Origin of the sequence: Flavobacterium sp. FlaQc-48 (assembly GCF_044007335.1) — a bacterium.
Classification (GTDB): domain Bacteria; phylum Bacteroidota; class Bacteroidia; order Flavobacteriales; family Flavobacteriaceae; genus Flavobacterium.
Genome location: NZ_JBIPCR010000005.1, coordinates 57,672 through 115,342 on the forward strand (window position 1 = coordinate 57,672; position 57,671 = coordinate 115,342).

General features: G+C 35.0%; 52 protein-coding genes (1 of these 52 only partly in view). 41 read left to right on the top strand and 11 right to left on the bottom strand.

All coding sequences use genetic code 11. From position 1 onward, the window contains the following. The 8 genes from ACHRWY_RS09675 to ACHRWY_RS09710 all read right to left on the bottom strand — a co-directional run. A protein-coding gene (locus tag ACHRWY_RS09675) for a glycoside hydrolase family 127 protein (RefSeq protein WP_395354149.1) crosses the window boundary here: on the bottom strand, positions 1-806 show its start. It extends 1,177 nt beyond the left edge of the window; only the first 806 of its 1,983 coding nucleotides appear in the window; the start codon lies at positions 804-806; the stop codon falls past the left edge of the window. Positions 807-819: 13 nt separating this feature from the next. Then, positions 820-1,800, bottom strand: coding sequence for an arabinan endo-1,5-alpha-L-arabinosidase (locus ACHRWY_RS09680; protein WP_395354151.1), 981 nt, complete (start codon positions 1,798-1,800; stop codon positions 820-822). A gap of 243 nt (positions 1,801-2,043) precedes the next feature. Continuing rightward, positions 2,044-2,994 (bottom strand): glycoside hydrolase family 43 protein, encoded by a 951-nt coding sequence (locus tag ACHRWY_RS09685; RefSeq protein WP_395354153.1) that lies wholly within the window; start codon positions 2,992-2,994, stop codon positions 2,044-2,046. Positions 2,995-3,186: 192 nt separating this feature from the next. Beyond that, positions 3,187-4,803, bottom strand: coding sequence for an arabinan endo-1,5-alpha-L-arabinosidase (locus ACHRWY_RS09690; protein WP_395354154.1), 1,617 nt, complete (start codon positions 4,801-4,803; stop codon positions 3,187-3,189). An 11-nt stretch (positions 4,804-4,814) separates the two neighbouring features. Beyond that, positions 4,815-6,356, bottom strand: coding sequence for an alpha-N-arabinofuranosidase (locus tag ACHRWY_RS09695; protein WP_395354156.1), 1,542 nt, complete (start codon positions 6,354-6,356; stop codon positions 4,815-4,817). A 68-nt stretch (positions 6,357-6,424) separates the two neighbouring features. After that, complete coding sequence (locus ACHRWY_RS09700; protein WP_395354158.1) at positions 6,425-7,426, bottom strand: arabinan endo-1,5-alpha-L-arabinosidase; 1,002 nt, start codon at positions 7,424-7,426, stop codon at positions 6,425-6,427. 116 nt (positions 7,427-7,542) lie between these two features. Then, positions 7,543-9,105 carry a RagB/SusD family nutrient uptake outer membrane protein gene (locus ACHRWY_RS09705; RefSeq protein WP_395354159.1) on the bottom strand — a complete coding sequence of 521 codons (1,563 nt, stop codon included), beginning with the start codon at positions 9,103-9,105 and terminating at the stop codon, positions 7,543-7,545. A 29-nt stretch (positions 9,106-9,134) separates the two neighbouring features. Then, the gene (locus tag ACHRWY_RS09710; RefSeq protein ID WP_395354160.1) at positions 9,135-12,179 is read right to left on the bottom strand and encodes a SusC/RagA family TonB-linked outer membrane protein; all 3,045 of its coding nucleotides are present in this window, start codon (positions 12,177-12,179) and stop codon (positions 9,135-9,137) included. 568 nt (positions 12,180-12,747) lie between these two features. Here ACHRWY_RS09710 and ACHRWY_RS09715 point away from each other — a divergent pair. Then, positions 12,748-13,437, top strand: coding sequence for an NUDIX hydrolase (locus ACHRWY_RS09715; RefSeq protein WP_395354162.1), 690 nt, complete (start codon positions 12,748-12,750; stop codon positions 13,435-13,437). A 336-nt stretch (positions 13,438-13,773) separates the two neighbouring features. Here ACHRWY_RS09715 and fsa read toward each other — a convergent pair whose 3' ends face one another. Beyond that, positions 13,774-14,430: a fructose-6-phosphate aldolase gene (gene fsa, locus ACHRWY_RS09720; RefSeq protein WP_395354163.1), complete on the bottom strand. Its 657-nt coding sequence runs from the start codon at positions 14,428-14,430 to the stop codon at positions 13,774-13,776. Between the two features lie 254 nt (positions 14,431-14,684). After that, complete coding sequence (locus ACHRWY_RS09725) at positions 14,685-15,683, bottom strand: GntR family transcriptional regulator (protein ID WP_395354164.1); 999 nt, start codon at positions 15,681-15,683, stop codon at positions 14,685-14,687. A gap of 102 nt (positions 15,684-15,785) precedes the next feature. Here ACHRWY_RS09725 and ACHRWY_RS09730 point away from each other — a divergent pair, with 102 nt between their 5' ends. From ACHRWY_RS09730 to ACHRWY_RS09755, 6 genes are all read left to right on the top strand, one after another. Continuing rightward, positions 15,786-16,841, top strand: coding sequence for an aldose epimerase family protein (locus ACHRWY_RS09730; protein WP_395354165.1), 1,056 nt, complete (start codon positions 15,786-15,788; stop codon positions 16,839-16,841). A gap of 59 nt (positions 16,842-16,900) precedes the next feature. Continuing rightward, positions 16,901-18,061 carry a galactokinase gene (gene galK / locus ACHRWY_RS09735; protein WP_395354167.1) on the top strand — a complete coding sequence of 387 codons (1,161 nt, stop codon included), beginning with the start codon at positions 16,901-16,903 and terminating at the stop codon, positions 18,059-18,061. Between the two features lie 16 nt (positions 18,062-18,077). Then, positions 18,078-19,127 (top strand): UDP-glucose--hexose-1-phosphate uridylyltransferase, encoded by a 1,050-nt coding sequence (locus ACHRWY_RS09740; protein WP_395354169.1) that lies wholly within the window; start codon positions 18,078-18,080, stop codon positions 19,125-19,127. A 287-nt stretch (positions 19,128-19,414) separates the two neighbouring features. Beyond that, positions 19,415-21,100 (top strand): sodium/sugar symporter, encoded by a 1,686-nt coding sequence (locus tag ACHRWY_RS09745; protein ID WP_395354171.1) that lies wholly within the window; start codon positions 19,415-19,417, stop codon positions 21,098-21,100. A gap of 185 nt (positions 21,101-21,285) precedes the next feature. Further along, the gene (locus tag ACHRWY_RS09750) at positions 21,286-21,891 is read left to right on the top strand and encodes a hypothetical protein (protein ID WP_395354172.1); all 606 of its coding nucleotides are present in this window, start codon (positions 21,286-21,288) and stop codon (positions 21,889-21,891) included. Between the two features lie 65 nt (positions 21,892-21,956). Next, positions 21,957-22,349, top strand: coding sequence for a helix-turn-helix domain-containing protein (locus tag ACHRWY_RS09755; RefSeq protein WP_395354174.1), 393 nt, complete (start codon positions 21,957-21,959; stop codon positions 22,347-22,349). Between the two features lie 180 nt (positions 22,350-22,529). Here ACHRWY_RS09755 and ACHRWY_RS09760 read toward each other — a convergent pair whose 3' ends face one another. Then, positions 22,530-23,789 (bottom strand): NAD(P)/FAD-dependent oxidoreductase, encoded by a 1,260-nt coding sequence (locus ACHRWY_RS09760; protein WP_395354176.1) that lies wholly within the window; start codon positions 23,787-23,789, stop codon positions 22,530-22,532. A 101-nt stretch (positions 23,790-23,890) separates the two neighbouring features. Here ACHRWY_RS09760 and hutH point away from each other — a divergent pair, with 101 nt between their 5' ends. From hutH to ACHRWY_RS09930, 34 genes are all read left to right on the top strand, one after another. Further along, entirely contained in the window at positions 23,891-25,411 is a 1,521-nt protein-coding gene (gene hutH, locus ACHRWY_RS09765; RefSeq protein WP_395354178.1) for a histidine ammonia-lyase, read from the top strand. A 39-nt stretch (positions 25,412-25,450) separates the two neighbouring features. Beyond that, entirely contained in the window at positions 25,451-26,674 is a 1,224-nt protein-coding gene (locus tag ACHRWY_RS09770; protein WP_395354179.1) for a WG repeat-containing protein, read from the top strand. A 90-nt stretch (positions 26,675-26,764) separates the two neighbouring features. Next, the gene (gene fabG, locus ACHRWY_RS09775) at positions 26,765-27,496 is read left to right on the top strand and encodes a 3-oxoacyl-ACP reductase FabG (RefSeq protein WP_395354181.1); all 732 of its coding nucleotides are present in this window, start codon (positions 26,765-26,767) and stop codon (positions 27,494-27,496) included. Between the two features lie 217 nt (positions 27,497-27,713). Continuing rightward, on the top strand, positions 27,714-28,949 hold the full coding sequence (locus ACHRWY_RS09780; protein ID WP_395354183.1) for a beta-ketoacyl-[acyl-carrier-protein] synthase family protein: 1,236 nt from the start codon (positions 27,714-27,716) through the stop codon (positions 28,947-28,949). Next, positions 28,942-29,196 carry an acyl carrier protein gene (locus ACHRWY_RS09785; RefSeq protein WP_395354184.1) on the top strand — a complete coding sequence of 85 codons (255 nt, stop codon included), beginning with the start codon at positions 28,942-28,944 and terminating at the stop codon, positions 29,194-29,196. The genes ACHRWY_RS09780 and ACHRWY_RS09785 overlap by 8 nt, the downstream gene beginning before the upstream one ends. Then, the gene (locus ACHRWY_RS09790) at positions 29,196-30,074 is read left to right on the top strand and encodes a lipid A biosynthesis acyltransferase (protein ID WP_395354186.1); all 879 of its coding nucleotides are present in this window, start codon (positions 29,196-29,198) and stop codon (positions 30,072-30,074) included. Before ACHRWY_RS09785 ends, ACHRWY_RS09790 begins: the two co-directional genes overlap by 1 nt. 257 nt (positions 30,075-30,331) lie before the next feature. Then, a complete protein-coding gene (locus ACHRWY_RS09795) occupies positions 30,332-31,972 on the top strand; it encodes a phytoene desaturase family protein (protein WP_395354187.1) in 1,641 nt (546 codons plus the stop codon). A gap of 44 nt (positions 31,973-32,016) precedes the next feature. Beyond that, complete coding sequence (locus tag ACHRWY_RS09800; protein ID WP_395354189.1) at positions 32,017-32,919, top strand: dialkylrecorsinol condensing enzyme DarA; 903 nt, start codon at positions 32,017-32,019, stop codon at positions 32,917-32,919. Positions 32,920-32,935: 16 nt separating this feature from the next. Then, positions 32,936-34,069, top strand: a complete 1,134-nt coding sequence (locus ACHRWY_RS09805) for a beta-ketoacyl-ACP synthase III (RefSeq protein WP_395354191.1) — start codon at positions 32,936-32,938, stop codon at positions 34,067-34,069. Next, entirely contained in the window at positions 34,070-34,501 is a 432-nt protein-coding gene (locus ACHRWY_RS09810; protein WP_395354193.1) for a hypothetical protein, read from the top strand. An 8-nt stretch (positions 34,502-34,509) separates the two neighbouring features. Beyond that, complete coding sequence (locus ACHRWY_RS09815; protein ID WP_395354617.1) at positions 34,510-34,971, top strand: ABC transporter permease; 462 nt, start codon at positions 34,510-34,512, stop codon at positions 34,969-34,971. Continuing rightward, entirely contained in the window at positions 34,972-35,289 is a 318-nt protein-coding gene (locus ACHRWY_RS09820; RefSeq protein WP_395354194.1) for a hypothetical protein, read from the top strand. It abuts the gene before it with no gap. Between the two features lie 7 nt (positions 35,290-35,296). Next, positions 35,297-35,701 carry a hypothetical protein gene (locus tag ACHRWY_RS09825; RefSeq protein ID WP_395354196.1) on the top strand — a complete coding sequence of 135 codons (405 nt, stop codon included), beginning with the start codon at positions 35,297-35,299 and terminating at the stop codon, positions 35,699-35,701. Next, positions 35,701-36,699: a BtrH N-terminal domain-containing protein gene (locus ACHRWY_RS09830; RefSeq protein ID WP_395354198.1), complete on the top strand. Its 999-nt coding sequence runs from the start codon at positions 35,701-35,703 to the stop codon at positions 36,697-36,699. The genes ACHRWY_RS09825 and ACHRWY_RS09830 overlap by 1 nt, the downstream gene beginning before the upstream one ends. A gap of 7 nt (positions 36,700-36,706) precedes the next feature. Beyond that, the gene (locus ACHRWY_RS09835) at positions 36,707-37,459 is read left to right on the top strand and encodes an ABC transporter ATP-binding protein (RefSeq protein WP_395354199.1); all 753 of its coding nucleotides are present in this window, start codon (positions 36,707-36,709) and stop codon (positions 37,457-37,459) included. Continuing rightward, positions 37,449-38,738 (top strand): ABC transporter permease, encoded by a 1,290-nt coding sequence (locus ACHRWY_RS09840; protein ID WP_395354201.1) that lies wholly within the window; start codon positions 37,449-37,451, stop codon positions 38,736-38,738. Before ACHRWY_RS09835 ends, ACHRWY_RS09840 begins: the two co-directional genes overlap by 11 nt. Further along, positions 38,713-39,162: a thioesterase family protein gene (locus tag ACHRWY_RS09845; protein ID WP_065451727.1), complete on the top strand. Its 450-nt coding sequence runs from the start codon at positions 38,713-38,715 to the stop codon at positions 39,160-39,162. The genes ACHRWY_RS09840 and ACHRWY_RS09845 overlap by 26 nt, the downstream gene beginning before the upstream one ends. A 252-nt stretch (positions 39,163-39,414) precedes the next feature. Beyond that, positions 39,415-40,554, top strand: coding sequence for a beta-ketoacyl-[acyl-carrier-protein] synthase family protein (locus tag ACHRWY_RS09850; protein ID WP_395354203.1), 1,140 nt, complete (start codon positions 39,415-39,417; stop codon positions 40,552-40,554). 70 nt (positions 40,555-40,624) lie between these two features. After that, entirely contained in the window at positions 40,625-41,155 is a 531-nt protein-coding gene (locus tag ACHRWY_RS09855) for a hypothetical protein (protein WP_395354205.1), read from the top strand. 11 nt (positions 41,156-41,166) lie between these two features. Next, complete coding sequence (locus ACHRWY_RS09860) at positions 41,167-41,784, top strand: 3-oxoacyl-ACP synthase (RefSeq protein WP_395354206.1); 618 nt, start codon at positions 41,167-41,169, stop codon at positions 41,782-41,784. A gap of 2 nt (positions 41,785-41,786) precedes the next feature. Continuing rightward, positions 41,787-42,044 carry a phosphopantetheine-binding protein gene (locus ACHRWY_RS09865; RefSeq protein WP_395354207.1) on the top strand — a complete coding sequence of 86 codons (258 nt, stop codon included), beginning with the start codon at positions 41,787-41,789 and terminating at the stop codon, positions 42,042-42,044. Positions 42,045-42,187: 143 nt separating this feature from the next. Next, positions 42,188-43,384: a beta-ketoacyl-[acyl-carrier-protein] synthase family protein gene (locus ACHRWY_RS09870; protein ID WP_395354208.1), complete on the top strand. Its 1,197-nt coding sequence runs from the start codon at positions 42,188-42,190 to the stop codon at positions 43,382-43,384. Between the two features lie 81 nt (positions 43,385-43,465). Beyond that, on the top strand, positions 43,466-44,527 hold the full coding sequence (locus tag ACHRWY_RS09875; RefSeq protein ID WP_395354209.1) for a beta-ketoacyl synthase N-terminal-like domain-containing protein: 1,062 nt from the start codon (positions 43,466-43,468) through the stop codon (positions 44,525-44,527). Continuing rightward, positions 44,524-45,309 (top strand): polysaccharide deacetylase family protein, encoded by a 786-nt coding sequence (locus ACHRWY_RS09880; protein WP_395354211.1) that lies wholly within the window; start codon positions 44,524-44,526, stop codon positions 45,307-45,309. The genes ACHRWY_RS09875 and ACHRWY_RS09880 overlap by 4 nt, the downstream gene beginning before the upstream one ends. Positions 45,310-45,384: 75 nt before the next feature. Next, positions 45,385-46,011, top strand: a complete 627-nt coding sequence (locus tag ACHRWY_RS09885) for an outer membrane lipoprotein carrier protein LolA (RefSeq protein WP_395354213.1) — start codon at positions 45,385-45,387, stop codon at positions 46,009-46,011. Then, the gene (locus tag ACHRWY_RS09890; protein WP_395354215.1) at positions 45,977-46,612 is read left to right on the top strand and encodes a hypothetical protein; all 636 of its coding nucleotides are present in this window, start codon (positions 45,977-45,979) and stop codon (positions 46,610-46,612) included. Before ACHRWY_RS09885 ends, ACHRWY_RS09890 begins: the two co-directional genes overlap by 35 nt. Before the next feature lie 37 nt (positions 46,613-46,649). Beyond that, complete coding sequence (locus ACHRWY_RS09895; RefSeq protein WP_395354217.1) at positions 46,650-47,264, top strand: porin family protein; 615 nt, start codon at positions 46,650-46,652, stop codon at positions 47,262-47,264. A gap of 6 nt (positions 47,265-47,270) precedes the next feature. Further along, entirely contained in the window at positions 47,271-47,642 is a 372-nt protein-coding gene (locus ACHRWY_RS09900; RefSeq protein ID WP_395354219.1) for a 3-hydroxyacyl-ACP dehydratase, read from the top strand. Between the two features lie 2 nt (positions 47,643-47,644). After that, positions 47,645-48,130 (top strand): hypothetical protein, encoded by a 486-nt coding sequence (locus ACHRWY_RS09905; protein ID WP_395354220.1) that lies wholly within the window; start codon positions 47,645-47,647, stop codon positions 48,128-48,130. A gap of 19 nt (positions 48,131-48,149) precedes the next feature. Beyond that, entirely contained in the window at positions 48,150-49,337 is a 1,188-nt protein-coding gene (locus ACHRWY_RS09910; protein WP_395354222.1) for a DUF2062 domain-containing protein, read from the top strand. A gap of 87 nt (positions 49,338-49,424) precedes the next feature. Next, on the top strand, positions 49,425-53,105 hold the full coding sequence (locus tag ACHRWY_RS09915) for a 1-acyl-sn-glycerol-3-phosphate acyltransferase (RefSeq protein WP_395354619.1): 3,681 nt from the start codon (positions 49,425-49,427) through the stop codon (positions 53,103-53,105). Position 53,106: 1 nt separating this feature from the next. Continuing rightward, positions 53,107-54,624 (top strand): phytoene desaturase family protein, encoded by a 1,518-nt coding sequence (locus ACHRWY_RS09920; RefSeq protein WP_395354224.1) that lies wholly within the window; start codon positions 53,107-53,109, stop codon positions 54,622-54,624. A gap of 11 nt (positions 54,625-54,635) precedes the next feature. Further along, positions 54,636-56,303, top strand: coding sequence for a C45 family autoproteolytic acyltransferase/hydolase (locus ACHRWY_RS09925; RefSeq protein WP_395354226.1), 1,668 nt, complete (start codon positions 54,636-54,638; stop codon positions 56,301-56,303). Further along, positions 56,300-57,589, top strand: a complete 1,290-nt coding sequence (locus tag ACHRWY_RS09930) for a phenylacetate--CoA ligase family protein (protein ID WP_395354227.1) — start codon at positions 56,300-56,302, stop codon at positions 57,587-57,589. Before ACHRWY_RS09925 ends, ACHRWY_RS09930 begins: the two co-directional genes overlap by 4 nt. Positions 57,590-57,671 lie beyond the last annotated feature (82 nt).

The window sequence follows — 57,671 nt, forward strand, 5'->3', positions numbered from 1 at the left end:
AATTTATGATTGTTTGGATTTCCGCGATTGTCTAAAAAGTATTTTGCCAGTTTTAGATAAGCTTCTTTTCCGGTAATTTGGTATAATTTGATCAAACCTGTTTCTACAATCTGATGTCCGGGAACTCCTTTTACCTGACCTGGTTTGTTGCCAAAAGTTTTTACTAACAAGTCTGCATTTTTGATGGCAATGTCAAGAAAATTTCTTTTTCCTGCTGCTTCATAATGTACAACGGCAGCTTCAATTAAATGTCCTGCATTGTAGCATTCATGACTAATTTGTAATGATTCCCAACGTTTTCCTTCAATAACCGGAACCCACGGTGCTGGTGGTTTAGCAGGATTTATAGTTCTCCACGTCGTTAAGTAACCGTCTTTTTCCTGACCGATTTTTACAATCGCGATCAACGAATCCAGAACACGATCCAGTTTTGGGTTGGGTGCGCTGATTAACGTATTTGATGCGCCTTCGATTATTTTGTAAACATCAGTATCATCAAAAGGCATTTGCCCTCTCACTTCTCCTGTTTTTTGTTTTCCTGCGATTAAGAAATTCTCAAAACGGCCTTCTTCATTACATTTTTGAATGGCGTATGCAATCGTAACCTCCTGAAGTCTTTTAATAATAGGCAACCAAAAAGAATCGGTCAGTTTTACATTTTGAATGTTTACCGGTTCAATTTCGTAACCTGCTTTTAGAACAGAAGTTTTATTGGATTGTACAACATCGTTCTTCGTTTCTTTACACGAAACAAAAATCAAAAATGATAGCAAAATCGTTACGATATGGAAAGTGTATTTTTTCATTCTATTTTATATTCTATTTTAAAACGGGCCATAAATTGGCATCCCATTGTATTTCTTTCACCACTAATCTTGGTGTTCCGTTTGTTTTCTTTTCGTAAGCGTGGTAAAAAATATAATCTTTACCATCAAAGGTATAAGCGCTGTTATGGCCCGCGCCAAAGTAATTTTCATCTCCCTGAACTACGATACTTCCGCCGCCTTCGGTTAATAATTTCCCGTCTTTATCTACATAAGGTCCTGTTACGTTTTTAGATCTTCCAATCACGACTTTATAAGTGCTTTTTTCTCCGCGGCAGCATAAATCCCAGGAAAGAAATTGATAGTAATAGCCGTTTTTCTTGAAAATGAAAGGAGCTTCCAATGCACCATCGCCCGGATCTGAATCTGCTAATTCAAAAGTTCTTTTACGTTTAGAAATCGTGTGCCATTCCTGTGGCTGTGCAAGCGATTTTAAATCAGGATTTAATTTTACCAGCTTTAATCCTTCCCAAAAAGAACCAAAAGACAACCATGGTGTATTGTTTTCATCGAAAATTAAATTCGGATCTATAGCGTTCCACATATCTCTGTTTGGTTGCGATTGAATCACAATTCCCTGATCGACCCATTTGTACTTTTTATCTTTTGGATCTAATGTCGTATTGGTCGCCACACCAATCGCCGATGTATTTTTGGCAAAAGCCGACACCGAATAATAGAGATAATATACCTTGTTGTGCAACGAAATATCCGGTGCCCAAATATGATTTTTGAAATCGGCCGCAACACCATCTGCCCAAGTTGGCTTGTCTTTAAAAACTTGTGGCTCGGGATTCCAGTTTTTTAAATCTTTGGAACTAAAAACACTGATTCCTTTTCCCGTACAATATAAATAATAGGTGTCTTTTTGTTTGATGACAACTGGGTCGTGCACTACAATTTCCTGCGCAAAACAAACAGAAACCATTAGTATTAAGAAAACTGGGAGTGTATATTTTATGTTTTTATAAACCATGTAAATAAATTTAAATTTTAGTCTGAAAAAATTATAACCTATATAAATTATAATCTTTCTGCGTAATTATTGTAAACACATAGAAACATAGATTTTGTAAGCTCAAAAAAAGGCGTTTCACTTATTTGTAACACACATAGCCAATCTATGTGAAAGAAATGTGTTTCTTTTTATATTTTTTTTACAATTAAAACTATACTTCTATGGGGTTAAATAAGCGTTTCTGTTTTATCTAAAAACCAACTATTGAATTCCTTCAGAGGTCATCACCACTCTTTTCATCGTTCCGTCTTTGTTATAGTATAATTGATCCACACAAACGGATCTTCTGAAACTTCCTCCGTTGGGTTGTGATGCTCCGTTGTGGTAAATGAAATACGATTGTCCTTTAAAATCGATTATCGATTGATGATTGGTATTACTGTTTCCGGCTAATTCATTTAAGATTCCTTTGAATTCCCAAGGACCATTAATGGACTTACTCATCGCGTAGGCAATTTTTTCAGGAAACTCATAAGCATAAGATAAATAATACCAGTCTTTGTGTTTATGGATCCAGGGCGCTTCGGTAAAATGGGGCAAATCGATGTGCTGAATTGGTCCGTCTAACGCTATCATATTTTCTTTTAATTTGGCATAGTGGCAAGAAGTATTTCCCCAAAACAAATAGGCTTGTCCATCGGTATCGATATAAACCGTTGGATCAATATCGTCCCAGCTTATATCGGTAAATTTGGTCATGTCATTTGTGATCAGGGCTTTTCCTAAAGCATCTTTAAAAGGTCCGGTTGGACTGTCTGAAACGGCAATTCCAATAGCCTTTCCGTGTACAGAACCATGTTCTACTGTTACATACCAATAAAATTTTCCGTTTCTTTCAATTACCTGCGAAGCCCAGGCATCACTTTTTGCCCATTTAAAATCGGTTACTTTTAAGGGTACAGGATATGATTCCCATTTTTTCATATCTGATGAAGAATACACTACCCATTCATTCATTTTATAAAAATTAAAATCGTTTGGCGCTTCGTCATGACCGGCATATAAATACACTTTGTCTTTATAAACCAATGCTGCAGGATCACCTGTATATTGATCTTTTATGATGGGGTTGTTGAATTTTGAGGGATCAATTTGGCTTTGAACTGTTTGACAGCAGGCAAGCAAAACTAAAAGTGATACTATATTTTTCATTGTTTTATTTGTAATGCATTGTTTTATTTGTAATGCGTTGTTTTATTTAAACACATAGAGACATAGAATTCTTTGTGTTGAAAAAGGCGTTTCACTTGGCTTTAATGCACATAGCTATGCGATTTATTTGGAGTGAAACGGTCTTTTTATGCGATTGGTTAAACTATGTTTCTATGTGTTAAAAAAATAATTCTAATTTACCTTTTTACCCCAAACCGGTAATCCGGCCGATGTTAGACCTGAATAACTCAAAGTCACTTTTCTGGTAGCTAGTTCCCAATCCCAGGCATCAGATACATTGCATTTTACTCCGTTAACGGTCAGGATTTTTTTGGTACTGTCGTACGACCAGGTTCCGTTTGCATCTCCACTCACTTTTTTATCTGCTGTTAAGTAAAGTGTTACTGATTTTTGAATGATTTTGTATTGGTAATTCATCGTTATTTGTTCCCAGGTTCCCACAAAACTGGCATCAGAAATTGTTGTGGTTGGTACTCCTGCATAACGTTCTGCTTCTACAACCGGCCATCCGTCTTCTGTCCATTGAATGCCGCGAACGTGCCCCATCATCACTGCATTCGATACTGCAATTCCCGGAACTCCTTCTGGCAAACGTGCCTGCGAAGCATAAAACCATTGCTTGGTTGTTGGATTTTGAAAGATTCCAACATGTGAGATTCCAACCCAGCCTGTATGGTTTTTAAAGGAGTAGGGATGTGTCAGCATCGGAAAACATTCTGCTCCATTTGTAATGCTGCTTCCGGTAATGGTTTGATAAGGTCCTAAGATACTCTTTGAACGTGCAACACGTGTATTGTACGCAACTGATAATTCATCATAAGCCAAAAACAAGTAATAATATTGAGTGTCCGGATTGTAAATAATTTCAGGTCCTTCGAGCGCCTGCCAACGGTTTGAATTTACGTTGCCGCGTCCTGCAATTCGTACTCCGTAATCGTCAATTGTTTTTAATTTATCCGGTTTTCCTGTTGCGGGATTCAATTTTAAAGCTGCAATTCCGGAATGCCAGGAACCGTAAATTAAGTACTGATCGCCTTCAGGAGTCTGAATAAAACTTGGATCGATAGCGTTAAATTTAAAATAAGCATCCCAGTCGTTTCCTCCGTTTCGAACGTAACTTTTTACGCCATCCGGTTCTGAGCAAACAACCATTCCTTTATCTGTCCAATTATTGGAAGCCAGGTCATCTGTTTCGGCTAAGCCAATAAAAGCGCGTTCTGTCCAGGAAGTATTCGTGTCTGTTCCCACAATAGGATTTGTCACTACAATGCTGTAATACATTCTGTAAATATTGCCCACTTTACGAACACAAGGTGCCCAATATCCATAGTTCGGATTGGTAATTGGGGGTAATGCCGGTGACATTCTGGCTCTTTTATTGTTCAGTGAATCTTTTACCCAGGCCGGAGCCTGTGTCATTGAAGATCCCATGAATTCCCAATTGATTAAATCTTTTGATCTTCTGTAGAAAAAATGCCCATTTCCTTCGTGCGCATTGCCGTAAGAAGCATCAGTTTGGTACATATAATAATAGTCTCCACATTTTTCTACTGTTGGATCGTGTACATTGGCTAAATTCCATTGTGCTCTGCTTCCCCAAGCTGATATTGCCGTATAATTATCTGCGTACGTTGGTCCGGGAAAAGCATTGGGAACCACTACAACCGGTGGATCAACAACCGGATCCGGATCTTTTGCAGGATCATCACCTGAACAACCCGTTAATGCAATTGCACAGAAAAGAAGTCCGATGCATGAGGTTGTTATTTTTAAAATGGAGTTTTTCATTTTTAAGACTTTTATTTTCCTTCTAACACCACTACTGAGAAAGGAGGAATTGTGATTTCTAATTTTCCTTTTTTGTTTTCGAAGCCTTTAAAAACTGTTGGTACAATTTTGTTTGGTGTATCGAATGAATTGTAATCCTGTAATTTGGCCGATGTTATAATGGTTCCTGTGAAGTTTTTAACACCCAGATCTTTTACATCAATTTCGATTGTATTTTTATTTTTTGCATCCACATTTACTAATGAAATATGTACTAATCCGCTTTTGTCTTTTGATGCCGAAGCCGATACTGCCGGAAGTGTTTCTCCGTTGAAAGTATATAATGGCGATTGAAAACTTACCGGCAATAATTTCGCATCCTGATGAACGCTGTACAATTTCATGACATGATACGTTGGCGTCGTAATCATTTTTGCTTTATCCGTAAGGATTACGGCTTGCAAGACATTTACACATTGTGCTAAGTTTGCCATACGGACCCTGTCAGCATGATTGTTGAAAATATTCAAGGTTGCTCCGGCCAAAACAGCATCTCTCATAGTATTTTGCTGGTATAAAAATCCGGGATTTGTTCCTTTTTCAACTTCATACCAGGCTCCCCATTCGTCTACAATCATGGCTACTTTTTTCTCCGGATCGTATTTATCCATAATAGCGGAATGTTTGGTTACCAATTCTTCCATTTTTAGAGCAGATTGCATAGTTTTAAAATAACCTTCTTCGGTAAAATTTCTATCATCTCCTTTTTTACCCCAGTCGATTACGGCATAATGATGTACTCCCACTCCGCCTAACATATTTAGCGGAATATTTTTCATTAAAACTTCTGTCCAGTTATAATCAGCGCTATTTGATCCGGAAGCGATGCGAGTAATTCCTCCTGTGTTTTCCCAGTCTGACATGAAAGTGGCATATTTGCGGTATTCATTAGCATAATATTCTGCTGTCATATTTCCGCCGCACCCCCAGGCTTCGTTTCCAATTCCCCAGAATTTTACTTTCCACGGTTCTGTTCTTCCGTTCTTTTTACGCAAATCACTCATCGGGCTTTTTCCACTAAAATTGGTGTACTGCACCCAATCAGCCAATTCCTGAACAGTTCCGCTGCCCACATTTCCTGATAAATAAGGTTCTGCTCCCAAAAGTTCACACATATTCAGGAAATCATGTGTCCCGAAGCTATTGTCTTCCGTTACGCCACCCCACCATTTGTTTACAATAGTTGGTCTTTCCAGCTGTGGTCCAATTCCGTCTTTCCAATGGTAAGTATCGGCAAAACATCCGCCAGGCCATCTTAAATTTGGAATTTTTAATTCTTTTAAAGCTTTAATAATATCATTTCTAACTCCTTTTGTATTGGGGATTTTGGATGTATCTCCCACAAAAAAACCTCCATAAATAGAACGCCCCAAATGTTCCGCGAAATGTCCGTAGATGTTTTTATTAATCGTTGGTGCATCTGCAGTGTTTTTGATCGTAACGATTGTGGTTTGATTTTGTCCGAAACTTACCTGAAGGGTAAAAAGAAATGTGATTAAAAGTGCTTTTTTCATATGTGGATAATATTTGTTTTTAAGTTATAAAGAGGAAAGTTTTATGAGACTTTCCTCTTTATAGTAATTTAATAAGAAAGTGTTGGCCATCCTGATGACCATGTAAAGTATACAATTTCAAGTTTTGGATTTCCGCTGTCAGCTCCGTCATAGTAATGAACCGATCCTTTTTGAGTTCCGACAATTCTGGATAAATGCCCAGGCCCGATATAATTTCCTTGTGTGGCTAAAACTGTTGTTCCTCCACCGTTTTTTAAATTGACGCCGTTTTTATCAACATATGGCCCAAACGGACTTGTTGAACGTCCCACTACGATATAGTATGTACTGTTTACTCCATTGCAGCAAGTACCCCGATTTACGAACATATAATAATAACTTCCTTCTTTGATTAAACAAGGGGCTTCCCAACTGGCACTGCTTCCGCCTGCTACAATGGTTCTGCTTCCTGTAGTTTTTCCTGTTGAAGGATTAATCTGGATAACACCAATACCGGCATGCCAGGATCCATAAGCCATATAGACATTACTTCCGTCTACCAGAATTGAAGGGTCAATCGCATTTACATCTGACGATGAAGATGATGAAACCACAACACCTCTGTCTGTCCATGTTGTTCCTGCCGAAGCACTAATTGCCGGGGCAGTTACTAATCCAATTGCGGAAGTGGCTGAGCCAAAAGTAGAACAGGAATAATACATGTTCCATCGATTGTTAAACCAGGCTACATCCGGGGCCCAGAATGTTTTGACAAATCCCGGCACATATCCTGTAATCCAGCCAGGGGTCGAAGTAAATACAGATGTTCCCCACGTCCAATTTACTAAATTTGCAGAATAGGTCATTGGGATATTATCTCCCGTTGTAAAAACATAATAATTGACTCCGCTTTTTACAATCGTACTTGGATCGTGGGAAGGAACGGTTCCGGTAACTGTTTTGGCGGTTAAATTTTTTGTTTGAGAATTTTGAATTTCAGCGTTTGTTTCTGCACTTGGAGAAACTAAATCTTCATTTTGACAACTCACTAATAATACTGCTAATAAAACCAAATTTGTAATTGTTTTCATTTGTGATATAATTTTAGTTACTGTTAAATTTACTGCTCTTGTATTCCAATTCTTTTTTAAGACATAATATCATATGGCAACTTTAAATCGCCATATGATATGAAGTATGTTACCTATTAATAACTATCATTTTGTTTTGTTCCCGGATTATTATCCATTTCTAATTGTGGAATCGGATAATATTCTCTTCCTGCTGTATAAGAATTAAACTCCGCATCTCTGGATTTTAACCAGGCTAATTTTGTCGTGTTCTCTAACCATCCCCAACGACGAATATCATCAAAACGGTGTCCTTCAAGAGGGAATTCTAAGAATCTTTCATGACCTATTTGTTCTCTCATCTGGTCTTGGCTCATTCGTGGTTTTGTAGTAGCTAAATCCGGCAAACCTACTCTGTTTCGTACCATTTGAATGTAATCGTATGCTCCCGGAGTATCTCCTGTTTCATTTAAAGTTTCAGCATACATTAAAAGAATATCTGCATAACGAAGCAAACGCTCGTTGATACCGGAACGCCAATCGTATTCGTCTGCAAATTCACCATCAGAATTTTGATATTTTCTACAAAATATATCATTTAAATCGGCCGGGCTTGAAGCATAGAAAGTGGCAAAATCTTTACCGTATAATTTCATTCCTCCCGGTTTATTATAAAATATTGTGGCATCTAAACGGGGATCAAGATCTCCTGTTTTTGTTTTTTCATCGTGAAATTCATTAAATAATGCCCAGGATGGCTGCACATCTGTCCACCCAAAAGCTCTTGGAGCATACGTAATGGCTCTTGCCGAAGTTTTCCCCCAGCCTGAAGCAGGAGCACCGCCCCAACCTAAATCAACTCCACCGGCAGATCTGCTAAATTGTACTTCAAACAGCGATTCAGAATTGTTTTCGTTTGCTGTTGTGAAGTTATCGCGATAGTTTGATACTAAAGAGTAAACCCCTAAATCGATTACTTGTTTAAATGTTGTTTTTGCATTACCAAAATCTTTTGTAAACAAGTAGGCTTTTCCTAAATATCCTAATGCCGCTCCTTTTGTAGCACGTCCTTTTTGACCTGCATCTATTCCTGAAATCCCATCATACGAAACCGGTAAAAGTTCAGCTGCAGTTTTAAAATCAGCAATAACCTGTGCCCAGCCTTCTGCTTGTGTTTTTTGAGGATGATATACTGCAACATCTATTGGTAACGGTACATTTTTGAACATGTTTACAGCATGAAATAAATACAGCCCTCTTAAAAAATAAGCCTGTCCTAAAATTCTGTTTTTAAGTGCTGCATCTTTAAACTCAATACCCGGCACATTGGTTAAAACCTGATTGGCACGGTAAATTCCCTGATAATAGGTTTCGTAAGCCCAGCCATAAATCGAAGCATCTGCTACGTTCGAATTGAATCTTCCTGCGTTGTACATAGATCCCCATGGACTGTTTGTACGGGCATCATCTGCTCTTGCATCTAATAATAAAGGCGTACTACGCATGTAAGTTCCATCTGTTAATAAACTTCCGTAAGCAGCATTTACCCCTTCAATAGCATCCTGATCTGTTTTCCAGAATGAACCTGCAGTTTCTACATTTGGATCAACCTGAAGCAAGTCTTCATTATCAACGCAACTTGTTGTTAAAACCGTTACGGAAAAGAAAACCGTTATATAGTTAAATATTTTATATTTCATTTTAATACGTTTTAATTGGTTAGGCTAGTTTAAAAATTCACTTCAACACCCATAGAGATTGTTCTTGGATTAGGGAAAGATCCCGCATCGTATCCTCTGGAAAATAATCCGTCATTGTAATTAAAATCCGGATCGTAACCTTTGTATTTACTAATGATCAATAAGTTTTGTCCGTTAATAAATATTTTTGCTTTCTGAATAAAAGTATCTTTAGGAACCGGAATTAAATATCCAATTTCCATTGTTTGCAATTTGATATAATCGCCGCTTTCAATAAATCGGTTAGAGTCTCTTGAGTTTGCATTTGGATCTCCAATAATCGGACGTGGTACATCTGTATTTGTATTGGTTGGAGTCCAGTAATTCAAAGCGTCAACGCTGCTGTTTCCGTATTGTTCTGTCATTAAATTACGGTACAATCCGTTGAATACCTTGTTTCCGCCGCTTCCCTGCCAAAACATAGAAAAGTCAAAGTTTTTATAATTAGCGCTAAAATTAAATCCATAGCTATATTTTGGAATGGCCACTCCCTGGAAAGTTCTGTCAGCATCCGTAATTTTACCATCGCCATTCACATCTTTAAATTTAATATCTCCAACGCCTGCATTGGTTTGTGTTGGCGAAGCTGCTAAATCAGCCGCATTTTGAAAAATTCCTGCTGTTTCATACGCATAAATTTCACCAATAGATCTTCCTACTTCTGTTTTTGAAGCGGCTCCGTAAATTGGATTTCCGTCACGGCCTATTTGTAAAACCTCATTTTTTAAAGTGCCTAAATTGGCAGAAATAGTATATTTAAATTCATGATGATTGTTGTTGTAACTTGCTGAGAATTCTAAACCACTATTTTTAACTGCACCCGCATTTGTTACTACGTTTGCCGGAAATGCCCCTGTTGAAAAAGGCAACGGAACTCCAATTAATAAATCAGTTGATTTTTTTTGATAATATTCTGCTGTAACTTGTAAATCGTTATTGAAAAATCCTAATTCAAGTGCGACATTCGAAGTCGAAGTTTCTTCCCAGTGTACATTTGGGTCAATGGCACTTACCACTGTTGTTCCCGGTGCTAATGCATTGTTGAAATCATATCCTGCAAAAGCATTAATGGTTGGTGAATAGGCATAAACTCCAATTGTATTGTTTCCTAAAATACCATAACCACCTCTAACTTTAATGGTATTCCACCATTCCGGTAAGTGCAAAAACTTTTCGTTGCTTACTTTCCATGCTCCTGAAAAAGAATAGAAATTACCTGTGTTATTTTCTTCACTAAAAAGTGATGTTTTGTCTTGTCTGAAATTTCCGGTAATGAAATAACGATCATCATACGAATAATTCAATCGGCTTAAATAAGAGATATTGGTAATGGTACTTTTGTACTCCCCTGCGCTTGTAGCATCAGCATATTGAATCTGGCTGATTTCTCCAGGCGTATATCCAACACCTCTTGACCAGTGTTTATAGAAATCCTTTCTTTCCTGAATCCATCCCGCCAGCGCCTCTATTTTATGTTTTCCCAGAGAAACTTCATACGTTAATAAATTATTTAAGAATGTTCTGGACTGATTTCCTGTTTCGACATCTAATGCAGCCTCATCATTGGTTGTAATGTAGTACCAGCCTAAATCACTTGGCGGATTAAATTTTCTGTTGTGCCAGTCCAGTCTGTCATAACTTGCATCCAGTTTATACTTTAATCCTTTTATAATTTCAAGTTCTCCCCAAATATCACCAATGAAACGATTTCTTTTTCCGTTATTACTCATTAGATTATTAAACCCAATTACGTTCATCGAAATGGCTCTTTGAGTTAAATTATCTGTTCCTCCATATCCGCCAAGTCTGTTTGGATCGTAAACGGGCATTGTTGGAACAGCGCCAAGCAAATCAACAATAGCAGATTGTCCGACATTATATTCGTTAAAATTCTCTTTGTCTGATTGAGTATAACCAATCTTGGATCCGTATTTAAATTTTCCTTTCTTACCATATAAATTCAAATTGGTCGACAATCTTTCATAATCCTGTGGAGAGTTTAGGTAGCTTGTATTTTTAAAATAATCTACATTCATATTATAGCCTAAATTTTCAGCTCCTCCATTCAGTGTAAGCGATTGATTTTGGATAATCCCGGTCTGAAAAGCCTCCTTTTGCCAGTCTGTATTTACATTTTTTATATAAGACGGACTCGTTGGGTCATTTCCGGGAGCAACTGTTAATCCGGCATTTAATTCGGCAGCAGTTGTGATTTTTTGATATCCGACCCTATCTGTCAAATCCCATTGTTTAGCCACATTCTGAAGCCCGACTAACGACTTGTATTTAATATCCAGTTTCCCGTTTTTACCTTTTTTAGTGGTAATAATAACCACTCCATTTGCCCCCTGAACACCGTAAATAGCCGCTGAAGAGGCGTCTTTTAATACCTGCATCGATTCAATATCTCCAGGTGCAAAATCATTTGGGCTATCTACAATCATTCCGTCAATAACAAAAAGAGGATTATTGTTTGTGAAAGAGTTAATCCCCCTAATTTTAACATTAACAAATCCACCCGGTTCACCTGACGATTGTACTGTAACACCGGCAACCTGGCCCTGAAGCATTTTTGCAGGATCATAGGTAATTGTTTTTTTCGCAGATTCCATATCTACAACAGCAATAGAACCGGTAAGGTTTGATTTCTTTTGGGTTCCATAACCTACAACAACTACCTCATTTAATTTATTGGTGTCTTCGCTTAATGCAATACTTATTTTGGATTGGTTTCCAACTGCGATTTCCTGATTTTGAAATCCTATAAATGAAAAAACTAAAACATCGTTTGGAGATGCCTTAATCGAATATTCTCCATCAAAACCAGTTGTTGAGACTGTTTTGGTTCCTTTTATTAAAACATTTACTCCCGGCAAAGGCAATTTATCCTGTGCCGAAGTAACAACTCCAATAATCATTTTGTCCTGAGCCGACATTTGATTAACAGAAAATAATAGCATTACTAGTGCTAAAAGCCATTCTTTTTTTGGCAATAAAAAATTGCAATAAAAAAATAATTGTTGGTTTGTTATCATATTGGTTGGTTTAAGTTAGTTAGTGTATAATTATAAGTGTTAATTCTACATTTGTAAATTTAAATAAAAAAAAAGCTTAAAAACAAATTAATATCACAAAAAAAAGCGCCAAAAAAAACGCATATCGTAAATTAAGTGTAATAACAACATTTAAATATTCGTAGTTTCTATAAAAAAAACAGCTTTTTGAATACGTTATTTGTGTAAAAACTACACTTTTAATCAAAAAGCCTCTTTTTAGTCAAAAAACGATAGGTTGAAAAAAAATTAAAAAGGAGTTGTTTTATAGCGGTTTGGAAGCGATAAAACATTAATTTTGTAAAAAAAAACTTATCGGCAGAAAGCATGTTTTACGATCTTTTTAGACCTTTTTTGAAAAAACTATCCTGTAACTGTCCTGTTTTCGTCTTAAAAAAAACATAAAAACAAAAAATGTATGTTATTTTTGTCCAAAAAGTCTTTTTTTTAACTCTTTTTTTGAGTAGTTGTTTTTGTAAGTGTAAAATCTACATTAATAAATTATGAAACCGATCAGGAAGTTTATATATTTACCAATAAAATATTGAGTATGCTAAACAGTTATAGCTCTGCAGATAAAGTCTTATTAGCAGTAGATTGTATCATTTTTGGATTTGACCACGAGGGGTTAAAAATCCTGTTAATTAAGAGAGACTTTGAGCCTGAAAAAGGAAAATGGTCTTTAATTGGTGGCTTTTTAAAACGAGATGAAGTATTAGATGATGCTGCCATCAGAATTTTAAATACCTATACCGGTTTAAACGATATTTACATGGAGCAGTTGTATGCTTATAGTGAAATTGATCGTGATCCTGTAGAAAGAACCATATCTGTTTCTTACTATGCCCTGATTAATATTGAGAACCATAATGCCGAACTGATTAAAAATTATCATGCACAATGGTTTAGTATTACAGATGCTCCCAACTTAATTTTTGACCATAACGAAATGGTGGAGCACGCCATTAGAAGATTACGCTACAGAACTTCAATAAAACCTATTGGCTTTGAACTACTTCCAGAAAAATTCACAATGCGCCAGTTACTGGAATTGTATGAAGCGATTTTGAGTAAAGAATTAGACAAACGTAATTTTATAAGCAAAATCAATTCACTGGAAATTCTAAATAAATTAGATGAAAAAGATATGCAGTCTTCCCGAAAAGGATCTTATCTGTACACTTTCAATAAGGAAAAATATGAAGAAAAATTACTTAACGATTTTGTGTTGAATTTGTAAAAGAGTTTAGCCACAGATTTTACGGATGAAACGGATCGACTCAGATTTTAATTTTTTTTTAAACTGAAAACCGTATCATTTTTTGTTGCGGATCTGGCAGGTATAAAAGTTAAAAAATTCCTCAAATCTGCGCGAGAAAACTGTTCACCAATAAAAAACAAACCCTGAAAGCCACAAACTTTCAGGGTTTTTTCTTCAAATAAAACTACTATTAAAAAACTAAACAAATTATTCTCTTTGAGATGAGTCCACGAATTAAAACCATTTTAACGGTTTTTAATTTTAAAAAAATCAGCGTAAACCGGTTTAATCCATTCTGTCCACGGGCAAAAATATCTAACTATTTCCTTTTTGATAGTCCGCCAGGAAAGTAGCTAAACCAATATCTGTTAACGGGTGTCTGAGTAAACCTTCAATCGCGCTTAGTGGCCCGGTGATCACATCAGATCCAATTTTGGCACAATTAATAATGTGCATTACATTTCGAACCGAGGCTGCCAGGATTTGTGTTTCGAAACCATAATTGTCGTAAATCAATCTAATATCTTCGATTAAAACCAGTCCATCTGTCGAAACATCGTCCAGACGACCAATAAAGGGTGACACATAAGTTGCTCCGGCTTTTGCCGCCAACAATGCCTGACCTACAGAAAATACCAGTGTACAATTGGTCCTGATTCCTTTATTTGTAAAATATTTGATTGCTTTTACCCCCTCTTTTATCATCGGGATTTTTACCACAATCTGCGGATGTAAAGCGGCCAGTTTTTCTCCTTCGGCAATCATACCTTCAAAATCTGTCGAGATTACCTCAGCACTTACATCACCTTCTACCAACTCACAAATTTTTACATAATGGTCTAAAATATTCTGAGCTCCTGTAATGCCTTCTTTTGCCATTAACGAAGGGTTTGTGGTTACTCCATCCAAAACACCTAAATCATTGGCTTCTTTAATATCTTTTAAATTCGCTGTATCTATAAAAAATTTCATTTTTTCTTTTATTTTGATGAATTAAAAATTGTTTTGTTTTAAAATTTTGATGCGTTTCTTCCTAGGTATACGCATCAATAAAACCAACCAAACAATAAGTGTAAAATTTACATTTACAAATGTATGTAAAATAATTTCACAAAAACAAAAAATTGTTTCCTTATTTTTTTAATTAAAAAACAAATGTATTGATAAGCAAAAACAATTTTAATTGTGATATAAACAACAATTGAAGAAAAAACCGCATTTAACAATCATAAAGAATTTCGAATAATCAAAGACGATTTATTTTCTATTTGTTCTTTACTGTTTTTAAGCACCATATTGGCCAGGATTTTTCCCATCATTTCAAAATGGGTAGAAATTGTAGTGATGCCGTTGGCAACAATTTTTTTTAATGGCGTTTCATTATAGGATATAATGCCAAAATCGGCTCCTAATTTCAGGTTTTGATTTCTCGCATTTTCGATGACACGCACCAGGTCCCGATCGTTGGGTATAATATATAAATCACCTGAAATGATTTCCCTGTTAGTGAATTCGGTGATAATTTCATACTCAAAATGATATTCTGTACAAAATGCTTCAAAACCAATTTTCATTCCGAGTGGTTCCCGGAATCCCGGAAAAATCAAAATCAGTTTTTTGTATTTGTTCAGTCTGGCTTTGCCTTTAATCAAACCTTCAACAATATCTTTTTGATGGTTTTGATAAATTGCGGGATATATTTTTAACTCAGGATTGGTCTGATCGAGTATAATAACTTCTCCTACTGGTAGGTTTTTTACAAAATTAGCTACATCGTTTAAGTTGGTAGGCATAATGATATACTTGGTATAATTTCCGTTACTGTCATGGATTAGCTTTTGAAAAACCTGCGGATTAAAATGATGAAAGAAAATATCGACCTGAACATTTTTTCCAATGTGTTGCAAAAACGAATTATAAATGTCCTCCTTAAAACTATTTAATTCGTCAAACAATAGGAAAATCTTTTGTTTTATAGTGATTTCTACGCTTTTAACGTAATATCCTTTACCCGGAATAGCATAAATAATGCCTCTTTTTTTGAGTTCGTCGTACCCCAATAATACGGTGTCCCTCGACAGCGAAAAAGCCAGGCAGACTTTATTTACTGACGGAAGCCTGTCTCCTTTTACCAATTTTTCTTCTTCAATCGCTTTTTCTATTGAAAGAATTATCTGCTTATATTTTGGCAAACCAATATTATTATGGATCGAAATAACATTCATAAAAAATACATTTTTGGGTGCAATATACAAAAACTGGTAGGTACTGGTATGTAAAAATAAAGATTGTTTCTATTTTTGGATTTCATTATTTGTAAAAATAGCATGGAAATTAAACACATATCGCATTTTCAGGACACCTCTGCTTCTAAATCATTTGGTTTGACGCCGGATCATGAAGAAATTCTTTCTTTTGAGTTATCAAATAAAAACGGAATGAAGGTCCAGCTTATCAATTATGGGGCAACCGTAACTTCATTACAAATTCCGGTTTCAGATGGTAAACTTGTCGATATTGTTTTGGGTTTTGATACTTTAGCTTCTTATTTAGCCTCTTATAACCTGCCAAGCGCTCCTTACTTTGGGACAACAGTGGGCCGTTATGCCGGAAGAATCAATAAAGGCCGCTTTACTTTGAATGATAAAAAAATCCAACTCAACATTAATAATAATGAGAATGCTTTACATGGCGGAAATATAGGTTTTGGCAAAAAAGCATGGAATGTTACTGATATTACTTCCGGCAATAATCCGTCGATAACTTTTAGCCTTTTAAGTGAAAATTTAGACGAAAATTATCCCGGAGCACTCCAGGTTGATTTGACCTATACTTTGACGGAAGAAAATGAATTAAAATTAGTCTATAAAGCGACGTCTACAGAAGATACCATTATAAACCTGACCCATCATAGTTATTTTAATCTGGATGGCCATCATGCCACTGTTTTAAATCAGACCATGTATATTGAGGCTGAAAAAATGTTAGAAACGGACTCAGCGAATATTCCAACCGGAAAATTTACTGCACTTTCTAATCATGATTTTGATTTCAGAACGCCAAAAAAATGTCCGGCAACTATTGATAACTCCTTTGTAACTGAACCATCACAAAATGCGGTGGCGAAATTATTCAGTTCCAAAAACAATTTGCAAATGAGCGTTTACACAAATCAGCCCAGCGTTCACATTTATGTAGGCGGAAATTGTTTTGGAATATTAAAAGGAAAAGGAGATGTTGATTATCATCCGTCAAGCGGAATTTGCTTTGAGACACAAAATTTCCCGGATGCGCCTAATCACGAACATTTTCCAGATTCGGTTTTAAAAAAAGGCGATGAATATTATCAGGAAACCATTTATAAGTTTGAAAATATAAACTAATATTTCGTTTCAAAAACAATTCAAAAAAAACAACTTATTACCCTTTCAACTCTATCCTAATGAATGACATTTTAATACAAAATACCACTTCTTTTTTCGAAAAATCTTTTGGATCAGCCCCTCAAAAAGTAGTACTTTCTCCTGGAAGGATTAATATTATCGGAGAGCATATTGATTATAATGACGGTTATGTTTTACCGGCAGCAATTGACAAGGTAATTTGTTTTGCATTCGAAAAAAACAACACAAAAAAATCAAGGATAATTGCCCTTGATTTAAATGAAGAGTTTGAAGCTGATTTGACTGAAGAAATTAAATTAAGCGATATTGTCTGGACGAATTACGTTCGTGGCGTTATCAAGCAATTGCAGGATAACGGATTTTTGTTTGAAGGTTTTAATTGTGTTTTTAGCAGTAATATTCCGGTTGGTTCCGGATTATCTTCTTCGGCAGCCTTAGAATGCGGGATGATTTTTGGCATTGCAGCACTTTTTAATTTAAAGATTGAGAAGGTGGATATGGCTTTATTAGGTCAAAAAGCAGAACACTGGGTAGGTATCAATTGTGGTATCATGGATCAGTTTTCAAGTGTGCACGGGCTTGAAAATAAGGTAATAAAATTAGATTGCAATACACTGGATTTTGAATACCACAATGCAGATTTTAAAGATTATTCGTTGGTTTTATTTGACAGTAATGTAAAACATTCCCTTTTTACATCTGAATATAATACGCGCCGAATTGAGTGCGAGCAGGGCTTAGCCATTATTGCAGCTCATTTTCCCGAAGTAAAAAGCTTCAGGGATTGTTCTGAAGAACGTCTTTTAAGCATTCAGGATCAATTTACCCCGGTGGTTTTTAAAAGGGTTCATTTTGTAATAAAAGAAATAAACAGGGTTATAAAAGCATGTGAGGCTTTAGATAACGGGAATATCGAACTTTTAGGACAATTGCTTTTTGAAACGCACTATGGCTTATCAGAAGAATATGAAGTAAGTTGCGAGGAGCTGGATATGCTTGTAAATACAGCAAAAACAGACGATTCGATCATTGGTTCACGGTTAATGGGTGGTGGTTTTGGAGGTTGCACCATAAATTTAATTAAAAAAGGACATGAAAATGAGGTAAAAAGTAAGTTTTCAAATCTTTATTTAAATACATTTGGGATTGAATTAAAATATTATGATGTAAAAATCTCAAACGGAACAACATTACTTTAATACCACAAAGACTAAAATGAAAAATTTTGACATTAACGAAGATCCTCACAGACGTTTTAACCCTCTAATTAATGAATGGGTTTTAGTATCACCTCATCGTGCAAAACGCCCATGGCAAGGACAAAACGAAACCATTACAACTGAAACTTTACCAAAACACGACCCGACCTGCTATTTATGTCCGGGAAATGTACGTGCAAATGGTGCAAACAATCCTGCTTACAACAGTAGTTTTGTATTTGAAAATGATTTTGCTGCCATGAAGCAGGACGAAATTATTTTTGAAGAAGATATCAAACATACTTTCTTTAAGGCCGAGCCTGAACAGGGAATTTCCAGAGTGGTTTGTTTTTCTCCAAGACATGATCTTACATTACCGGAAATGGAAGTTGACGGAATTGAAACCATCATTAAAACCTGGCAAAAAGAATACACGGATTTAGGAAAAATAAAATACATCAATCACGTTCAGATTTTTGAGAATAAAGGAAGCGTTATGGGATGTAGTAATCCGCATCCGCACGGGCAAATCTGGGCACAGTCATCCTTACCTACTCAGGTTGAAAAAACACAAAACAGCCTGAAATACTATTTTGACAAAAACAACAGGACACTGCTACAGGATTATCTTCAAGCCGAATTAAGAACGGGTGACCGTATTGTAATCGAGAACGATCACTTTGTCGCTTTAGTTCCTTTCTGGGCAATCTGGCCTTACGAGACTATGATTATCAGCAAAAGAGCGTTTAATAAGATTACTGATTTTACTGCTGAAGAAACTACTGCTTTTGCAAAAATTTTAAAACAGTTAACCATAAAGTACGATAATTTATTCAGCACTTCTTTTCCGTATTCATCAGGAATTCATCAGGCGCCAACAGACGGGTTAGAGCATCCGGAATGGCATTTTCACATGCATTTTTATCCGCCATTATTGCGATCTGCTACTGTTAAAAAATTTATGGTGGGTTACGAAATGCTAGGAGAAGCACAAAGGGATATTACGGCTGAAAAAAGTGCCGAAATTTTAAGACAACAATCGGATATCCATTACAAATTGAAATAAAACAAGTATGGGATAGCAGCTTTTAAGAAGGTCATTTTTAAATTTAACACAATAAATATTTTTATAAATGTAAAAAACACATTTGTTAGTGGTGTATTTATAATTATTTATTTTACTTTTGACTTTCGTTCTTATTTTCATAAAAAAATAACAGAATAAAAACACATATCTTATTTTAAACCAACATTAACCATAAAAACATAGTTTAGATTATTTTCTAAATCACTTTTTAAAAAACCATATTAAACAAACAATCACCTATACTAATTTTTAAAACACTACTAACAATGAACCAGAACCTCGCTTTCGCAGATTATGCGGTTTTTATTATTTACTTCATCGTAGTCTCTGTCTACGGTTATACCGTTTATCGCAAACGTAAACAGGACGAACAAGATGCTAAAGCTTATTTTTTGGCTGAAGGAAACTTAACATGGTGGGCAATTGGAGCTTCTCTTATCGCCTCAAACATATCGGCTGAACAATTTATTGGTATGAGTGGCGAAGGTTTCTTTTTAGGAATTGCCGTTGCAGCTTACGAATGGATCGCCGCTATTGCTTTGATTATCGTAGCCGTTTGGTTTATTCCGGTGTACCTTAAAAACAAGATTTACACCATGCCTCAATTTTTAAAAACACGTTATAACGAATCGACTGCGTTGATTATGGCGGTTTTCTGGTTGTTTTTATATGTTTTTGTAAACTTAACTTCCATTTTATATCTGGGAGCTGTTGCTATTAATGGTTTAGCCGGAGGAGAATATCTTCATGTAATTATGATTGGTCTGGCTGTATTTGCATTATTTATCTCTTTAGGAGGTATGAAAGTAGTAGCATACACAGACGTTATTCAGGTAGCGGTTTTGATCATTGGAGGTTTGGTAACTTCATACATTGCCCTTACAACTGTTGGACAATATTTTGGTGTTGGCGAAAATGCTATTGCCGGATTTAAAGTTTTAATGAAAGAAGCGCCAGAACATTTCAAAATGATTATCCCAAAACCAACTGCAACATCTTCTCAACTGGATATCGATAAATATTTAACTTTCCCTGGTTTGATGTCTTACCTTGCCGGTATCTGGATCATCAACTTAAACTATTGGGGTTGTAACCAATACATCACACAAAGAGCTTTAGGTGCTGACCTGCAAACTGCCCGTACAGGTATTTTATTTGCCGGTATGCTAAAATTATTAATGCCTGTAATTGTGATGCTACCTGGTATTGCGGCTTATGTATTATACCAAAACGGACATTTACCACAATTGGTTGGAGGAAAAGACGGAGCTTACTCAGCAGTATTGACGTTCCTGCCAACGGGTTTAAAAGGACTTTCGGTAGCAGCCTTAACTGCTGCAATTGTAGCTTCATTGGCCGGAAAAGTAAACAGTATCTCGACTATCTATACTTTGGATATTCATAAAAAATACATCCAGAAAGAAGCTGGCGAAAAACAACAGGTAAACATTGGTAGAATTGCCGTTTTTGCTGCCATGCTTTTAGCGGTGTTGTTTACATGGAATGATATTTTAGGAATTGGCGGAGTGGGTGGATTTACCTATATCCAAAAATACACCGGATTTATCAGCCCGGGAGTTTTCGCCATGTTCGTTCTGGGTATGTTCTGGAAAAGAACTACCGGAGCTGCTGCCATTGTGGGTGTGATTTTAGGATTTGTATTATCTGTACTATTCAACGAATATGCTCCAATGCTATTTGGAAACGAAACCTTGTTATACACTGCTTATCCTAACGGAAAAGGAGCTTTTGAAATTCCGTTTCATATTTGTATGGGATTATCATTCCTGTTTACCACACTGGTAATGGTGGCAATGAGTTTTGCCGGACCAAAAATCAATCCTAAAGCATTTGAAATAGATGCTGAAATGTTTAAAGTAAAACCACAAACTACGGTTTTAATCGTAATTACATTATTGATTATCGTGGCTTTATACGTTAAATTCTGGTAGTATAATTTTTTACTATATATTTTTTGAAGAAAGAAAGAGGATGCCATTTGGTATCCTCTTTTTTGGTTTATATAATTTTAAAATGCTTATCGTCAAAGAAACATTTTCATAATTTGTTTTTTCTTACAGAATTTCACTTACATTTGGTCGCGAAATATTTAACTAATTAACCAACATTAAAAAAAATGAAAAAACTAATTTTTGCATTATTCCTTATTTCCGGAATTGCTTTTGCACAGGACATGAAGGTCGTAAAGGGTAACTTTGACTTTTTAAAAGACCAAACTGAAATTAACACTGAATTTGATTATAGTAATTTTACTATGATGAAAGAAAAAAAATCGGAAGCGCAATATGTAGAAGAAAGAACTGCCGAATTAAATGAAAAAACAAAAGGAAACGGAAACATCTGGCAAAAGAAATGGGTTTCTGCAAAAGAATCAATCTGGACCCCGAAATTTTTAGAAATAGCAAATGTTGTTCTTGCTAAAGAGAAAAAAAATATAAACTTTCAGGAAAGCTTAACTACTCCTTATACTTTAATTGTACAAACGGTTTGGGTTTATCCGGGCTGGGATGCCGGTATCATGAAACAGCCTGCAAAAGTTACTACCAATTTAAAATTTGTTGAAACGGCAAACAGATCAAATGTTTTATTAGAGATTACAAGTGAAGAAGCTCCGGGAGATCAATGGGGAAATAATTACAGTAACGAATCCCGAATTGGAGAAGGATATGCCAAAACAGCAAAATCACTTTCGAAACTGATCCTAAAAAAAGCCTATAAATAGTATTCTACCAAAACATTTGTTTTTTACCAATACCTATTCTAAAGAATTTTAAATACCTTTGAAGTATGAGTACAGCAACCAAACCCAAACATATTGGCAGAAATATAAGCCGTATCAGAGAACTGCGCGGTATTAAACAAGAAATACTTGCAGAAGCTATTGGAGTAAGTCAACAAACCGTTTCCAGCATCGAAGGAAGCGAGGAAATTGACAATAAAAAGCTTGTAGAAATAGCAAAAGCGCTTGGAGTTACAGTAGAAGCAATTGAAAACTTTTCAGAAGAAAATATGATTAATTATTTCAATACTTTCAACGATAGTCCTAATAACTTCTTTGGAAATAACAATACAACCTGCAACTTTAATCCTCTTGATAAAGTTGTGGAACTTTACGAGCGTTTAGTTCAGGTTGAAAAAGAGAAGAATGAATTTTTAGAAAAAATGCTAAAAGAAAAATAATATTCTTTAGAAGAAGATAGTTTAAAAAAAAGCGCAAAATCATAAAAGATATTGCGCTTTTTTGTTTGTTAATTGTCGCTAGCGCGAGCGTCCCGCTCGTGACTATGTTTTTTATTCAGCTTACATTAGATTTAGATTGCGTTCACGGGCAAGATGCTCGCGCCAGCGCTCTATAGCTGATTAAGAACTCTGATTTTCTTTTTCTTCCTTCTGCATATTCAATAAATACGCCATATTCTTGATCACATGATCGTGCTTTTTTACGAAAGGATTTTCTTCATTCCAGACATAACCTGCCAGAACCGAACATATTTTTTCTTTTACTTCCGGATTTTCAGGCTGGTGAAAAAATAAGGTTTGCAGGTTTCCGGTGTACCATTCTTTTACGTAAGTAGTAAAAACAGCAATGCCTCGTTTCATGTATTCGGTAAATTCAACTTCCCAGTCTACTTTTATTCCTTGCGATTCTTTCAGGTATAATTTTGCTGCCAGCATTCCTGATTCGGTCGCAAAGGCTACTCCTGATGAAAAAACAGGATCTAAAAACTCCGAACTGTTTCCGGTTAAGGCAAAACCATCCCCATACATTCTTTTTACGGCTCTGGAGTAATTCTCTAATTTTACCGGTTCAAATAAAAACTCAGTTCCTTTAAATCTCTTAATATAATAATCTGATAGCTGAATAGCGTTTCGCAAAGCCTCGGCATTGTCTTTATTTTCAGAAAGCGAATTGATAAAATCTGTTGGGCCCACAACACCTAAACTTGTATTTCCGTTAGAGAACGGAATCACCCATAACCAGACTTCGGTTTCCAGAATATCAAATGAAATCTGGGTTCCTTCCTCACCTTCTGTTCTGTTAATATCTTTTACGTGTGTAAATATTGAAGAATGCGGATCTAGTTTTGATGGCGTATCCAAATCTAAAAGTCTTGGTAAAACACGACCGTATCCGCTGGAATCGATAATGAAATTAGCGTGGATTTCTTTTAAATTTCCGTCCTTATCTTTTACGATTGTCTTCGATTTTTTCCCTTCAAAAGAAACTTCCAGTACTTCTGACTCAAATTCCAGGTCAATACCCTTTCTAATAACCTCCTGCGCCATTGTATGGTCAAAATCAGCTCTTGGTACCTGCCAGGTCCAGTCCCAGCCTTCACCAAATTTTTTGCTGAAATCAAACACACAAATCTCTTCTCCCCTTATAAAACGAGCACCTAATTTTTTTTCAAAATTCATTGCATCAAGACTTTCAAAAAGCTCAGCCTCAGCAAAATGGTCCATTACCCGAGGTATAAGACTTTCGCCAACCACCAGTCTTGGAAATTTTGTTTTTTCTACAACTTTTATCTTAACATTGTTTTTATGAAGATACGATGCTGAGACACATCCTGAAGGTCCTGCACCAATCACTAAAACATCAACAAACTCCTTTATCATATTAAAAATATTATCAATTATTAACCTACATTTGCCATCATCAAAATAACTACATTTATTTTGATAAATAAAATTAAATTAGCACAATCAAAACCAGTTTAATGAATACAATTAATGAATATTTAAGTTTAGCCGAATTTGAATCAATTATTTTCGGAAATAATAAAGTTGCAATCAGTGATGTAGTTTTAAACCGAGTAAACGAAAGCTTTAATTTCCTGAAAGAATTTTCCGGAAACAAGGTTATATATGGCGTAAATACCGGTTTTGGGCCAATGGCTCAATATAGAATTAAAGAGTCCGACCAGATTCAGTTACAATATAATTTAATCCGAAGCCACTCTTCTGGAACCGGAAAACCTTTAAGCCCGGTTTGTGCAAAAGCAGCAATTTTGGCCCGATTAAATACCCTTTCATTAGGTAACTCCGGAGTACATCCTTCTGTAATTCACTTAATGGCTGAGCTTATCAATAAAGATATCACCCCTCTTATTTTCGAACACGGTGGTGTTGGTGCCAGCGGAGATTTAGTACAATTATCCCATTTAGCCTTAGTTTTGATTGGCGAAGGCGAGGTTTTTTATAAAGGAGACAGAAGACCAACTTCTGAAGTTTTTGAGATTGAAGGCTTAAAACCTATTCAGGTCGAAATAAGAGAAGGTCTGGCTTTAATAAACGGTACATCTGTAATGACCGGAATTGGAGTTGTAAATGTACACCACGCTAATAAATTATTAGACTGGTCCCTAAAATGTTCTTGTGCCATTAACGAATTGGTTCAGGCTTATGACGATCATTTTTCTGAAGAATTAAACCAAACCAAACGCCATAAAGGACAACAGGAAGTAGCTGCCAGAATGAGACAAAATCTTTCTGACAGTACTTTGATCCGTAAAAGAGAAGACCATTTATATTCCGGAGAAAACACCGAAGAAATTTTCAAGGAAAAAGTTCAGGAATATTATTCATTACGTTGTGTACCTCAAATTTTAGGTCCGGTTTTAGAAACGATCAATAATGTGGCGTCTATTCTGGAAGACGAATTTAATTCCGCAAACGACAATCCTATTATAGATGTAAAAAACAAACACGTTTACCACGGAGGAAACTTCCACGGCGATTATATTTCGCTTGAAATGGATAAACTAAAAATTGTGATTACCAAACTAACGATGTTGGCAGAACGTCAGCTGAATTATTTACTGAATTCAAAAATCAACGAAATCCTTCCTCCATTTGTAAACTTAGGAACATTAGGATTTAATTTCGGAATGCAGGGCGTTCAATTTACTGCCACCTCAACAACTGCCGAAAGCCAAATGTTATCCAACCCAATGTACGTTCACAGTATCCCGAACAACAATGACAATCAGGACATTGTAAGTATGGGAACCAACGCAGCAGTTATTACCTCAAAAGTAATCGAGAATTCTTTTGAAGTTTTAGCAATCGAAATGATTACAATCGTTCAGGCAATTGACTATTTAGGACAAAAAGACCAAATTTCATCGGTTACTAAAAAATGGTACGATGATATCAGAAACATAATTCCTGTATTTAAAGAAGATCAGGTAATGTATCCGTTTGTTCAAAAAGTAAAAGATTACCTGATTAACAGTTAATACTTTTTTTCACATTATTAATATTGAAACTTAAAAATCATGAAAAAACCACTTCTTTTTTTATTCGTATTATTTATTCAATTTGTTAATAGTCAGGAACTGGCTTTGGTTAAAAAAAACGCTAAAATTGGATATATTTCCAAAGACGGAAACTTTAAAATCGAGCCTCAGTACAAATCTGCCAAAAGCTTTTCTGAAGGATTAGCCGCTGTAGAAGACAATGGAAAATGGGGATTTATCGATACTAAAGGAACCTGGGTCATTCCGGCAACTTTTAATAATGCCAAAGATTTTAACAGCGGAATTGCAATTGTACAAAAAGAGAAAGACTGGGTTTATATTGATACCAAAGGCGAAATCCTGAAAGCCCCCTTTTCTGATAAATTATTTGATTTTAATAATGGTGTTGCCTTTATCAGACAAAATACGAAAGTTGGATTAATCAATCCAAAAATGACTGTTGTCTTAGAACCAAAATACGATCAGATCAAACCTTTTGAAAATGGTTTTGCAAGAGTGGAACTAAACAAAAAATGGGGAATCATTAATACTGCCGGTAAAGAATTAGTAGAACCCGCATACGATGAAATAGGCAATTATTTTAAAAACACTGCCTGGGCAAGAAAAGATAAAAATTTTGGAATTGTAAGTGCCGGAAACTTTATTGCGGTAGATGGTGCCGAAAAAATCTGGGACTTTGAAACCCAGGATTTGACTTATGCTAAAAAGAACGGAAAAATTGGATTTATTGACTTAAAAGGAAACTGGACCATTTTGCCTATATATGATAAAGCAAAAGCATTTTCAAAAAATTTAGCTCCGGTTTGTGTTGGATCTAAATGGGGCTATATCAATCCGAAAGCAGAATTTGTTATTCCGCCAACGTACAGTGATGCAGAAGTTTTCAGTACAAACGGACTGGCTCCTGTAAAAGAAAAGAATTGGGGATTCATCAATGAAACAGGAAAACTGGTAATACCAACCCAATATGCTATCACTTCAAACGGATTCGTGATTGCCTTGTTTGTACAACAAGACAAAGGATTTATCGATGGTCTGGCAAGAGTGAAAAATGAAGGAAAATGGGGTTTTCTTAAACCGGACGGAACTGTATTAGGCAATCAATGGTTTGAAAACGCTGAACTTTTTTCACAATCAAAAGAAAGAAATAGCACAAATGAAGCTGCCGCTGAAAAACCAAAAACAGAAACAAAACCGGCAACAAAGCCAGAAGCAAAACCAGCAGGTAAAAAGAAAAAATAACAGTTGTTCTGTAAAAAATAAATGCACGATACATGACATTGCCCCAAGGCAACAGCATTTATAAACTATAAAGAAATAAAACCAACATAAATGAAATGTGTATTAGTAACAGGCGGTTCAAGAGGAATTGGAAGTGCTATTTGTAAAAAATTAGCCGTTGAATCTGGTTATCATATTCTGATTAATTATCATTCCAATAAAACTGCTGCCGAAGAAACACTTCAGGAAGTACAAAAATTAGGTGCAACAGGAGAAATTTTAGGTTTTGATGTTTCTAATTTTGATGAAGTACAAAACACTTTAGTAAAATGGCAGGAAGCCAATCCTGAAGCAATTGTAGAAGCGATTGTAAACAATGCCGGAATCACAAAAGATGGTCTTTTTATGTGGATGACTCCCCAAGACTGGAACGGAGTAATGAACACAAGTGTAAACGGATTTTTTAATGTAACACAATTTTTCATTCAGAAAATGTTGCGCAATAAATATGGCCGAATTGTAAATGTCGTTTCTGTTTCCGGAGTAAAAGGAACAGCAGGACAAACCAATTACTCGGCTGCAAAAGGCGCAATTGTTGCGGCAACAAAAGCCCTCGCACAGGAAGTCGCCAAACGAAATATTACTGTAAATGCTGTTGCTCCCGGTTTTATCAAAACCGATATGACCAGCCAGTTAGACGAAAAAGAATTACTAAAACTAATTCCCGTAAATCGTTTTGGCGAAGCTGAAGAAGTAGCAGATTTAGTAAATTTTTTAATTTCGAAAAAATCAAGCTATATTACAGGAGAAATTATCAATATAAACGGAGGAATATATTCTTAAAAATAACCATACCGTGTAATTTTAAAATTCAAATAAACACATACAAACATAGAATGCTAAGTGTAAAAAGAGTTTAAAAAAGAGATACATTTCTCTCACATAGATCGCTATGTGTATTTCAAATAAGTGAAACAAAATTTTTTGAATTTACAAAAGCTACGTTTCTATGTGTTAAAAAAAAATTACAGTAACGGATAAAAAATTACTTAGAAAGACGATGAATAAGAGAGTTGTAATTACTGGAATGGGAATTTATTCTTGTATCGGAACTTCTTTAGATGAAGTAAAAGAATCTTTATACAACGGGAAATCCGGTATTGAGTTTGATGCTGAAAGAAAAGAATTTGGTTTTCAATCTGCCTTAACAGGAATGGTTCCAAAAGCCGATTTGAAAAACTTATTGACCCGAAGACAACGTATGAGCATTGGTGAAGAAACCGAATATGCTTACATGGCCACCATCGAAGCTTTGAAAAATGCCAATATAGACGATGCTTTTTTCGACAATCGCGAGGTGGGCATCATGTACGGAAACGATAGCGTCTCAAAAGCTATTATTGACGCAACAGATATTGTCCGAGAGAAAAAAGACACGGCTTTGATAGGTTCCGGAGCGATTTTTAAATCGATGAATTCTACGGTAACCATGAATTTATCAACAATTTTTAAACTCCGCGGCATCAATCTTACCATAAGTGCAGCCTGTGCCAGTGGTTCACACTCGATCGGGTTGGCTTATTTTTTAATCAAAAGTGGTTTTCAGGATATTATTATTACCGGAGGAGCGCAGGAAATCAACAAATATGCCATGAGCAGTTTTGATGGTTTAGGCGTTTTTTCGAACAGAGAAAGTGAACCGGAAAAAGCTTCCCGCCCGTTTGACAAAGATCGCGACGGACTAATCCCAAGTGGCGGCGGTGCCACTTTAATCCTTGAAAGTTACGAATCTGCCATTGCCAGAGGTGCCAATATTATTGCCGAAGTTGTGGGTTACGGATTCTCGTCAAACGGAGGACATATCTCAACTCCTAATGTCGAAGGTCCGTCTATAGCCATGCAACGGGCACTTGATGATGCACAACTAAAAGCAACCGATATTGAGTATATAAATGCTCATGCAACCTCAACTCCTGTAGGAGACGGTAATGAAGCCAAAGCCATCTTTGAAGTTTTTGGTGAGAAAAATCCTTATGTAAGTTCCACAAAATCAATGACAGGACATGAATGTTGGATGGCAGGAGCAAGTGAAGTAATTTACTCTATCTTAATGATGCAGAACGATTTCATCGCTCCAAACATCAATTTAGACCATCCGGACGAAGATGCAGCCAAATTAAATTTGGTCAAAACTACTTTAAACAAAAAATTTGACATATTTTTGTCCAATTCCTTCGGATTCGGAGGAACCAACTCTGCGTTGGTGGTTAAAAAGTTTAAATTAAACGATGAATAAAGAAGAGATTATAGCAAGAATTAATGGTTTTTTAGTTGAGGAGTTTGAAGTAGATAATGATGATATTGAACCAGATGCTAATTTAAAAGACACACTTGGGTTAGATAGTTTGGACTATGTTGATTTAGTAGTTTCAATTGAAGCTAACTTTGGTGTTAAGCTGGTTGAAGTAGATTTCGTAGGAATTGCTTCTTTTCAAAGCTTTTATGATCTTATTGAAAACAAATTAAAAGCCAAAACTGCTTAATGAGCAAATGGGATGGCAAATCAAAAGGAACTGTTTTAGGGTATAGAATATTCGTTTTTTTAATTAAAAAAGCGGGTGTTAAAGCTGCTTATATTTTACTTTATTTTGTTGCTTCTTACTATTTTTTATTTCTAAAGAAAAGCAATAAAGCCATTTCTTATTATTTTAAGGAAAGGCTGAAGTATTCCTGGTTCAAATCTAAAACAATGGTCTTCAAAAGTTATTACACTTTTGGGCAAACCATTATTGATAAAATTTCCATTTCGGCAGGAATGCGAAATAAATTCACCTATGAATTTGACGGAATTGAGATCCTGAAAAATCTTTTGGCAGAGAAAAAAGGAGGCGTTTTAATCAGTGCACATATTGGAAATTTTGAAATTGCAGAACATTTTTTGGGCGATATCGACATTGATTTTCAAATTAATCTGGTTACTACAGATCTGGAACATTCTGCTATTAAGAATTATCTGGAAAGCGTTACCCAAAAACCTACCGTTAAATTTATCATTATCAGAGAAGATTTGTCTCATATTTTTGAGATCAATGCGGCACTTTCTAAAAACGAACTGGTTTGTTTTACCGGCGATCGTTATTTTGAAGGTACCAAATCGCTTTCTGAAAACATCCTTGGAGAACAGGCAAACTTTCCTGCGGGCCCATTTTTAATCGCTTCAAGATTAAAAGTCCCTGTAGTTTTTGTGTATGTAATGAAAGAACCAAACCTGCATTATCACTTGTATGCACGTGAGGCTATAGTCAAACACCGTGACGAAAAAGGATTATTGAAAGCCTATATCGAAAATGTAGAATCGATGCTGGCAAAATACCCTTTGCAATGGTTCAACTACTTTGATTTTTGGAATCAGTTAAAATAAAATCACTCTTTGGGTAATTTTTTTTTAAAGACATAGAAACATAAATTTGTTACTTAAAAAAAGACGTTTCATTTATTTAAAACACACATAAACAGCCATCTGAAAGAAATAAGTTTTGCTTATTTCCTTTTCTGGTATAAAATCTATCCCGAAGTTTCAGGACTATGTGTTTTAAGATTTTCATGATTTACGGCAAGACGTAAAAATTATTTAATTAAAAATCGTTCTTTTATACCTTACAATTCTTAAAGTAAAAGATGCAGGAATTTGACACTATTATTATTGGTTCCGGGGTGGGCGGATTATCAACTGCAATTTGTCTCGCAAGAGCAGGACAAAAAGTTTTGGTACTCGAACAGCATTATGTTCCCGGCGGCTGGAGTCATAGTTTTACTTTGCAAGGACAGCGTTTTAGTCCCGGTGTACATTATGTAGGACAATTAGAAGAAGGACAATCTACCAACGAATTGTACAGAGGTTTAGGAATTGCCAATGACATGGTTTTTTTTCGAATGAACAAAAATGCCTATGAACATTGTTTAATTGGAGATGATACTTTCGATTTACCCGCCGGAGCTGAGAATCTCAAGAAAACCCTTTCAACCCATTTTCCTCACGAAGAAAAAAACATACACGAATATCTTTCACTGGTCCAAAAAGTAAGTTATGAATTGCAGTTAATCCCGAAATTAAAAGGATTCTGGCAAAATATAACCGTTCCGTTTCGAACCAAACATTTTGGCAAGTTTGCCTTATTTCCTTTAAAAAAAGTAATTGGCTGGCATGTTAAAGATCCTAAACTAAAAGCGGTTCTGAATATTCAGTGTGGCGATCACGGACTTCCGCCGGCCCGGGCTTGCTTTCCTGTACATTGTTCTGTGATGAGTCATTATTTTGATGGCGGATTTTATCCCATGGGCGGTGGTGGCGGAATTGTAAAAGCCATGACAAACGGTGTAAAAAGACATAACGGAGAAATACGTGTAAAACAAAACGTTCGTAAAATCATTATCGAAAACAAAAAAGCGATTGGCATTCAGCTTGAAAATGGCGAAGAAATACGAGCCAAAAATATCGTTTCGAATGCAGATCCTTCGATAACCTATTTAAATTTAATAGATAAAGAACATCTCAGCAAATCGCTTTTGAAGAAACTCGATAAAACGAAATATTCGGTTACGTCTTTAATTTTATTTTTAACATTAGATATTGATGTTACCCTATATAATATCGATTCCGGAAATTTCTGGATGATGAAAGATGAAAATGACGATGCCAACTTTGAACATTTAATGAGCGATACCATCGATTCAGGAGATTCATTTCCTTCGGTATTTATCAGTTGTACTACACTCAAAGATCCGGCAAGTTTTAACGGGCGTTATCATAATTTTGAAATTGTAACGTATGTGAATTATGATCATCTGAAAGATTTTAATGGTTTAGACGATTATCACAATGCAGCGTATAAAATATTTAAAGAAAAAATCATCAATAAACTGATGAACAATGTCGAAAAAATAATCCCGAATGCGAAACAACATATTATTCAGGCAGAATTAGGAACACCCAAAACCAATGAATTCTATATCAATTCGACAAAAGGCAATGTTTACGGAACCGAAAAAACATTAAATCAGGTGGGGCCTTTCTCGTATAAGAACAAAACCGAAATCGAAAACCTATTTCTTTGCGGCGCCTGTACCTTATCGCATGGCGTTGCCGGGGCGACATATTCAGGAGTTGAAGCTGCTGCTGCAATTTTAGGCTGCAAATCCGATGATTTGTTACTTGAAGATGAAACCCAAAAAATTAGAATTTATGATGCCGAAGATTCATCCACCTGGCCAGATTGGGTACATACCAAACGAACAGATAAAATAAGGAAATTCGTTTAAAAAAAATACTTATTTTTGCGCAACCACCAAAGTCATCAAACCAAATGAAAAATGTTCTTGTTATTTATTATTCCCAATCAGGACAATTAGAAGAGATTGCACGAAATATTGCAAAGCCTTTCCTGAATTCAGAAGAGATAAATGTAACGTTTCACGAAATACAATTAGAGAGGCCTTTTCCTTTTCCATGGGACAAGAATTCTTTTTTTGACGCCTTTCCGGAATCTTTTCTTCAAATTCCAACCGGATTAAAACCAGTTCCTGAAGAAATTCTAAATACAAAATTCGATTTGGTATTATTTCATTATCAGGTGTGGTATTTGTCACCATCGATTCCAATCAATTCATTTCTAAAAAGTGAAGATGCCAAAAAACTATTGAACAATACCCCTGTTGTCACCATAAGCGGTTCCCGTAATATGTGGATTATGGCGCAGGAAAAAATCAAAATATTGCTAAAAGAAGCCAATGCAAAATTAACAGGAAATATCGCTTTAGTAGATCGTGTTGGAAATTTAGTAAGCGTAATCACAATTGTAGAATGGATGTTCTCCGGAGTGAAGAAAAAATATCTGGGAATTTTCCCTTTGCCGGGAGTTTCGGATCAGGACATTCAGGAATCAGATAAATTTGGAAATGTCATTGTTTCCGCATTAAACGAAGGTAAATTAGAAGATTTACAGCCAAAATTACTGGAAATTGGTGCCGTAAAAATCAGCCCGTATTTAGTTACTGTAGATAAAACCGCGAATAAAATTTTCAATAAATGGTCAAATCTGATTTATAAACATCAAAAAAACAGAAAACAGCTTCTTAAAGTATTTAATGTTTATTTATTCCTTGCAATATGGTTAATCTCACCAATAGTATATATATTGCACCTTATTACCTACCCATTTAAGTTAAAAACCATAAAAAAAGAAACTCAATATTATCAGGGAGTTTAGAAGACGAAATTAGATTATGTTTGAAGTATATATTACCAAAGCCGCAAAGTATTTGCCAAATGAAGCTGTTTCTAACGAAGAAATGGAGAACTATTTAGGCCTCATTAATGATGCTGCTTCTAAAGCACGACGCATTATTTTGCGCAATAATAAAATTACAAGTCGTTATTACGCCATAGATAAAACGGGAAAGAGCACACATAACAATGCTGAGCTAACCCGAAATGCTGTTGTACAATTGTTTGATGAAAACTTTACGGCACAAGATCTTGAAGTACTTTCATGCGGGACCTCAACACCTGATATTTTCCTGCCTTCGCATGCTGCAATGGTTCATGGGCTATTAAAAAATAAATCGGTAGAATTAAATTCATCAACCGGAGTTTGTTGCGCCGGAATGAATTCGTTAAAATTTGGTTTCCTTTCCGTACGATCAGGAAATTCAAAAAATGCTATTTGCACAGGATCAGAAAAAGTTTCTACCTGGTTAAATGCACAAATGTACAACCATGAAGCCGCAAATTTAAAAAGCCTTGAAGAACAACCTATTATAGCCTTCAAAAAAGATTTTTTACGTTGGATGTTATCAGATGGCGCAGGAGCGTTTTTATTAGAAAACAAACCAAAAGGGCCTATTTCCCTGAAGATAGAATGGATGGAAGCTTTTTCGTATGCGTACGAACTAGAAACCTGTATGTATGCCGGTGGTGATAAATTAGAGAATGGAGAAATTAAAGCCTGGAGCGAATACCCTCCGGAACAATGGCTAAATGAATCTGTTTTTGCCATTAAACAAGATGTAAAATTACTGGATGAATTTATACTTTCTAAAGGAGCTGAAAGTATGAAAGATGCCATGGATAAAAATAAAATAACATCAGATCAGGTCGATTATTTTATTCCTCATGTTTCTTCTAACTTTTTTGTGGAAGGACTAAAAAAAGGATTAGCTGAAAAAGGAATCGGAATGGCGGATGAAAAATGGTTCATGAACCTTTCAAGAGTAGGAAATGTAGGTTCTGCCTCTATTTATTTAGCTTTGGAAGAATTGATGAATTCAGGAAATTTAAAAAAGGGAGATCATATCCTTCTATCAGTTCCTGAAAGTGGAAGATTTTCATTTGCTTATGCTTATTTAACCGTTTGCTAAATGGAAACGACTTTACTTTTAGAAAAAGAAGCTGTCGAAAATTTATTACCACAAAAGTTTCCTTTTGTTATGGTAGATAAAATGTATTCGTTTACTGAAACCTCATTGGTTTCAGGTTTTAAAATTCAAAACGATAACATATTTTTCGATAATAATACTTTTTTAGAAGCAGGTTTAATCGAACATATGGCACAATCTGTGGCTTTGCATACAGGTTACCAGTTTTTCCTGAAAAACGAAATAGCCCCAACAGGATATATAGGTTCCATCAAAGAAATTGCGATTAAAAAGTTGCCGGAAATTAATGATACAATTCAATCAACGGTAACTATTTTACAGGAATTTGCAGGAATTACACTGGTGGATATTGTAACGACTTTGAACAATGAAGAAATTGCCAAAGGACAAATGAAAACTGTTTTAGCGAAATGATAACAGCAATGAAAACCGGAGTTGATATACAAAATTATTTACCGCACCGGGCGCCCATGCTTATGGTGGATTTGATTTTAGATATAGATGCTAATTTTGTAGAAACTATCTTCGAGATAAAAAAAGACAATGTTTTTATTGACAATAACGTTTTTATCGAAGCAGGCTTAATCGAAAACACAGCGCAAACCTGTTCTGCTATTGTAGGTAAAAAGTATTTTTTTGACGAAGACGGAACAGAAAATGAAAACGTAAATGTATTAGGTTTTATCAGTGCGATAAAAAACCTTAAAATACATTTGCTCCCAAAAGTGGGTGATACGATTATTACCAAAGCAACGTTGGTTTCAAAATTTACAGGCGACGATTATACGTTGTGTACAATGAAATGCGAAAGTATATGGGGACATAAATTACTTTTAGAATGTGAAATTAATTTATTCATTCAAAAGACAATAGTTCCCGTGTAGATGAATACTAAAAAGATCATCCTGCATGTATTAATCCGGATTGGCACTTTAGTACTCCTGATTGGATCCGTTTTCTTACTTTGGTATCTTACCTTTGATCCTCATAAAAATTGTGATGAAAACGGACACAGACATGTTGATGGAGGTTTAGGAATGTTTATTATGGCATTTTTAGCAGCTCAAATGTTTTATTTAGGACTACTGATAGAAATGATTTATTTATTTGTGAAGAAAAAACAAAATTTAGCCTTCACAAATCTGGGGTTTTTAATAATTAGTTTATGTATTGCATTAGCCTTTATATATCTAATAAATTAATAATGATATGGAAAAAGAAAAAGTACCACAAGACAAAAGCAACTTAACAAAAAACAACGTTAAAGAGCTTTTGTATGCTACTGATGAAAATGGCGATTACACGACTACTTTAAGTACAGGATGGGAACCCAAAACCATTGCACTATCCAATTCAATAGACGAAATAAAAGAAAGAATTGCCGAAGCAAAAATGCAGGTCGAAATTGGAGAAGTAAGCCCTATTTGTTATTATATGGAAGTCAATAAAATGGATCTTACTATTTTATCCAGTTATGTGGGCATGTGGAAATGGCGTGTAAAAAGGCATTTTAAACCCACCGTTTTTGCCAAATTAAGCGATTCAATCCTTAAAAAATATGCCGATGCTTTTGAGATATCGGTAACTGAATTAAAAAATATTAAAACCGAGTAATGCAAATTAATTTTACACATCATCAATCTGCCCATTGCGAGAATGGCGTAGCTTCGAATTTGTTAAAAAACAACGGACTGAACATTAGCGAACCGATGGTTTTTGGTATTGGCTCTGGACTTTTTTTTGTGTATTTGCCTTTTATAAAAGTAAATCACGCGCCTGCAATTAGCTATAGAACTTTGCCTGGGCAAATTTTTAATAAACTGGCCAATCGTTTAAATCTAAAAATAAAAAGACAAAAATTTTCTTCTACAGCAAATGCAAACAAAGCATTAGACGAAAATTTAAAAAATAATATCCCAACCGGATTACAAGTTGGAGTCTATCATTTGAGTTATTTTCCTGATGAATATCGTTTTCATTTTAACGCGCACAATTTAGTCGTTTATGGAAAAACGGAAACCGATTATTTGGTCAGCGATCCTGTTATGGAAACTGTTACGACTTTAACACATGACGAATTAGATAAAGTACGTTTTGCCAAAGGCGCTTTTGCCCCAAGAGGACAAATGTATTATCCAATTCAGATTCCAAAAAACGTAGATTTGAAAAGTGCAATCATCAAAGGAATCAAAAATACCTGTCGCGATATGTTAGCCCCAGTACCTATTGTTGGGGTACGCGGCATAAAATTCGTATCCAGACAAATTAGAAAATGGCCTTTAAAACACGGTACCAAAAAAGCCAATCATTACCTGGCACAAATGGTGCGTATGCAGGAAGAAATAGGAACCGGAGGCGGAGGATTTAGATTTATTTATGCTGCTTTTTTACAGGAAGCTTCGGTTATTTTGAATAACGAAGAATTAAAAGTACTTTCGAAAGAAATGACCCAAATTGGAGATTCATGGCGCGATTTTGCTGTTGAAGCTTCCCGAATTTATAAAAACCGAAGCGCCAAAGAAGATGCCTACAATGCCATTGCTGATGAACTTTTGAGCATTGCCAACAGAGAAGAAATCTTTTTCAAAAAACTAAAAAAAGCGATTAGCTAAATATATTTTGAAACCCATTATAAAAATAGAATCCCTTTCGAAAAAGTACAAAGATGCAGACCAGTATTCTTTGAACGACGTTTCGCTGGATATCAACGAAGGTCAGATTTTTGGATTATTGGGTCCAAATGGTGCCGGAAAAACAACCTTAATCTCTATGCTTTGCGGATTGATAAAACCAACCTCAGGACATTTTACGATTGATGAGCTGAACTACACGAATCATTCTTCAAAAATCAAAAAAATCATAGGCGTTGTTCCTCAGGAATATGCCCTATATCCTACTTTAACCGCAAGAGAAAATCTACATTATTTTGGAAGTATGTACGGATTGAAAGGTTCATACTTAAAAGACAAAGTGATTGAAACTTTAGATCTTTTGGGGTTATTAAAATTTGCCGACAAACGCATCGAAACTTTTTCAGGCGGAATGAAACGAAGAGTCAATTTGATTGCCGGAATTTTGCACAATCCTAAAGTTTTATTTTTAGATGAACCCACCGTAGGCGTTGATGTACAATCTAAAAATGCCATTATAGATTATTTGAAAGTTTTAAACCAAAACGGAACTACAATTATATATACCTCCCATCATTTGGCTGAAGCCGAAGATTTCTGTACCAATATTGCCATTCTGGACCGAGGCAGAATTTACGCCCAGGGAACACCATCAAGCTTGATTGATGCAACAGATGAAGCACGAAATCTTGAAGAAGTTTTTATTTCATTAACCGGTAAAGATTTTAGAGATGGTCAATAAAATTTGGATGTCGGTCGTAAAAGAATTTCTGCTGCTTAAACGAGATTTAGGCGGATTGATTATTCTGTTTATTATGCCGTTGGTACTTGTAATCACGGTAACTTTAATTCAGGACAGTACTTTTAAAACCATAAGCGACAATAAAATTCCGATTTTATTAGTCGATAATGACAACGGTTCTGTATCTAAAACGGTTTTTGATAATCTGGAAAAAAGCAATTTGTTTAGCGTTGTCACGCAAATCGACAATAAAAAAATTACCGAAGAAGTAGCCAAAGAAGCCGTTTATAAAGGTAAATTCCAGTTGGCGATTATAATCCCGAAAAATCTAAGTGTCGATTTACAAACCAAAATTGATCAAAATGTCCAGAACATTGTGAGCAAAATGGGCTTAACCGAAACGGATAGTACCGCACAAACAGAGAAACCTAAAGTAATTACAGAAAAAGAAGTGAAACTGTATTTTGATCCTGCGGTTCAGATGAGTTTCAAAAATGCCGTAATGAGTTCGATTGATAAGATGATTTCTCAAATCGAAACCAAATCCATTTACACCACTTTTCAAAATCAATTAGGAGAAGGAACTGTCGAATTCGATCAAAAGAGTTTCATTACTTTCAAAGAAATAATCCCGAAAATCAACAATAAAGAAGTACGTCCCAATTCGGTACAGCACAACGTTCCGGCCTGGACACTTTTTGCAATATTTTTTATCGTGATTCCGTTGTCTATTAATATTGTCAAAGAAAAATCACAAGGGACATTCGTTCGACTGTTGACCAATCCGGTTTCTAATTTAGTGGTGATTATGGGTAAAACGATCACCTATTCGGCCATTTGTATGATTCAGTTTTATATGATGGTGGCCGTGGCGGTATTTTTATTTCCGCATATTGGGTTACCTTCTTTAAATATCGAAGGACATTTATTTTTAATGAGTGTTGTGGCTTTGTTTTCTGGTTTTGCTGCGATTGGTTTCGGAATTTTATTAGGAACCGTAGCCAATACACAAGAACAATCAGCACCTTTTGGCGCCACAAGCGTATTGATTCTCGCTGCTGTTGGAGGGGTTTGGGTACCAGTTTTTGCCATGCCAACCCTTATGCAGTATATCGCGAAATCGTCACCCATGAATTGGGGATTAGAAGCTTTTTACGATGTATTATTACGCAACGTTTCTTTCCTGGAAATCATCCCAAAAATAAGTTTGTTATTTTTGTTCTTTATTATCACAACATCCATTGCCTTATTTTATGACAAAAAGAAAAGAACAGTATAACGAAGCCACTGAACTAACTGTTTCTCACGAAATCAGAATTCGTTTTAACGAAACTGATCCGCTTGGAATCGTTTGGCATGGCAATTATATTACTTATTTTGAAGATGGACGTGAAGCCTTTGGCCGTCAACACGGACTTACTTATTTAGATATTGGCAACACCGGTTATACAACGCCGATCGTAAAATCGAAATGCGAGCATAAATTGTCTTTGCGCTACGGTGATGTCGTAACCATAGAAACAACGGTTGTCGATACACCAGCTGCCAAAATGATTTATCGTTTTAGAATAATAGATGCAAAAGGCGAAGTAGCCTGCACCGGAGAAACCGTTCAGGTATTTTTAGACGGCGACGGAAATTTAATGTTAACGAATCCTCCTTTCTACGAAGAATGGAAACGAAAAGTGGGATTATTAAAATAAAAGACAAACAGGATTTTCACGAATTAAAATTTATAAAATTGTAAAATCTGCGTGCAAAAAAATTAAACACATAGAATCATAGAATTTAAAAGTGAATAAAAGAATTAAATAAAATCTAGATTTTACACATAGCTATGTTTATTTAAGCAAATGAAATGCCTTTCAAGTAAACGAAACTATGTATCTCTGTGTTAAAAAGAAATATGCCTACAAGGTTTTGAAAAACTTTCAGGAGAAATTAAGAGTCATAAAATGATAAGAGAAGTATATATCACCCAAACCAATTGTATCACCCCTTTAGGATTCGATGTTCCATCAAACGTCGAGGCTATTCTCCGTGGAGATTCCGGTATTCAATTTCATAACGATATTGCTTTGATGCCAGCGTCATTTTATGCTTCAATTATTAGTAATGAAAAAATAAACAGTGCATTTGAAAAAATCAGCACTGATACAAAATATTCCCGTTTAGAGAAAATGATGATTCTGGCCTTAGAGCCGATTATCAAAAATTCCCAAATCGAATTAAATTCGAAAACTGCCTTTATACTTTCGACCACAAAAGGAAATGTTACGGCATTAAAAGAAGATTCTAAAGAACGTTTCAATAATGCACATTTAGATGTTTTAGCGCAAAATGTTGCTGATTTCTTCGGATTCAAAACACAGCCTATTGTCGTTTCGAATGCTTGTGTTTCCGGAATTTTAGCCGTTTCGGTGGCGAAAAGAATGATTCAGTCTGAGTTGTATGATAACGTTTTTGTTGTAGCCGGAGACGAAGTTTCTGAATTTGTTTTATCCGGATTTAATTCTTTTCAGGCCATGAGCGATTTGCCTTGTAAACCGTATTCTAAAAACAGAACCGGTGTAAGTTTAGGCGAAGCAACGGCTGCTGTTTTAATTTCAACGAATCCGGCAACCGCTAAGATAAAAGTAATTGGAGACAGTTCGATAAACGATGCCAACCATATTTCGGGGCCATCAAGAACAGGTGAAGGTTTGTTCAGAAGTATTCAGAATGCTTTGAAAGAAGCTCAAATAGATTCCAACAAACTTGATTTTATTTCAGCACACGGAACTGCAACTCCATTCAACGACGAAATGGAAGCGATTGCCTTAAATCGTTTGGGTTTACAAAACGTACCCATAAATAGTTTAAAAGGTTTTTACGGTCATACATTAGGCGCTTCGGGATTGTTGGAAACGGTAATCGCAATTGAATCAGTAAACCAAAATATACTTTTTGAATCCAAAGGTTTTGATGAAATGGGTGTTAGTGAATCTATACATGTTATTGAGAAAAACGAAGAGGCTACTATTGATTATTTTTTGAAAACAGCTTCCGGGTTTGGAGGTTGTAATACGGCTGTGGTTTTTCAAAAGATAAAATGAAATGGAAAATTAAGAAAGTCATTCATACTTGGGTTTCTTAAATTAAATTTTTAAACAAAATAGATTTAAAATGAGAAGTTTAAAAAACTTAAACGTTAGAAAAAGTATTGAACACAATAAATTGGTTTATTCTGAAAGTTGGTTAGATAAATTTGGGTCATTCGTTTTTTATTCATTTTGTTGTTCTGGTTTTATAAGCCCTTTTTTAATTTATTTTGATCCATATCGTGACCATTCAAAAACCGGATTTGAATATTATTTAGTTTTTATTTTAAGCATTTTTTTTGCATATTCTTTTTATAAAAAAGCAACAGAAAAAAGACTCACAAAAATTATAAGTAAATACAATGCCGAAGAAAACAAATTATTAATTAATGAGTATTGTGAGAAAAAAGGTTTTGAAAAGTATAAAAATTTAAACAATATAATAATTTATAATACTGAAATGGCATACAATTTTAATCCAAATTATAAAATAAGTAGAATTTTTCTTTTAAGAGGAAACTCTATTTATTTGACCATGATAAGACAAGATAAATTAAATACACCTGTTCTTTTTTCACAAATAAGTTTAAAGAGGGATATTAAAAATCTCTGTTAAAACAAAAAAAAATGACTCAAAACAAAACATATATACACGATTACATCACCATCCAAAACAACGAAATCGTTTTGAACGGAACCTCCATATTCAAAATTGATCCAACAGATTTTACTGATTTCTCAAAACAAGCTTATCGCAATTTTAACATTCAATACCCGAAATTTTTCAAAATGGATGCTTTGAGCAAACTGGCTTTTTTAGGATCTGAATTGCTTTTGAGTCCGATAACTTCGGCTGAGCAGGAAAACAATATTGCTTTGGTTTTGGCCAATAAATCGTCGAGTTTAGATACTGACGTTAAGTATCAGGAATCGATTTCAGACAAAGAAAACTATTTTCCGAGTCCGGCAGTTTTTGTTTATACGCTGCCAAATATTTGTTTGGGCGAAATAAGTATCCGTCATCAGCTGAAAAGTGAAAATTCTTTCTTTATATTTGACACCTTTAACACTGAATTTATGTCGAATTACTCGGATATTCTTCTGAATACGAATAAAGCAGATAAGGTTCTTTGTGGTTGGGTAGAATTTTTTAATGACAATTATAAAGCGTTTCTTTGCACGATTAGTAAAGAGAAAAACGAAAAATATACAAACGAAAATATCAAAACATTATATAATAAATAATCATGGAAGCATTAAAAAAAGAATTAAAAAACAAAATCATTACTACCTTAAATCTTGAAGATATCGCAATCGAAGATATTGCTGATAACGATCCTTTGTTTGGAGATGGTTTAGGTTTAGACTCCATTGATGCGCTTGAATTAATTGTGATTTTAGATAAAGATTACGGAATTAAATTAGTAGACCCAAAAGAAGGAAAAACTATTTTCCAGTCGATCGAAACTATGGCAGCTTATATTCAGGCAAACAGAACGAAATAAGACTGCTTAGACTGGCTTAGATTTTTAGACACCTTAGATAAAAACTGTCTAAATCCAAAAGTTACAAAATCTAAGAAGTCTAATGTCTAATAATCTAAGTAAGTCTAAAAATCCAAGAATCTAAAAATCTAAGCAAGTCTAAAATGAAAGGTGTTGCAATAACGGGAATGGGAATTATCTCTTCGATTGGAAATTCAGTCGAAGAAAATTATATTTCGTTAATCGAAAATAAAATTGGCATTTCCCGTATCACAAATATTTCGACCGTTCATGCGGGTGTTATTAAGGTGGGAGAAATTAAAAAAACCAACGAAGAATTGGTCAACGAATTGAACCTTACTGAAGATAATAACTTTTCGCGAACAGCAATGATCGGTACATTAGCAGCCAAACAAGCTGTTGAAAATGCCGGAATTACATCGATAAACGAATTCAGGACAGGACTTATTTCGGCTACGAGTGTAGGCGGAATGGACATGACCGAAAGACATTATTACGATTATTTCAAACATCCTGAGCTGGTAAAATATATTACCTGCCATGATGGTGGTGATGTTGCTGAAAAAATTTCCGAAGAACTGGGTTTAAAAGGAATGGTTACCACGATTAGTACCGCTTGTTCATCGGCGGCAAACTCAATTATGCTGGGTGCCCGATTGATTAAAACCGGAAAATTAGATCGTGTAATTGTTGGCGGAGCCGATGGTTTGGCAAAATTCACCATCAACGGATTTAAGACTTTGATGATTTTATCAGACGATTTCAACAAACCTTTTGACAACGAACGTAAAGGATTAAACCTGGGTGAAGCCGCAGCATATTTGGTTTTAGAATCAGATGAAATTGTAGCGAAACAAAATAAAAAAGTCCTGGCCCGTGTTTCGGGTTACGGAAATGCAAATGATGCTTTTCACCAGACTGCTTCTTCAGAAAATGGTGATGGCGCTTATTTAGCCATGAAAAAAGCGTTTGAAGTTGCTGGTTTAAAGCCTTCTGAAATCGACTACATCAACGTACACGGAACGGCAACTCCCAACAATGATTTATCTGAAGGAAGAGCTTTAAAGAGAATTTATCAGGACGAAAAAGTCCCTGATTTTAGTTCTACAAAACCTTTTACCGGACATACTTTAGCAGCTGCTGCAGCAATTGAAGCTGTTTATAGCGTTTTGGCGATTCAGAATAATGTGGTTTACCCCAATTTGAATTTCGAAAACCCGATGGAAGAATTTGATTTGCAACCGCAGACTACTGCAAAAAATAAAAATATCGAACACGTTTTATCCAATTCTTTTGGTTTTGGAGGAAACTGTTCCACTCTTATATTTTCAAAAAGCTAAATTTAAATTGTCATGATTCCAATGACAATTTAAATTTAAAAACGATAATACCATATTCCTTAAAAAAAATTTAATCTTCGCATGAAAAAAACATATATAAATGGAGTAGGCTGTATTTCGACTCAAAAAACATTTGATACTGTTTTTTTAGAAGAAGCCGTTGTCAATCATAATCAAAATGTATTCGCGATCATTCCCCCGGTTTACAAAGATTATATTTCTCCTGCAGCAAGCAGAAGAATGGCAAAAGGAGTAAAGAACGGAATCGTTGCTTCGGCATTGGCCATGAAAGATGCCAATGTTGAAAAAGTTGACGCTATCATTACCGGAACCGGTTTAGGATGTATCGAAGATTCTGAAAAATTCCTCAAAAGTATTCTCGATAATAATGAAGAATTCTTAACGCCAACTTCTTTTATTCAATCTACCCATAATACCGTTGGTGCGCAAATTGCTTTGTTGCAGCAATGTAAAGGATATAATTTTACGTATGTAAATGGTGCTGTTTCTTTTGAATCGGCTCTTTTAGATGCTAAAATGCAAATCGAAGAAGACGAAGTTCAGTCGGTTTTAATTGGCGGAGTGGATGAAAATGGCGATTATACTACTGCCCTTTTCAAATTAAACGGACGCATCAAAGCCGATAATTCAGCGCCTTATGATCTTTTAAATTCTACAACACCCGGAGCAGTTTATGGTGAAGGTGCCAGTTTTTTTGTTCTGGAAAATAAAAGAAAAGAAACTACATACGCAGAAGTTCTGGATATTGCTATTGTAAATACGCTGGAAGAAAACGAAATCGAAGCTGAAATTAAAGCCTTTTTGAAATCCAGTAATTTAGAAATTTCTGATGTTGATGCTTTAGTTTTAGGATTTGACGGAAACGTTGATTTCGAAAATTACTATAGAAATCTTGCCGAAAATGCTTTCGCAGCAACACCTGTTTTGTATTACAAACATTTGAGCGGCGAGTACGATACGGCTTCGGCTTTTGCTTTATGGATGGCTTCTAAAATTATAAAAACTCAGGAAATTCCTGAAATCATAAGAGTAAATTCGGTTGAAAAACCAGCTTATAATACTATTTTATTGTACAATCAACTGAATGGAAAAAATCATAGTTTTACTTTGATCTCAAAATGATAACGCATAAAAACATTTCGTTATTCTTTCTCTTTTTATTGCTTTTACTCGTTCTTGTGAACTTTTATACAGCAATTAGCTGGGTATGGTTTATCGCAATTGTTTTGATTTGGCTGGGAATAAACGCTTTTGGCTCTGCCCGGATTTCATCCAATTATCATGTAAAAGCTTTCTGCAATAATCCATCTGAAACAGAAAAAAAAATCGCCATTACTTTTGATGACGGGCCAAGCATTTTTACATTGGAGGTTTTAGAATTATTGAAAAAACATGACGTAAAAGCAACTTTCTTTTGTATCGGGAAAAATATTGAAGCCCATCCTGAAATCCTAAAACAAATTATTGCTGACGGACATTTGGTTGGCAATCATTCCTACAGTCATTCTCCTTTTTTTGATTTTTATAATGCTGCAACAATCAAAGAAGAAATTGAGAAAACAGATCTTCTTTTAGAAAAATACACCTCCAGAAAAATAAACTTCTTTCGTCCGCCTTACGGAGTTACAACGCCTTCGATCAGAAGAGCTTTAGAAAAAACCGGTCATAACGTAATTGGCTGGAATATTCGATCGCTCGATGGCGGAACAAAAAATCAGGAATTGATTTTCAATCGTATTATAAAACGTGTTTCTCCCGGCGGAATCGTACTTTTGCATGACACGGCGTCACACTCGGTTTTGGTATTGGAACAGTTTTTGCAATTTTTACAGCAAAACAATTATAAAGTGATTTCGACTGAAGAGCTTTTGAATCTTAAAGCTTATGAAATTGAACACTCATAAAACAGGAATTCATTCGGTCAGACCTAACAGGTTTTAAAAACCTCTTAGGTCTTTCTAAACAACTTTTAACAATCTATGAAAACTAAAATAGCACTACTAATTCTATTTATTTCAGGCAATTTGTTTGCTCAGGAACAAAAAATGACGGATGCTGAAATTGCAACTTTCAAACAAGATGTAAATTTAGTTTCCAAAAAAATCAAAACTTTAAGTACTGATTTCGTACAATACAAACATTTGGATTTTTTATCGAAAGACATTGAAACTTCAGGGAAAATGATTTTTAAAGAACCTGGTTTGTTGCAATGGCAATATAAGAAACCATACAATTATAGTATCGTTTTCAAGAACGGAAAAATCCTTATTAACGACGAAGGCAAAAAAAGCGCCGTTGATATTGGAAACAGCAAAATCTTTGGTCGCATCAATAAGTTAATCGTGGGAAGCGTGAGCGGAAATATGTTTGATGATGCAGCATTTACGATTTCGTATTTTAAATTAAAAGGTCAGAATCTGGCAAAATTTGTTCCGAAAGATGCTACGCTGAAAAAATACATCAAGCAAATCGAACTGACTTTTGATAAAGAAGAAGCAACCGTTGTTCAGGTAAAACTATTAGAATCATCTGAAGATTATACCAGAATTGTACTTAAAAATAAAGTAATCAATGCAAAAATCGACGATTCAGTTTTTACTAATTAATTGCTTTCTGGCGATTGTTTTAGTTTCTTGTGGCTCGGTCACAAAAAATTATACTCCTAAAAAATTAGACAAAACGTCTTATGAGGTTCCCTATTTCTCAGATTCAAAAACAGATTATGTTTACAAAACAAACATTACAGTTTATGGAAATGAAATCAGCGGAATTTTCATTGCTAAAAAAATAAATGATACTGTACATCGTATTGTTTTCACCACAGAATTTGGTAACAAATTGTTAGATTTTGAAATTTCTGACCACAGTTTCAAAGTCAATTCGATTGTTTCAGAGTTAGACAGAAAAATTCTGATCAATACTTTAAAAGAAGATTTTAGATTGCTTCTAAAAAAAGAATATCTGATTCAGGAACAGTTTGAAAATGATTCAGATAACATCTATAAATCGAAAGATGGAAAACGCGACAACTATCTTTTTATCTCAAAAAAGGATCCTAAATTAGAGAAAGTCGTCCATGCTTCAAAAACAAAAGAAAAATTTACACTAACATTTAGTTCAGAAAACAATATTTTTGCCGAGAAGATTGAGATTCTTCATCAGAATATTAAGTTGAAAATTGAGTTGAATTATTTTAAATCAGAATAAAAATTTAAACTAACCATAAACTTAAATCAAACCAAAAATGAGAAAATTAACCGTAATTGCTTTTGTTTTATTTATTGGAATTGTAACAACACAAGCGCAAGTAACCGTAAGTCCGGGATTGCGAGGAGGTTTAAATCTTTCCAGTCTGACCAATATCGATGATAATGGTTTGAAATCAGATTTTTATGTTGGTGGATTAGTCGATATAAAATTCAACAAGTATTTTACACTTCAGCCTGAATTGACGTATTCAAAACAAGGATCGGAAGGACGATATTTTGATGATCAAAACCCAAACTTTGGAACACCGGCAAAATATGAATTAGATTATTTGTCACTTGGCGTCGTGGCTAAATTTAACTTTGGCGGAAAAGGTTTTCATATTTTAGCCGGACCTTCAGCTGATTTTAAAACAAGTGATAATTTTGGTCAATATGGCTTTGATCCAATCGATTTTGATTTTTCTATCGTTGCCGGGTTAGGGTACACCTTACCAAACGGATTAACTTTTGAGGCAAGGTTTAAACAAGGTTTAATAGACATTTACGGGTACGACGGAATTGAATATAATGATGATAATTATTACTATAATGATCTTATCTTAAATCAGGTTTTCCAGATCGGTATTAGTTACACTTTTAAAGTAAAATAAAAAAATATGGTTTTAAAAGACTTTTATAAAGTTCTTTCAGAAGAAAAAACAGGGGATGCTAAATATAATATTCGTATATTAGTTAATGCCAATCATGAGGTTTTTAAAGGTCATTTTCCAGGAAACCCAATTATGCCGGGCGTTTGCATGATTCAGATTATTAAAGAACTTACAGAATCAATCTCCAAAAGTTCCTTGATGATACAAACACTGACCAATGTCAAATTCATGGCCTTAATAAATCCGGAAACAAATCCGGAATTGCGTTTGGAACTTGACATTACAATTACAGAAGATGATTTGGTAAAGGTGAAAAACACCACATATTTTAACGACACCGTTGCTTTAAAATTAAGTACCGTGTATAAAAAACTATAACTATGAAATTACTAGTATCATTACTATTATGGATAAATTTTGCCAACACACCCGATTTGGCTACTATCCGAAAGATCTATCCTGATGTTGCAAAATCAGAAGCAAATGCTAAAGAATTCACAGAAAAACTTTCTGCGATTTCAAACAACGATGAAAAAATTTTAGTGGCCTACAAAGCGGCTTCAATTTTAGTAGATTCTAAATTTGAAAACCTGATAGGCAGTAAAATTTCGCGCTTTAAAGAAGGCGCAAAACTTCTTGAAGCAACTTTAAAAAGTGACCCTAACAATATCGAAATCAGAATGATCCGATTGAGTATCCAGGAAGATGTTCCGGGAATTACAGGCTACAAAAAAAACATTAAAGAAGATAAAAAATTCATCACAGCACACTACCCGGAGCAAACTGGTGTTTTAAAAGAATACCTAAAAGACTTTGTTTTACAATCGAAAAGTTTCTCTGAAAAAGAAAAGCAATTCGTGAAGTAGGTAAAGAAAAAAATCCCTAATGCAACCAACTTTATCTCAGCAGGAATTACTTAATTCAACGCCTTTTTGTGTTATTGTTCCAACGTACAATAATCACAAAACGTTGAAAAAAGTGCTGGATTCTATTTTAGATTTTACTTCTGATATTATCATCGTCAATGATGGTTCAACAGATACAACAAACGAAATTTTAAAACAATATTCGGAGCTTACCCAAATTCATCATCCTCAAAATTTAGGAAAAGGAAGGGCGCTCCGAAATGGTTTTAGAAAAGCAATCGAAATGAATTTTGAATATGCCATCACGATCGATTCTGATGGACAGCATTTTGCTTCTGACATTCCTAATTTTATTCAGGAAATCCAAAACGAACCCAATTCTTTATTAATTGGAAGCCGAAACATGACACAGGAAAATGTGCCAAAGAAAAGCAGTTTTGGAAACAAATTTTCGAATTTCTGGTTTAAGTTTGAAACCGGAATTGTCCTCGAAGACACACAATCCGGTTTTAGATCTTATCCGTTACGATTGATTCCGAAACAATTTTACACCAATAAATTTGAGTTTGAAATTGAAGTCATTGTACGGTCTGCATGGAAAGGAATTGTAGTTAAAAATATTCCAATCCGCATTTTGTATGATCCGGCAGAACGTGTTTCGCATTTTCGTCCTTTCAAGGATTTTACCCGAATCAGCATTTTAAATACCGTTTTGGTCATCAACGCTTTGTTGTACATCAAACCCCGTGATTTTTTTAGAAGAGCAAAAAAAAAAGGCTTTAAAAAATTCTTTCTGGAAGACATTTTAGAAAGTTCCGACTCTAATTTTAAAAAATCGGCATCTATTGCTTTAGGTGTTTTTGTCGGAATTTCTCCTTTTTGGGGATTTCAAACGGTTTTGCTTTTTACTTTTGCAGCTCTATTCAGACTCAATAAAGTCATTGCTTATCTGGCATCAAATGTGAGTTTTCCTCCCTTTATCCCTTTTATTATCTACGGTTCTTTAAAAATGGGAAGCTACTTTGTATCGAATGATGCCCCTTTAATTTTAGATAGTTCAGTCACACTTGACGATATTCAAAAAAATGCTACACAATATATCGCGGGAAGTCTTATTTTAGCATCCGTTTTGGCGCTATCGTCCGGTCTTATAAGTTATTTACTTTTAACCGCTTTTAGCTCCGGGAATAAAAGGAATATAACGTAAAAAGTTTGCTGCAAATTTCACAAATTAGCAAGAATTAAGTAATGAAAATTAGTGCAATTCGTGGCAAAAAACATTAATAAAAAAACCATGCATCACTATTTCTACGCCATTCATTTATTTGTAAACCGACGAAAAACGTTATCGGTTGTATTGGCCATTCTGATGCTCCTGGCTTTTGGTTTTTTTGCTTCTCAACTTAAATTTGAAGAAGACATTACCAAGCTTATTCCAACAAATGATAAAGCTGACGTTACGGCAAAAGTGCTCAAACAACTTAATTTTGCTGATAAAACTACCGTTATTTTCAAACTGGATAAAAACGGAACTGATGAAGATTTAAAAGAAATGGCAACTCTATTTTCAGATAGTGTTGCTAAATCCTGCAAACCTTACATCACCGGAATTCAGGGTAAAATTGACGAAGAAAATATTCAGGAAACTATTGATTTTGTTTACCATAATTTGCCTCTTTTTCTGGAAAATAAAGATTATGATGCCATTCAGAACAAACTTCAAAAAGACAGTATTGCAGCAACGGTTCAGGGAAATTACAAATCTATTATTTCCCCGTCAGGATTTATTACCAAAGATTTTATCCTGCAGGATCCGCTTGGCATTTCTTTTATCGCATTAAAAAAATTACAACAATTAAATATTGGTGACGATTTCACGCTCGATAATGGTTTTGTAATGACCAAAGACAAAAAGAAGTTGTTGCTTTTCATCACCTCTGATATTTCGTCGAGCGAAACAGAAAAAAACACCCTTTTTGCCGAAAAATTAAAATCGATTCAGGAAAATTTAAATCAGAAATTCAAAGGCAAAACATCCATTAGTTATTTCGGTTCTGCTTTGATTGCAGTTGCCAATGCCAATCAAATTAAAAGTGATATTATCTTAACGACAACTATCGCGATGATTACGTTAATGTTGATTTTAATTTTGTTTTACAGAAAAATATTCATTCCCTTAATCATTTTTCTTCCAACCGTTTTTGGCGCTTTGTTCGCCGTGGCATTTTTGTATTTTGTCAAAGAACAAATCTCAGCGATCTCTCTCGGAATTGGATCCATCCTATTAGGCATCACCATTGATTATTCCATACATATTCTCACACATTACAAACATAACAGCGATGTAAAAACATTGTACAAAGACATTACAATGCCTGTTATTATGAGCAGTTCAACAACGGCCGTTGCTTTTTTATGTTTGCTTTTTGTAAAATCTGATGCGTTAAACGATTTAGGGATTTTTGCTGCTGTAATTGTTATGGCCTCTGCATTTTTCTCACTTTTGATTGTTCCGCATTTGTACAAACCCAAAGAAAACAATTTCGAACACAAGAAAAATGTGATCGATAAACTGGCTCATTTCTCGTTTCACAACAATAAATACCTGATTGGTTTTTGTGTTTTAATTACTCTCGTTTGTTGTTTTACTTACAACAATGTTGGTTTTAATAACGATTTATCGCAGTTGAATTTTGTTCCAAAGGAAATCAAAACCGCCGAAAAAGATCTCGAAGAAAGCACCAGTTTAACATCTAAGACCATTTATGTCGCTTCGTACGGAAAAAGTATGGAGGAAGTTTTGCACAATAACAGTACTCTTTTTGCTGATTTATCGAAGGAAAAACAAACCAACAAAATATTGAATTTCAGTTCAGTTGGCGGAATTATGCTCTCACAGGCCGCACAACAACAGAAAATCGACAAATGGAATTCGTTTTGGGATACTAATAAAAAACAGCTTTTACAATCGGAGCTAATTGCCGAAGGTTCAAAACTCGGATTTAAACCCACAACTTATGCATCCTTTTTTGATCATTTAAATTTTAATTTCAAGCCTATTTCAGCCCAGGATTATTTAAAAGTTCAGGCTTTGCAACTAAAAGAATTTGTAACGGAAAAAAAAGGTTTCTTCACGATTTCTACTTTGGTAAAAGTTACACCGGAACAACGGGATGCTTTTGTAAAATCGGCTTCAGCCAAAAATAACCTGATAGCCATTGATCGTCAGCAAATGAATGAAACATTTTTCAGCACTTTAAAAACTGATTTTAATTCGCTGGTCAATTATTCCTTCATTGCCGTAATTTTAATTCTGTTTTTCTTTTTCCGAAGAATCGAACTGGTCATTGTAAGTTGTATTCCAATCGCTTTAACGGGAATTGTAACGGCAGGAATTATGGGAATCTTTGGCATTCAAATGAACATTTTTAGTATGATTGTTTGTACATTGATTTTTGGTCACGGTGTCGATTTTAGTATTTTCATGACCAGTGCGCTTCAAAAAGAATATACAAACGGAAAAAACGAAATTGCGATTTACAGAACCTCTATCATTCTGGCTGTAATTACCACTATTTTAGGAATTGGTGCTATGATTTTTGCAAGCCATCCTGCGCTGCGATCTATCTCATCTGTTTCCTTAATTGGCGTTTTTGCTGCGCTCATTATTACATTTATCTTCTACCCGATCCTGTTCAAACTATTTATATCAAATCGCTCGAAAAAAGGAAATCCGCCGTTTGTATTGCGAACATTTATTCACGGTGTAATCTCATTTACATATTATGGCCTTGGTGGTATTTTGATGTCGCTTTTCAGCATCACGATCATGCCGATTCTTCCAATAAATGAAAAAACGAAAATGAAGGGATTCCGATATTTCATTTCAAAATTCATGAAATCGGTTTTATATTCGAATCCGTTTATACATAAAAAAGTCATTAATAAATATCATGAAACTTTCGAAAAACCGGCGATTATCATTGCCAACCATTCGTCGTTTATTGATATTCTCGCTATGGGAATGCTGAGCCCGAAAATTATCTTTTTGGTGAGCGACTGGGTTTACAATTCTCCTATTTTTGGTGGTACGGTAAGAAAAGCAGGTTTTTATCCGGTTTCTGAAGGTATTGAAGGCGGAGTTGAACATTTACGCCAAAAGGTAAAGGAAGGATATTCGTTAATGGTTTTTCCGGAAGGGACACGTTCAGAAAGCAATCAGATTAAACGTTTTCATAAAGGTGCTTTCTATCTGGCAGAAGAGTTTAAGCTGGATATTATTCCTGTTGTAATTCATGGTGCTTCAGAAGCCATTCCTAAAGGCGATTTTGTAATTCATCACAGCTATCTTACACTTTCTATTTTAAAAAGGATTTCTCCGGACAACCTTTCTTTCGGAAAAAATTATGTAGAAAGAACGAAACAAATAAGTTCGTTTTTTAAAGAGGAATATCGTAAAATTCGTCAGCAATTAGAAGGTCCTGATTATTTCAAAAAGATGGTAATTCATAGTTATGATTACAAAGAGACGGAAATTACAAGCAGTGTCAAAAACGACCTGAAAAATAATTTAGAAACTTATTATCAGCTTAATAAGCATCTTTCGGAGAAAGCCAGAATATTGCATCTATCTAATGATTATGGTCAATTAGATGTGCTTTTAACCTTGCAGGAACCACAGCGAAAGATCTATTCTTTTATTGCTGACGAAGAAAAAACAGAAGTTGCCAAAACCAATTATTTCCTTAAAAAGAGAAAGATTTCTTATCTGAATCATATAGAATCAGTTTTGCCAAATGAATATGATGCGGTTTTAATTTCTGATGAAAAGTATAAAGATGATCTGGAGAAAATTGTATCGACATCTTCAACAGTTATCTTAATCAATACCTCAGGTTTAAAAAACACTTTGATTAATCTTGGTTTTGAATCTGTTTTGGATGAACATTCTATAATCGTATTAAATAAAAATTAGCATGAAAGAGCAATACGATGTAGTAATTGTTGGAAGCGGTTTAGGCGGTTTAGTCTCGTCAATTATTCTGGCCAAGGAAGGTTATAGCGTTTGTGTGCTTGAAAAAAACAATCAATATGGTGGCAATCTCCAAACTTTTGTACGTGATAAGACCATTTTTGATACTGGAATTCATTACATCGGAGGCCTCGAGGAAGGACAAAACTTATACCAATATTTTAAATATTTGGGTATTATGGAGCATTTGAACCTCAAAAAATTAGATGAGAATGGTTTCGATATCATTTCTTTTGATGATGATGAAAACGAATATCCACATGCACAGGGTTATGATAATTTTGCCAATCAGTTAGTCCGTTTTTTCCCTGAAGAAAAAGCCAACATCGAAGAGTATTGCAATAAAATAAAAACAATTTGTGAATCTTTTCCACTATATAATTTAGAATGGGAAGGAAAATACGATAATGAAATTTTGGGGCTTAACGCCAAACAAACCATCGAGGAATGCACGCAAAATGAAAAACTGAAAGCTGTTCTTGCGGGTTCAAATTTTTTATATGCCGGAATTGCTGACAAATCTCCTTTTTATGTTCATGCACTTTCTGTAAACTCATACATACAAAGTTCCTGGCGCTGTATTAATGGCGGAAGTCAGATCACAAAGCAACTTTTAAAACAGCTTAAAAAACACGGCGGTGAATTTTACAAATACAAAGAAGTGACCAAATTCAATGTCGAAGATAAAAAGGTAACTTCTGTAGACATGAAAGATGGTACTCAGGTTTCAGGTTCTTTTTTCATCTCGAACATCGAACCAAAAACAACACTGAAAATGGCTGGCGAAGAAAACTTCAGGAAATCTTTTTACAGTAGGGTTCAAAGTCTCGAAGGCGTTATTTCGGCCTTTAGTCTGTACATCGTTTTTAAACCTGAAACATTTAAATACATCAATCATAATCATTACCATTTTAAGAAAAGCACCGAAGTATGGACTTCTCATGATTATGATGAAGATTCCTGGCCAAAAGCTTTTATGGCATCAATGAACGCTTCAAAAAAGCAGGAAGAATGGGCAGAAGGAATGACTTTTATCACCTACATGAAATATGACGATGTTGCGCCCTGGATGGACACCTTTAATACAACTGCCCAAGAAAACGATCGTGGAGAAAGCTACGAAGAGTTTAAGTCGAGAAAAGCAGCAAAATTTTTGAAAGAAATTGAAATAAAATTTCCCGGAATTTCAGATTGCATTCAATCCATGCATACTTCGACACCACTCTCCTATCGCGATTATATTGGCGGCGATAATGGAAATATGTACGGTTATGTTAAAGATTCCAATAACCCAATGAAAACCCTGATCCCGTCAAAAACCAAACTGGATAATTTATATCTTACAGGTCAAAGTATTAACATGCATGGTGTTTTAGGCGTAACGATTGGTGCGGTGGTAACCTGTTCAGAAATTGTGGGAAAAGAATATTTAGTAACCAAAATAAATAAAGCATCTGAATAAAAAGTGGGGATATGAAAAGCCGGATAAATTTATATTTTTTCGTTAGTTTTTTATTGGTGTTGGCTTCGTGCGGAACATCAAAATCCATGCATCATCAACCTGAAGTTTCAAATTTTAATGGTGCAAAACCTATTGTAACCAAACTATCTGACAGCATTTTTATTTCAGGCCAAAATTCGCTTTTAAAAAATAAACAGGGCCTTTGGGAATTGTATGTCGAAGGCGATCCTTTAGAAATTGGACTCAACACAGGGGCTTTGTCTGATTCGCTTTTAAAAAATCAGGAGCATATTTTTTTCTCCAAAATACAAGATATAATTCCCTCGCAATTTCAGCAAAAAATTCTTAGGCAGTTTCTAAAATGGTACAATCGCAAATTATATCTGAATGTTCCTGAAGAATATCAAACCGAAATTTATGGTATTTCACAATATACCTCTCATGATTTTGACAATATTGCTCCACAATATCAGCGCAGTTTGTACTTGCATGGGGCGCACGATATAGGTCACGCTTTGCAGGATTTGGCTTTGGTGGGTTGCTCCTCTTTTGCTGCCTGGGGAGAAAAATCGGAAGATGGAAATTTAATCCTCGGACGCAATTTTGACTTTTATGTAAATGACGCTTTCGCAGAAAATAAAATCGTCGCGTTTATAAACCCAAAAGAAGGCCATCAATTTATGATGGTGACCTGGCCGGGAATGATTGGTGCTGTTTCCGGAATGAACGAACAAGGTTTAACGGTTACGATTAATGCCGGAAAATCTAAAATCCCGATGATTGCCAAAACACCTATTTCGATTCTGACCCGTGAAATATTACAACACGCTGCAACTATTGAGGAAGCAATTGCAATCGCTAAAAAGACAGCTGTTTTTGTTTCAGAATCGATAATGGTTGGAAGTGCCCTTGATAACAAAGCAATTTTGATTGAAGTGTCTCCCAAAAAAATGGACGTTTATGACGTTCCCAATACAAATCAGTTAATTTGTTCCAATCATTTTCAGAGTGATGCTTTTAAAAACGAAGAGCAAAACCAATCTCAAATTGCCAATAGTCATTCGAAATACCGCTTTGACAGAATGCAGGAACTTTTTGCTGAAAATCCAAAAATCAATCCTAAAGTGGCATCCCAAATCCTGAGAAATAAGGATGGTTTACAAAATATCCCTTTGGGTTATGGTAATGAAAAAGCACTGAATCAATTGATGGCACATCACGGAGTTATTTTTAAACCAAAAGAAAAACTCGTTTGGGTTTCGGCAAATCCGTATCAATTAGGCGAATTTGTATGCTACAATCTCGATTCGATCTTTAAAGGAATGAAGACAAAACCAATGGGTTCGTTTCAACAAAAAAATTTAAATGTTCCCCAAGATCCGTTTCTGGAAACAGCTACCTATAAAAACTATCAAAAATTTAGAATTGAAGATCATAAGATAGATTTATATTTAAAAAACAAGGAACTTATTAGTCCTGGATTTATTCAAGAATATCAATCCTTAAACCCTGATTATTGGGTTGTGTATTACAAAGCAGGGTTGTACTTTTATCAAAAAAAAGAATACCGGCTTTCTCAGGCTAATTTTGAAAAAGCACTAACCAAAGAAATTACAACAGTTCCTGATAAAACAGCAATTGAAAAATATTTAAAAAAAATCAAAAGAAAATTACAATGATTCCATTAATAGAAAAAGATTCTTTAGAACAAATTAAAAATTTTCAGGAGCAGAAATTAACGGAACTCTTACAATACATCAGTCAGCATTCTCCTTTTTACAAACGCCTTTTTGCCGGACAGAATATCGATATTTCAAAAGTTAAAACGCTGGAGGATTTACAATTTTTACCTGTAACGACTAAAGAAGATTTACAAGAATACAATGATGATTTTTTGTGTGTTCCGCAAAATAAAATCATCGATTATGCCTCTACTTCAGGGACTTTAGGTGATCCGGTAACTTTTGGCTTAACCGATTCTGATTTAGACCGTCTTGCATATAATGAAGCTATTTCGTTTGCCTGTGCCGGAATTACAGAAGGTGACGTTGTACAATTAATGACCACAATCGACAGAAAATTTATGGCTGGCCTGGCTTATTTTCTTGGTCTTAGAAAACTAAAAGTAGGTGTTATTCGTGTTGGTGCCGGAATTCCGGAACTACAATGGGATTCTATTTTAAAATACAAACCAACCTATTTAATTACGGTTCCTTCTTTTTTACTAAAGTTAATTGAATATGCCGAAGCCCACGGGATTGATTATAATAATTCAAGCATAAAAGGGGCAATTTGCATTGGAGAATCTTTGAGAAACCAGGATTTTTCGATGAATATTTTGTCTAATAAAATTACTGAAAAGTGGAACATTAAATTGTTTTCGACTTATGCTTCTACAGAAATGAGTACTGCTTTTACAGAATGCGAACACGGAAATGGTGGTCATCATCATCCCGAGCTGATTATTGTAGAAGTACTGGACGAAAACAATATTCCGGTAAAAGATGGCGAAGTTGGCGAATTAACCTTTACCACTTTAGGGATCGAAGCCATGCCGCTATTACGTTTTAAAACCGGCGATATTGTTCAGTTGCACAATAGTCCTTGCGCTTGTGGCAGAAATACGTTGCGTGTTGGACCAGTTGTAGGACGTAAAAAACAAATGATCAAATACAAAGGCACAACACTTTATCCGCCAGCGATGAATGACGTTTTAAGTGGTTTTGATAATATCGAAAATCACATTATTGAAATTTCGACCAACGATTTGGGCACGGATGAAATCGTGATAAAAATTGCCGTAAAAAATCAATCTGCTGAATTTTTACAGGAAATTAAAGATCACTTCAGAGCTAAATTAAGAGTAACACCAAAGATCGAATTCGCATCAAAAGAAACTTTGAATCCTTTGGTTTTTAACCCAATGAGTAGAAAACCTATTCGGTTTTTTGATTATAGGTCTTAATATAGGTGCAAAGATGCAAAGGTTCAGAGGGACAAAGGTTTCTCTCTACATGGTAAAAGTCTTCTACGTGTCATTTCTCCCT

Bases quoted from the DNA above. Each gene is read 5' to 3' on its own strand.
- ACHRWY_RS09680 (WP_395354151.1), bottom strand. From the start codon at position 1,800: ATGGTTTATAAAAACATAAAATATACACTCCCAGTTTTCTTAATACTA.
- ACHRWY_RS09685 (WP_395354153.1), bottom strand. From the start codon at position 2,994: ATGAAAAATATAGTATCACTTTTAGTTTTGCTTGCCTGCTGTCAAACA.
- ACHRWY_RS09690 (WP_395354154.1), bottom strand. From the start codon at position 4,803: ATGAAAAACTCCATTTTAAAAATAACAACCTCATGCATCGGACTTCTT.
- ACHRWY_RS09695 (WP_395354156.1), bottom strand. From the start codon at position 6,356: ATGAAAAAAGCACTTTTAATCACATTTCTTTTTACCCTTCAGGTAAGT.
- ACHRWY_RS09700 (WP_395354158.1), bottom strand. From the start codon at position 7,426: ATGAAAACAATTACAAATTTGGTTTTATTAGCAGTATTATTAGTGAGT.
- ACHRWY_RS09705 (WP_395354159.1), bottom strand. From the start codon at position 9,105: ATGAAATATAAAATATTTAACTATATAACGGTTTTCTTTTCCGTAACG.
- ACHRWY_RS09710 (WP_395354160.1), bottom strand. From the start codon at position 12,179: ATGATAACAAACCAACAATTATTTTTTTATTGCAATTTTTTATTGCCA.
- ACHRWY_RS09715 (WP_395354162.1), top strand. From the start codon at position 12,748: ATGCTAAACAGTTATAGCTCTGCAGATAAAGTCTTATTAGCAGTAGAT.
- fsa (WP_395354163.1), bottom strand. From the start codon at position 14,430: ATGAAATTTTTTATAGATACAGCGAATTTAAAAGATATTAAAGAAGCC.
- ACHRWY_RS09725 (WP_395354164.1), bottom strand. From the start codon at position 15,683: ATGAATGTTATTTCGATCCATAATAATATTGGTTTGCCAAAATATAAG.
- ACHRWY_RS09730 (WP_395354165.1), top strand. From the start codon at position 15,786: ATGGAAATTAAACACATATCGCATTTTCAGGACACCTCTGCTTCTAAA.
- galK (WP_395354167.1), top strand. From the start codon at position 16,901: ATGAATGACATTTTAATACAAAATACCACTTCTTTTTTCGAAAAATCT.
- ACHRWY_RS09740 (WP_395354169.1), top strand. From the start codon at position 18,078: ATGAAAAATTTTGACATTAACGAAGATCCTCACAGACGTTTTAACCCT.
- ACHRWY_RS09745 (WP_395354171.1), top strand. From the start codon at position 19,415: ATGAACCAGAACCTCGCTTTCGCAGATTATGCGGTTTTTATTATTTAC.
- ACHRWY_RS09750 (WP_395354172.1), top strand. From the start codon at position 21,286: ATGAAAAAACTAATTTTTGCATTATTCCTTATTTCCGGAATTGCTTTT.
- ACHRWY_RS09755 (WP_395354174.1), top strand. From the start codon at position 21,957: ATGAGTACAGCAACCAAACCCAAACATATTGGCAGAAATATAAGCCGT.
- ACHRWY_RS09760 (WP_395354176.1), bottom strand. From the start codon at position 23,789: ATGATAAAGGAGTTTGTTGATGTTTTAGTGATTGGTGCAGGACCTTCA.
- hutH (WP_395354178.1), top strand. From the start codon at position 23,891: ATGAATACAATTAATGAATATTTAAGTTTAGCCGAATTTGAATCAATT.
- ACHRWY_RS09770 (WP_395354179.1), top strand. From the start codon at position 25,451: ATGAAAAAACCACTTCTTTTTTTATTCGTATTATTTATTCAATTTGTT.
- fabG (WP_395354181.1), top strand. From the start codon at position 26,765: ATGAAATGTGTATTAGTAACAGGCGGTTCAAGAGGAATTGGAAGTGCT.
- ACHRWY_RS09780 (WP_395354183.1), top strand. From the start codon at position 27,714: ATGAATAAGAGAGTTGTAATTACTGGAATGGGAATTTATTCTTGTATC.
- ACHRWY_RS09785 (WP_395354184.1), top strand. From the start codon at position 28,942: ATGAATAAAGAAGAGATTATAGCAAGAATTAATGGTTTTTTAGTTGAG.
- ACHRWY_RS09790 (WP_395354186.1), top strand. From the start codon at position 29,196: ATGAGCAAATGGGATGGCAAATCAAAAGGAACTGTTTTAGGGTATAGA.
- ACHRWY_RS09795 (WP_395354187.1), top strand. From the start codon at position 30,332: ATGCAGGAATTTGACACTATTATTATTGGTTCCGGGGTGGGCGGATTA.
- ACHRWY_RS09800 (WP_395354189.1), top strand. From the start codon at position 32,017: ATGAAAAATGTTCTTGTTATTTATTATTCCCAATCAGGACAATTAGAA.
- ACHRWY_RS09805 (WP_395354191.1), top strand. From the start codon at position 32,936: ATGTTTGAAGTATATATTACCAAAGCCGCAAAGTATTTGCCAAATGAA.
- ACHRWY_RS09810 (WP_395354193.1), top strand. From the start codon at position 34,070: ATGGAAACGACTTTACTTTTAGAAAAAGAAGCTGTCGAAAATTTATTA.
- ACHRWY_RS09815 (WP_395354617.1), top strand. From the start codon at position 34,510: ATGAAAACCGGAGTTGATATACAAAATTATTTACCGCACCGGGCGCCC.
- ACHRWY_RS09820 (WP_395354194.1), top strand. From the start codon at position 34,972: ATGAATACTAAAAAGATCATCCTGCATGTATTAATCCGGATTGGCACT.
- ACHRWY_RS09825 (WP_395354196.1), top strand. From the start codon at position 35,297: ATGGAAAAAGAAAAAGTACCACAAGACAAAAGCAACTTAACAAAAAAC.
- ACHRWY_RS09830 (WP_395354198.1), top strand. From the start codon at position 35,701: ATGCAAATTAATTTTACACATCATCAATCTGCCCATTGCGAGAATGGC.
- ACHRWY_RS09840 (WP_395354201.1), top strand. From the start codon at position 37,449: ATGGTCAATAAAATTTGGATGTCGGTCGTAAAAGAATTTCTGCTGCTT.
- ACHRWY_RS09845 (WP_065451727.1), top strand. From the start codon at position 38,713: ATGACAAAAAGAAAAGAACAGTATAACGAAGCCACTGAACTAACTGTT.
- ACHRWY_RS09850 (WP_395354203.1), top strand. From the start codon at position 39,415: ATGATAAGAGAAGTATATATCACCCAAACCAATTGTATCACCCCTTTA.
- ACHRWY_RS09855 (WP_395354205.1), top strand. From the start codon at position 40,625: ATGAGAAGTTTAAAAAACTTAAACGTTAGAAAAAGTATTGAACACAAT.
- ACHRWY_RS09860 (WP_395354206.1), top strand. From the start codon at position 41,167: ATGACTCAAAACAAAACATATATACACGATTACATCACCATCCAAAAC.
- ACHRWY_RS09865 (WP_395354207.1), top strand. From the start codon at position 41,787: ATGGAAGCATTAAAAAAAGAATTAAAAAACAAAATCATTACTACCTTA.
- ACHRWY_RS09870 (WP_395354208.1), top strand. From the start codon at position 42,188: ATGAAAGGTGTTGCAATAACGGGAATGGGAATTATCTCTTCGATTGGA.
- ACHRWY_RS09875 (WP_395354209.1), top strand. From the start codon at position 43,466: ATGAAAAAAACATATATAAATGGAGTAGGCTGTATTTCGACTCAAAAA.
- ACHRWY_RS09880 (WP_395354211.1), top strand. From the start codon at position 44,524: ATGATAACGCATAAAAACATTTCGTTATTCTTTCTCTTTTTATTGCTT.
- ACHRWY_RS09885 (WP_395354213.1), top strand. From the start codon at position 45,385: ATGAAAACTAAAATAGCACTACTAATTCTATTTATTTCAGGCAATTTG.
- ACHRWY_RS09890 (WP_395354215.1), top strand. From the start codon at position 45,977: ATGCAAAAATCGACGATTCAGTTTTTACTAATTAATTGCTTTCTGGCG.
- ACHRWY_RS09895 (WP_395354217.1), top strand. From the start codon at position 46,650: ATGAGAAAATTAACCGTAATTGCTTTTGTTTTATTTATTGGAATTGTA.
- ACHRWY_RS09900 (WP_395354219.1), top strand. From the start codon at position 47,271: ATGGTTTTAAAAGACTTTTATAAAGTTCTTTCAGAAGAAAAAACAGGG.
- ACHRWY_RS09905 (WP_395354220.1), top strand. From the start codon at position 47,645: ATGAAATTACTAGTATCATTACTATTATGGATAAATTTTGCCAACACA.
- ACHRWY_RS09910 (WP_395354222.1), top strand. From the start codon at position 48,150: ATGCAACCAACTTTATCTCAGCAGGAATTACTTAATTCAACGCCTTTT.
- ACHRWY_RS09915 (WP_395354619.1), top strand. From the start codon at position 49,425: ATGCATCACTATTTCTACGCCATTCATTTATTTGTAAACCGACGAAAA.
- ACHRWY_RS09920 (WP_395354224.1), top strand. From the start codon at position 53,107: ATGAAAGAGCAATACGATGTAGTAATTGTTGGAAGCGGTTTAGGCGGT.
- ACHRWY_RS09925 (WP_395354226.1), top strand. From the start codon at position 54,636: ATGAAAAGCCGGATAAATTTATATTTTTTCGTTAGTTTTTTATTGGTG.
- ACHRWY_RS09930 (WP_395354227.1), top strand. From the start codon at position 56,300: ATGATTCCATTAATAGAAAAAGATTCTTTAGAACAAATTAAAAATTTT.